Annotated in this window: 39 protein-coding genes; 20 read left to right on the plus strand and 19 right to left on the minus strand. The window is 33.0% G+C overall.

The features are described from left to right. Nucleotides 1-179 precede the first annotated feature (179 nt). The gene (locus ACWG42_RS10995; protein WP_455792328.1) at nt 180-950 is read left to right on the plus strand and encodes a MurR/RpiR family transcriptional regulator; all 771 of its coding nucleotides are present in this window, start codon (nt 180-182) and stop codon (nt 948-950) included. Between the two features lie 46 nt (nt 951-996). Here ACWG42_RS10995 and ACWG42_RS11000 read toward each other — a convergent pair whose 3' ends face one another. The 4 genes from ACWG42_RS11000 to ACWG42_RS11015 all read right to left on the minus strand — a co-directional run bounded on the left by ACWG42_RS11000 (nt 997) and on the right by ACWG42_RS11015 (nt 4,181). Continuing rightward, on the minus strand, nt 997-1,641 hold the full coding sequence (locus ACWG42_RS11000; RefSeq protein WP_455792330.1) for a YggS family pyridoxal phosphate-dependent enzyme: 645 nt from the start codon (nt 1,639-1,641) through the stop codon (nt 997-999). A gap of 27 nt (nt 1,642-1,668) precedes the next feature. Continuing rightward, nucleotides 1,669-2,487 carry a pseudouridine synthase gene (locus ACWG42_RS11005; RefSeq protein WP_455792332.1) on the minus strand — a complete coding sequence of 273 codons (819 nt, stop codon included), beginning with the start codon at nt 2,485-2,487 and terminating at the stop codon, nt 1,669-1,671. A 16-nt stretch (nt 2,488-2,503) separates the two neighbouring features. Next, a complete protein-coding gene (locus ACWG42_RS11010; protein ID WP_455792334.1) occupies nt 2,504-3,106 on the minus strand; it encodes a peptidylprolyl isomerase in 603 nt (200 codons plus the stop codon). Between the two features lie 91 nt (nt 3,107-3,197). Beyond that, complete coding sequence (locus ACWG42_RS11015) at nt 3,198-4,181, minus strand: diaminopimelate dehydrogenase (RefSeq protein ID WP_455792336.1); 984 nt, start codon at nt 4,179-4,181, stop codon at nt 3,198-3,200. Between the two features lie 153 nt (nt 4,182-4,334). Between ACWG42_RS11015 and ACWG42_RS11020 the strand changes: the two genes are divergently transcribed. From ACWG42_RS11020 to ACWG42_RS11070, 11 genes are all read left to right on the plus strand, one after another. Continuing rightward, nucleotides 4,335-5,651: an esterase/lipase family protein gene (locus ACWG42_RS11020; RefSeq protein ID WP_455792338.1), complete on the plus strand. Its 1,317-nt coding sequence runs from the start codon at nt 4,335-4,337 to the stop codon at nt 5,649-5,651. 218 nt (nt 5,652-5,869) lie between these two features. Continuing rightward, nucleotides 5,870-6,502, plus strand: a complete 633-nt coding sequence (gene tmk / locus ACWG42_RS11025) for a dTMP kinase (RefSeq protein WP_455792340.1) — start codon at nt 5,870-5,872, stop codon at nt 6,500-6,502. Further along, nucleotides 6,495-7,472 (plus strand): DNA polymerase III subunit delta, encoded by a 978-nt coding sequence (locus tag ACWG42_RS11030; protein WP_455792342.1) that lies wholly within the window; start codon nt 6,495-6,497, stop codon nt 7,470-7,472. Before tmk ends, ACWG42_RS11030 begins: the two co-directional genes overlap by 8 nt. Next, the gene (gene ricT / locus ACWG42_RS11035) at nt 7,469-8,353 is read left to right on the plus strand and encodes a regulatory iron-sulfur-containing complex subunit RicT (protein ID WP_455792344.1); all 885 of its coding nucleotides are present in this window, start codon (nt 7,469-7,471) and stop codon (nt 8,351-8,353) included. Before ACWG42_RS11030 ends, ricT begins: the two co-directional genes overlap by 4 nt. A gap of 9 nt (nt 8,354-8,362) precedes the next feature. After that, entirely contained in the window at nt 8,363-9,220 is an 858-nt protein-coding gene (gene rsmI, locus ACWG42_RS11040) for a 16S rRNA (cytidine(1402)-2'-O)-methyltransferase (RefSeq protein WP_455792345.1), read from the plus strand. Nucleotides 9,221-9,316: 96 nt separating this feature from the next. Continuing rightward, nucleotides 9,317-10,612, plus strand: coding sequence for an RNA-binding domain-containing protein (locus ACWG42_RS11045; RefSeq protein WP_455792347.1), 1,296 nt, complete (start codon nt 9,317-9,319; stop codon nt 10,610-10,612). A gap of 223 nt (nt 10,613-10,835) precedes the next feature. After that, nucleotides 10,836-11,318, plus strand: a complete 483-nt coding sequence (locus ACWG42_RS11050; RefSeq protein ID WP_455792349.1) for a PTS sugar transporter subunit IIA — start codon at nt 10,836-10,838, stop codon at nt 11,316-11,318. Nucleotides 11,319-11,336: 18 nt separating this feature from the next. Continuing rightward, nucleotides 11,337-12,173, plus strand: a complete 837-nt coding sequence (locus tag ACWG42_RS11055) for a PRD domain-containing protein (protein WP_455792350.1) — start codon at nt 11,337-11,339, stop codon at nt 12,171-12,173. Between the two features lie 134 nt (nt 12,174-12,307). Further along, the gene (locus tag ACWG42_RS11060) at nt 12,308-13,693 is read left to right on the plus strand and encodes a PTS transporter subunit EIIC (RefSeq protein ID WP_455792352.1); all 1,386 of its coding nucleotides are present in this window, start codon (nt 12,308-12,310) and stop codon (nt 13,691-13,693) included. A 10-nt stretch (nt 13,694-13,703) separates the two neighbouring features. Beyond that, nucleotides 13,704-15,140 (plus strand): glycoside hydrolase family 1 protein, encoded by a 1,437-nt coding sequence (locus ACWG42_RS11065; RefSeq protein WP_455792354.1) that lies wholly within the window; start codon nt 13,704-13,706, stop codon nt 15,138-15,140. A gap of 105 nt (nt 15,141-15,245) precedes the next feature. Further along, a complete protein-coding gene (locus tag ACWG42_RS11070; protein WP_455792356.1) occupies nt 15,246-16,841 on the plus strand; it encodes an ABC-F family ATP-binding cassette domain-containing protein in 1,596 nt (531 codons plus the stop codon). Nucleotides 16,842-17,029: 188 nt separating this feature from the next. Here the strand turns inward: ACWG42_RS11070 and ACWG42_RS11075 are convergent, their stop codons facing one another. The 3 genes from ACWG42_RS11075 to ACWG42_RS11085 are packed head-to-tail and all read right to left on the minus strand — an operon-like array spanning nt 17,030 to nt 20,315. Then, nucleotides 17,030-18,232, minus strand: coding sequence for an ABC transporter permease (locus ACWG42_RS11075; RefSeq protein WP_455792358.1), 1,203 nt, complete (start codon nt 18,230-18,232; stop codon nt 17,030-17,032). 1 nt (nt 18,233) lies between these two features. Next, a complete protein-coding gene (locus tag ACWG42_RS11080; RefSeq protein ID WP_455792360.1) occupies nt 18,234-19,370 on the minus strand; it encodes an ABC transporter permease in 1,137 nt (378 codons plus the stop codon). A 12-nt stretch (nt 19,371-19,382) separates the two neighbouring features. Next, nucleotides 19,383-20,315, minus strand: a complete 933-nt coding sequence (locus tag ACWG42_RS11085; RefSeq protein ID WP_455792362.1) for an ATP-binding cassette domain-containing protein — start codon at nt 20,313-20,315, stop codon at nt 19,383-19,385. A gap of 162 nt (nt 20,316-20,477) precedes the next feature. Here ACWG42_RS11085 and ACWG42_RS11090 point away from each other — a divergent pair, with 162 nt between their 5' ends. The 5 genes from ACWG42_RS11090 (at nt 20,478) to ACWG42_RS11110 (ending at nt 25,121) form a co-directional block, all read left to right on the plus strand. Next, a complete protein-coding gene (locus tag ACWG42_RS11090) occupies nt 20,478-21,554 on the plus strand; it encodes a sensor histidine kinase (protein WP_455792364.1) in 1,077 nt (358 codons plus the stop codon). Further along, nucleotides 21,542-22,165 carry a response regulator transcription factor gene (locus ACWG42_RS11095; protein WP_455792366.1) on the plus strand — a complete coding sequence of 208 codons (624 nt, stop codon included), beginning with the start codon at nt 21,542-21,544 and terminating at the stop codon, nt 22,163-22,165. The genes ACWG42_RS11090 and ACWG42_RS11095 overlap by 13 nt, the downstream gene beginning before the upstream one ends. A gap of 2 nt (nt 22,166-22,167) precedes the next feature. Further along, nucleotides 22,168-22,869, plus strand: a complete 702-nt coding sequence (locus tag ACWG42_RS11100; RefSeq protein ID WP_455792368.1) for a GNAT family N-acetyltransferase — start codon at nt 22,168-22,170, stop codon at nt 22,867-22,869. A 64-nt stretch (nt 22,870-22,933) separates the two neighbouring features. Continuing rightward, nucleotides 22,934-23,614, plus strand: coding sequence for a response regulator transcription factor (locus ACWG42_RS11105; protein ID WP_455792369.1), 681 nt, complete (start codon nt 22,934-22,936; stop codon nt 23,612-23,614). Then, nucleotides 23,598-25,121, plus strand: a complete 1,524-nt coding sequence (locus ACWG42_RS11110; RefSeq protein WP_455792371.1) for a HAMP domain-containing sensor histidine kinase — start codon at nt 23,598-23,600, stop codon at nt 25,119-25,121. The genes ACWG42_RS11105 and ACWG42_RS11110 overlap by 17 nt, the downstream gene beginning before the upstream one ends. A gap of 318 nt (nt 25,122-25,439) precedes the next feature. Here the strand turns inward: ACWG42_RS11110 and ACWG42_RS11115 are convergent, their stop codons facing one another. The 9 genes from ACWG42_RS11115 to ACWG42_RS11155 all read right to left on the minus strand — a co-directional run bounded on the left by ACWG42_RS11115 (nt 25,440) and on the right by ACWG42_RS11155 (nt 34,684). Then, a complete protein-coding gene (locus tag ACWG42_RS11115; protein ID WP_455792373.1) occupies nt 25,440-26,843 on the minus strand; it encodes a CFI-box-CTERM domain-containing protein in 1,404 nt (467 codons plus the stop codon). A gap of 18 nt (nt 26,844-26,861) precedes the next feature. Then, a complete protein-coding gene (locus ACWG42_RS11120) occupies nt 26,862-27,329 on the minus strand; it encodes a hypothetical protein (protein WP_455792375.1) in 468 nt (155 codons plus the stop codon). 12 nt (nt 27,330-27,341) lie between these two features. Then, on the minus strand, nt 27,342-27,857 hold the full coding sequence (locus tag ACWG42_RS11125) for a hypothetical protein (RefSeq protein WP_455792377.1): 516 nt from the start codon (nt 27,855-27,857) through the stop codon (nt 27,342-27,344). A gap of 112 nt (nt 27,858-27,969) precedes the next feature. Then, nucleotides 27,970-29,946: a hypothetical protein gene (locus ACWG42_RS11130; protein WP_455792378.1), complete on the minus strand. Its 1,977-nt coding sequence runs from the start codon at nt 29,944-29,946 to the stop codon at nt 27,970-27,972. A 29-nt stretch (nt 29,947-29,975) separates the two neighbouring features. Beyond that, nucleotides 29,976-30,356 carry a hypothetical protein gene (locus tag ACWG42_RS11135; RefSeq protein WP_455792380.1) on the minus strand — a complete coding sequence of 127 codons (381 nt, stop codon included), beginning with the start codon at nt 30,354-30,356 and terminating at the stop codon, nt 29,976-29,978. Nucleotides 30,357-31,013: 657 nt separating this feature from the next. Continuing rightward, a complete protein-coding gene (locus tag ACWG42_RS11140) occupies nt 31,014-32,516 on the minus strand; it encodes a TrkH family potassium uptake protein (protein WP_455792381.1) in 1,503 nt (500 codons plus the stop codon). Between the two features lie 13 nt (nt 32,517-32,529). After that, nucleotides 32,530-33,183, minus strand: a complete 654-nt coding sequence (locus tag ACWG42_RS11145; RefSeq protein WP_455792383.1) for a potassium channel family protein — start codon at nt 33,181-33,183, stop codon at nt 32,530-32,532. Next, entirely contained in the window at nt 33,180-33,629 is a 450-nt protein-coding gene (locus tag ACWG42_RS11150; protein WP_455792384.1) for an NAD-binding protein, read from the minus strand. The genes ACWG42_RS11145 and ACWG42_RS11150 overlap by 4 nt, the downstream gene beginning before the upstream one ends. A gap of 206 nt (nt 33,630-33,835) precedes the next feature. Continuing rightward, a complete protein-coding gene (locus tag ACWG42_RS11155; RefSeq protein WP_455792385.1) occupies nt 33,836-34,684 on the minus strand; it encodes a patatin-like phospholipase family protein in 849 nt (282 codons plus the stop codon). 163 nt (nt 34,685-34,847) lie between these two features. On the opposite strand from ACWG42_RS11155, the gene ACWG42_RS11160 reads away from it, so the two are divergent. Beyond that, nucleotides 34,848-35,171 (plus strand): cyclic-di-AMP receptor, encoded by a 324-nt coding sequence (locus ACWG42_RS11160; RefSeq protein ID WP_002606956.1) that lies wholly within the window; start codon nt 34,848-34,850, stop codon nt 35,169-35,171. Nucleotides 35,172-35,202: 31 nt separating this feature from the next. Here the strand turns inward: ACWG42_RS11160 and ACWG42_RS11165 are convergent, their stop codons facing one another. From ACWG42_RS11165 to ACWG42_RS11175, 3 genes are all read right to left on the minus strand, one after another. After that, nucleotides 35,203-36,015, minus strand: a complete 813-nt coding sequence (locus ACWG42_RS11165; RefSeq protein WP_455792386.1) for a Cof-type HAD-IIB family hydrolase — start codon at nt 36,013-36,015, stop codon at nt 35,203-35,205. Between the two features lie 10 nt (nt 36,016-36,025). Continuing rightward, a complete protein-coding gene (locus tag ACWG42_RS11170) occupies nt 36,026-38,266 on the minus strand; it encodes a sensor domain-containing diguanylate cyclase (RefSeq protein WP_455792388.1) in 2,241 nt (746 codons plus the stop codon). Nucleotides 38,267-38,403: 137 nt separating this feature from the next. Continuing rightward, nucleotides 38,404-39,513: an N-acetylglucosamine-6-phosphate deacetylase gene (locus ACWG42_RS11175; protein ID WP_455792389.1), complete on the minus strand. Its 1,110-nt coding sequence runs from the start codon at nt 39,511-39,513 to the stop codon at nt 38,404-38,406. 318 nt (nt 39,514-39,831) lie between these two features. Here ACWG42_RS11175 and ACWG42_RS11180 point away from each other — a divergent pair, with 318 nt between their 5' ends. Together ACWG42_RS11180 and ACWG42_RS11185 are read left to right on the plus strand one after the other, a co-directional pair. Next, nucleotides 39,832-40,527, plus strand: coding sequence for a response regulator transcription factor (locus ACWG42_RS11180; RefSeq protein WP_455792390.1), 696 nt, complete (start codon nt 39,832-39,834; stop codon nt 40,525-40,527). Between the two features lie 12 nt (nt 40,528-40,539). Beyond that, nucleotides 40,540-42,726 (plus strand): sensor histidine kinase, encoded by a 2,187-nt coding sequence (locus tag ACWG42_RS11185; protein WP_455792391.1) that lies wholly within the window; start codon nt 40,540-40,542, stop codon nt 42,724-42,726. Nucleotides 42,727-42,886: the final 160 nt, after the last annotated feature.

The raw sequence follows: 42,886 nt of genomic DNA on the forward strand, positions 1-42,886 counted from the left end.
GAAGCAAGTTCTTTTTTAGCGAAAACAGAAGAGTCTTTAATCAAAAAAATCACCTATAGATAGTATACTATATCTACAGGCGAAATTTAATCTTTCGGAATGTCCTTCAGGACATCTTTTTTACATCGTATCAAAGTATCTTAATTTCGTGTTATAATCAAAATACTGAGGTGAACAACATGAAAATTGCAGAACTGGTAAATGCGCATTATAATGAATTATCATCAAACGATATTTATATCTGGAATTACATACAAGAACATCAAAAAGAATGTGCTAATTTATCCATCAATGAATTAGCAGATCGCTGTCATGTTTCTAAGACAACTATACTTCGTTTTGCACAGAAGCTTTCCTTAAAGGGATACAGTGAATTAAAGGTGTATCTAAATTGGGAACAAAGACCAACACAAACCACGACAATTGATCCTGAACTTGTGGATAAGGTTTGTGATACGTGCAAGTATGCTATTGATGAGATAAGAGAACGTGATTTTACAGATATCTGCGCTTTGTTATATCGTTCAAAGCGAATCTTTGTTTATGGTACAGGTGCACTACAGAATTCAGTTGCCAATGAATTACAACGGATGTTTTTATATTGTGGGGAATTAGTATATGTACTTTCTGGTGAGAAAGAAACAGAAATGGTTTTACCGTTTTTAGAATCTAGTGATGTTGTGATTCTTATTTCACTCCGTGGAGAAGGAGATCTTATTACAGATTTCGCATCTAGATTACGATCAAAAAATGTATCTACCATCTCGATAACAAGACTGAAAAATAATGATTTGGCACAAGTGTGTACGAAAAGCATTTATATCACCACATCAAAGGTAATGATTGGAGAACATATTTTACACGAAGCAGCCAACTTATTTTTTATACTTGCGGAGATTTTATTCCTAAGATACTCTCAATACAAAGAAAAAGAAGATGCAAAAAAGTAAGTGAATTTTCTCACTTACTTTTTATAAGGCTTCATGAACTAATGATTTAGTTATAATTACGATTTCCAAAGATAATAGTTCCTAATCGTATCATATTAGAACCATGTTGAATGGCAAGTTGATAATCAGAGCTCATACCCATAGATAAGGTATGAATTTTATCTTCTCCATATTCACTTTGCATCTTACGATAAAGAACATTCATCTTTTCAAAACATTCTTCTGTAGTTTCGGGTTTTTCAAGCGGTCCTACACACATCAAGCCTTGAATATCTATATGAGGATATTGCATACAGTGTTTGATAAAACTAGAGCATTCTTCGAATAAAATTCCAGTTTTATTTACTTCACGTGAAATATTTATTTCTACAAGTACTGGCATTACTTTATCAATTTTTGCACATTGTTTTTCAATTTCTTCTGCTAAACGTAAGCTATCCAAACTTTGAATCATACTTGCTAAAGGAACAACATCTTTGACCTTATTTCTTTGTAGGTGACCAATAAAATGCCATTCATAATCTGGATGATACTTCTGTACCATTTCCTGTGCTTTATTTTCACCAAAGATGGTACAACCACATGCATAAGCTTCTGCTATTTCTTCTTTTGTATGCATCTTACTAACTGCAATGAGTGTTACATTTTCTGGTAATCCATTTCGTATTTCATTTAATTTTTTCTTATTCATACGCTCACCCTTTTTCTTTTTATAAATCTATTCTTCAATATCCTCATCAAAGGATTTGCTATCTTGTATTAAACTGTTTAAGGTACGCAATTCATCTGCGTGTAAATATCTCCATTGTCCAACTTTGAGCGGTTCTAAATGTATATTCATGATTCGAACACGTTCTAGTTTTACAACCTTATATTGAAATGCAGTACACATTCTTCGAATCTGACGATTTAATCCTTCTGTTAAAATAATACGAAAAGATAAGGTGTCAATTTGTTCTACAATTGCAGGCTTTGTTATTTGATAAGTATTCGCAACAGCATTATAGATTTTAACACCCTTGCGTAATTCTTGTACGAACTCTTCCTGAATAGGCTTATCTACTTTTACAATATATTCTTTCTCATGTTGATTTACAGAACGTAATATTTTGTTTACGATATCTCCATCATTGGTGAGTAGTATTAAACCACTGGATTCTTTATCTAAACGACCAATTGGAAAGATAGACTCTTTATGGTTCATAAAATCAACCATATTCCCATCAATTGCAGTGTCTGTTGTACACGTGATACCAACAGGTTTATGCAAAGCAATATACAACATCTCTTGTTTATGTTCGATCAATGTATGTTCAACCATAACTTTTTGATGTGCTTCGACTTTCGTCGCAAGTGTTGCGATTTCTCCATCAATGGTAACCTTGTGTGCTTCAATCAATCGATCTGCTTCTCTTCTAGAACAGTATCCAGAACTACTGATGTATTTGTTTAAACGAATAGCTTCTTTTTTTTCGTGTTGAATAATGCCAGATGTATCTTCTTTTCGATCTTTTTCAATCTGGAATGCTTTCTTCATTGGAAATAGTTCCTTCCTATTTTATGACACGGATAGTTTCAATTACAGGTTGATCTGCTTTCGCAACAGTTCCATTTTCATCTAATACAGATGTTTCACTTACAATTTTATCTACAATATCCATACCTTCTGTTACATGTCCAAATGCTGCATAGTCACCATCAAGATGTGGTGCAGTTGCGTGCATAATAAAGAATTGTGAACTAGCGGAATCATTATCATTTGAGCGAGCCATAGAAAGTACTCCACGTTCATGTTTGATATTGTTTTCAATGGAATTGTTCGCAAATTCTCCAGTGATAGTTTTATCAGAGCCACCTGTCCCATTTCCATTTGGGTCTCCACCCTGAATCATAAATCCATCGATAATACGATGGAACGTCAATCCATCATAGAACTTTTGATTTACCAAGTCTATAAAATTTGTAACTGTAATAGGAGCTGTATCCGCATCTAATTCAACTTTCATAGTTCCCATATCTTTTACAACGATTTCTACGTTATGTTTTCCACTTAATAAGTTTTCGTCTTTTGGTTTTGTTTCTTCCTTATCACTTCCACATGCAGCTAGTGTAATCATACATGTTAGTATAAACATAGTCTTTATAAATTTTTTCATAAATATCTCCTTTTGCGTATGTATCTATTGTAACGCAAACCCCATGAAACGACAATAAAAACCCACAAGAGTTGGCTCCTGTGGGTTTGTTTTATAACATATGTTTACGTAGTTCTTCGCTTGATTCAGGGTGTAGATAAGCAGGTGCAATATCAAATACAGTTTTACATCCACTCATTCCTTCTTGGTGCATGCGATATGCTGCTCTTGCATAAGCAACTAATACACTAGATGTGAATTCTGGATTGGAATCCAACTTTAATTGATATTCAATCACATGTTTATGTTCATTGTTCCAACCAGTGCTTCCGCTACGAATTACGAATCCACCATGTGGAATTCCACTATGATCACGCTTAAACTCTTCTTCATCAATGAAATGTACTGTTGTATCATATTCATCAAAGTAGTTTGGCATAGTCACAATATCACGCTCGATTTGTGCTAAGTCTGCACCTTCTTTAGCAACTACAAAACATTCTCTTGTATGTTTTTGACGTGTTGTTAGTTCAGGGTTTGTTCCACTACGTACTGCATCTAATGCAGCTTCCACAGGAATTGTATATTGTTTTGCGTCCTTCACACCTTCGATGCGTCGTACAGCATCAGAGTGTCCTTGAGATACACCTTTTCCCCAGAATGTATAATCTTTACCTTCTGTAAGGATTGCACTAGCGTATAAACGGTTTAAGGAGAACATTCCTGGATCCCAACCGCAAGAAATAATAGAGATTTTCTTTGCTGCTTTACTAGAAGCATCCACATTTTCAAAATGTGCAGGTATTTTAGCATGCGTATCAAAACTATCAATTACATTGAAATACTTTGCCATTTCCTTTGTTTGTTCAGGAAGATCATTTGCACTACCTCCGCAAAGAATCATGACATCAATTTGATCTTTCATGTTCATTGCATCTTCCATTGTATATACAGGAGTCGCGCTGTCATGAGGTGTTACAGTGGCTGGATCACGTCTTGAGAAAATTCCAACTAATTCCATGTCTTTTGCTTTTGCTAAAGCACATTCTACACCTCGACCGAGGTTACCATATCCGATAATTCCAACTCTAATCATATATAAGCCTCCTTGTTTTATAAATTCTTTCATATTTTATCATTTATTTTCTGAAAATGCACTTAATTTGTTCCAATATTTATATAATTTTTATAAGTGTAAGCATTAAAGTGACTATTTATGATAAAATAAATCTAAACAAGGGGTATTTATATGAAATATTGTATGCGAATCATAGACGCCAGTATTATATTCTGTGTCGCCAATTTTATTTGTTTCCCACTATTTAATAATCGCAATGTAGTGTTGTTTCTTTTTGTACTACTTTTTGTATGGATTAATATCTTTCCAACATTTACGAATCGTTGGATGACAACATGGCGATTAAGAGTTTGTGCAGATGGATGTGAGCTTTTGATTGTGTTTCTATTATCTACAATCGCAAGTACGATGTATCTAATTTATGATCTTCAACGCACAGATTGGAGAGGCTGGCTTCTTCATTTATTATGTGTATTTATTATAGAAGCGATTGTTTTCTGGAATGGGATCATACGTGTGTATACGACCTCATATCAATTGAAGCTAAAATGGCGTGTGATTGGAATCGTATGTGGTTGGATTCCAATTGCGCAATTCATTGCCTTGTATTATATCATTCGTATTACATATAAGGAAAGCATCTTTGAAAGTAAAAAGATGATTATCAACAAAGAGCGATCAAAAGATAAAATTTGCGAAACAAAATATCCAATTCTTATGGTACACGGTGTCTTTTTTAGGGATTTCAAGTACTTTAACTATTGGGGAAGGATTCCAAAAGAATTAGAGCGTAATGGCGCAATCCTATATTATGGAAACCATCAATCCGCCGCAGCTATTGCGGATAGCGGAAAGGAATTGGCAGAAAGGATTCAGGCGATACGAAAAGAAACAGGGAGTGAAAAAGTAAATATTATTGCACATTCAAAAGGTGGATTAGATAGTAGATATGCGATATCACAGTTGGGTATGGCCCCCTATGTAGCTTCTCTAACGACCATAAATACACCACATAAGGGATGTGTGTTTGCGGACTATCTATTACATAAAATACCAGTGAAAGTGAAAGAACAAGTAGCGGATATGTACAACGCAACATTAAAAAAGATGGGCGATTTTAATCCCGATTTCTTATCTTCCGTAAACGATTTAACGGCTTCCTCATGTACAAACTTTAATGAACTTGTAGTAGATAAAGAAAATGTGTATTATCAAAGTGTAGGTTCTAAGTTAAATCGAGCAAGAGATGGTCGCTTTCCCTTAAACTTCTCAATGCAATTGGTATCCTACTTTGATGGACCTAACGATGGATTAGTCGCAGAAACTTCGTTTCCATGGGGGGAAAACTTTCGCTTTCTTACAACAAAAGGAAACAGGGGTATATCACATGGTGATATGATTGATTTGAACCGAGAAAATATAGATGATTTTGATGTGCGTGAGTTCTATGTAGAACTTGTACACGAGTTAAAAGAAAAAGGATTTTAAACATATAAAAAGGAACGACTCACATAGAAATCGTTCCTTTTTATGTGGAAAACCACCTGTATATAGAAGGGAATGAAGCAATTCCCTATTGGTAGTATATGATATATCTTGAAAAGGTATACATTTTGCGTAGTTCACAAGTGTTCTAAACATTAAAATCTTTGTGTGATACCCTTTGATTATGATATAATATGTTAGATTGGTTAGGAGTGTTGAAGATGCGCAACGGTCTATTTATTACATTTGAAGGAAATGATGGAAGTGGTAAAACAACCATTTCTAAATTAGCATATGAAAAATTAAAAGAAGCAGGATATCCTGTAATATATACAAGAGAACCTGGAGGAATTGATATTGCCGAGCAAATACGCCATGTCATCCTTGATCCAAAAAATACAGCAATGGATCCTAGATGTGAAGCTTTGTTGTATGCGGCAAGTCGTCGTCAACATTTGATAGAAAAAGTTCTTCCTGCATTAGCAGAAAATAAAATCGTATTATGCGATCGTTTTGTAGATAGTTCTTTAGTATATCAAGGGATCGCAAGAGGAATTGGGTTTGATGAAGTCTATCAAATCAATGAATTTGCGATTGAAGGACATATTCCAAACGCAACAATTTTCTTATCCGTTAGTTTAGAGACAGGATTATCTAGAGTTAGCAATCGTGGTAATCTTGATCGATTAGATAACGAAAGTAATGAATTTCATAAGAAAGTTGCGGAAGGATATGAAATCGTAAAAGAAAAATTCAAAGATCGTATGCATGTGATTGATGCAAATAAAGATATTGATACGGTATTAACAGATACTGTAAATGCTTTATTGGAGATTATTGAACCTCATGTTTAAAGATGTTTTGAAGGAACAGCAACCTGTGGTATATCACACATTAAAGAATGCTCTAGAAAGTGATAAGCTTGCACATGCATATATGTTTAGTGGACCCAGTGGTACACCAAAGAAAGAAACTGCATACTTGTTAGCGCAAAGTATACTATGTGATGAAACAGGATTTGCTTGTGAAACATGCGATACTTGTATGCGCGTATTGCATAATGAATATGCAGATATGATATACATCGATGGAACAAGCGTTTCTATAAAGAAAGATGCCATCCTAAAGCTACAGGTTGCATTTAATAAAACTGGATTGGAAACAAAAGGTAAGAAAATTTATGTTCTTGATCATGCGGAGAATGCTACTCCAGATGCGTTAAATAGTTTATTAAAGTTTTTGGAAGAACCAACCAACGACATGATCGCAATCCTTATTGTGGAACAAATTGATAGAGTATTACCTACCATTGTTTCAAGATGTCAAAACATTCCTTTTACTGCCTTGAACGCGAAACAATGCTACCAAGCAGTGCACGAAGAAGTCAGTGAACTAGACGCTTATATTCTTAGCAATTTGATTCGTGCAAAACAAGATATATTAGAAGCGAGTGAATCTGAAGATTACCAACATGCACTTTATGTGTTCAAGGGTATGGTAGAAAGATTTTGCGTATCACCAGATAAAGCATTGCTATTCATGCAAGTTGACGGGTTTCCTGCGAAACAGAAAAAATATGGAAAACAATCGCTTGTATATATCGTAGATATGTTGCACTTGCTTTTCAAAGATTGTATGAAAGATAATCGTGAGACAAGTGATGAATGGTACTTGAAGCAAATGAGTGTCATACAAAGCAAACACATGGATTATGTAAAACTATTGCAAATACTTATGCAGACCAAAGATACATTATTGCGTTCTGTAAATATACAGCTATTGTTGGATCAGATGCTGTATCAAATGAAAGAGGTGACAAGATGAGTCAGGAAAATAAACAAAAATTTCAAGATCATAAAAATGACACACGCCACGAGGATAAAAAACCTCCTCGTATGTATAAATTTGTAGCGTTTGTTTCATTTAAAGAATCCAAGAAAATCTATACGTTTGGTACAGATCACGATGATTACCATGTAGGTGATTTAGTCGTAGTGGAAACTGTGCGTGGATTAGAGCTAGGTGAAATTGTAAAAGAAAGTGAAGCTTTCTTCTCCAATGGAATGGAAATAAAACCCGTTCTTCGTAAAGCAAGTGAAAAAGACTTAAAACAAGTTGCGGAGAATGAAGAAAAAGCAAAGAAAGCAATGAAGATATGCAATGACTGTATTGAAAAGTACAAGTTAGATATGAATCTTATCGAAGCAGAATACACACTAGACTGCAGTAAAATTATCTTTGTTTATGTAGCGGATGAGCGTGTAGATTTCAGAGAATTACTAAAAGAATTAGCAGGTATCTTTAAGTGTCGTATCGAACTTCGCCAGATTGGACCTCGTAATAAATCTAAGATTATTGGAGGACTAGGAAGTTGTGGAATGGAAACATGTTGTTCAAGATTCTTAAATGATTTTGATGTTGTTTCTATTAATATGGCGAAGAACCAACTATTGGCTTTGAACATTCAAAAGTTGAGTGGACAATGTGGAAAATTAATGTGTTGTTTAAAATTTGAAGATGAACAATATAAACGCTTAAGAGATGGTCTTCCTAAAATGAATTCACAAATTGAATATAAAGGGAATAGATATCGTATTACAAGTATGAATGTACTTCTTCAACAGGTCAAAATTGAAAATAGAGAAGATGTACAGTTTTTAAGCTTTAAAGAATTATGGCCGGATATGGATTTTTCTGATCGGTAGGTGAAAAGCATGATTCGTCAAAAAAGTTTTGAAAATGAACAACCAACATTGTATGTTGTCGCAACTCCCATTGGAAACCTTGGTGAGATGACACCACGTGCTATTCGTATACTTGAAAGCGTTGATGTGATTGCGGCAGAAGATACGAGAAATACTATGAAGCTATTATCACATTTTGGTATTAAGACACGATTGATAGCGCATCATCAACATAACGAAGCACAGAGTGCAAATGGATTGTTGGAATTATTACAAAAGGGAAACGATGTAGCCCTTGTAAGTGATGCCGGATATCCTTTGATATCAGATCCTGGTTCTATTGTCTCTAAGAAAGTTATGGAAGCAGGGTTTAATGTAGTTCCTATATCAGGATGTAATGCAATGTTAAATGCACTTGTATCCAGTGGATTGTCTACAGAGCATTTTCTGTTTTATGGTTTTTTGAAATCAGGAGAAAAAGAGAGAATTAAAGAACTCTTTGATTTAAAATATTATCCATTTACCATGGTTTTTTATGAAGCTCCACATCGTATCAAAAAGATGTTGAATAGTGCCTTAGAAGTGCTTGGGAATCGTAAGATTTGCCTTGCTAGAGAACTCACTAAGAAACATGAGGAATTTATTCGTGGTACCATAGAAGAAGTCCTTGAAATTGTGGACGACTTAAAGGGAGAAATGGTGATTGTTGTAGAAGGTTGTGGAGAAGATAGAGCGGATATAGAACTGTCTGCTATGCCTTTGTTACATGATCAAATTAATACCTATGTAGAAGATGGTTTGACAACCAATGAGGCAATAAAAAGAGTCGCTAAAGAAAGAGGCTTATCGAAGAATGATATTTATAAAGAATATCATGGACTAAATTAGTATAAATAGGTAGGGTAGAAATACTCTGCCTTTTCTCTTGCTTTCTAATATTAGAATTATTATAATAATATTAGAAAGTATTAGAAAGGTGAATTCATGAAAAAAGAAGATATGTACACAGAATTTAAAAGAGAATACGTAGACGATTTGAAAAAGACGATTGTAGCCTTTGCTAATAGTGAGGGTGGAACCATATTTGTTGGTATGGAAGATGATGGCAGTGTTAGTGGTGTTAAAAAAGAAGAAATAGATGATGTCATGTTAAAAATAACGAATTCTATTCGAGAAAGTATTTCACCAGATGCGACTATGTACACGAAATGTTTGATAAAAGAAATGGATTTGAAAATGATAATAGAAATCCTTGTTCAAGAGGGAGATTCAAAACCCTACTATTTAAAAAATAAGGGTCTTAAGTCTAACGGTGTTTATGTTCGTCAAGGAGCGTCAAGTGTGTGTGCAAGCGAGCTTATGATAAAGAAGATGATTGTGGAATCTGATGGTGAAAGTTTTGAAAAGAAACGTTCCTTAAATCAAGAGCTATCATTCACATCATTCATGACAGCTTGCGAAGATATGGAACTTCCAATGAAAGAAAATCAGATGAAAACTCTACATTTCTATACAAACGATAGTATCTATAGTAATCTAGCTTATTTGATATCAGATCAATGCCCTACTACAACAAAATGTGCTGTTTTTGAAGGAAAATCAAAAATAAACTTCTTGGATCACCAAATTTTTGAGGGCTCTATTATAAATCAAATGAAGAAGACAATGCAGTATGTACAACAGTATAATAAAAAGAAATCTACCTATGACAGTTTAAAAAGAATTGATACTTTCGATTATCCAGAAGTCGCAATACGTGAGGCTATCATTAATGCTATTGTGCATCGTGATTATTCTTTAGGAGGAAGTACACTACTTTCTATTTTTGATGATCGTATAGAGATAGTTTCATTAGGATGTTTGATGAAAGGGATTAGTAAAGATGATTTAAGAGTAGGAGTATCTTTATTAAGAAACGAATATTTATCAAACTTATTCTATCGTTTACAATGGGTGGAAGCATACGGAACTGGTATACCTAAAATTGAGGAGAGCTATCGAAATTCAAATGTAAAACCTTTTATTGAACTTAGTGAAAATGCATTCAAAATAACATTACCAAACCGAAATAATACCATCATGACGCAACAAAATCTGAATGAGTATGAAAGCGAAATCGTGAAACTCTTATTAGAATCTAAGGAAATGCGGCGGAAAGATATTCAGGATTTCTTGCAGGTATCACAAGCAACTGTAATCAATAATTTAAGGAGTTTAATCGAACGAAATGTTATAAATAAAAAGGGCAAAGGAAAACAAACGGTGTATTTTATTGGATAAATTATATATAAATAAGCCTTTGTTTATGCGTGTTTCTGTAGTTTTGTAAAAATTTCATTCAAGAAATTTCAAAAAAATTGTTGACAATCTTGAAAGCGCATACTAGAATGAATATGTAAATAAGGATTGTTACTCTTTGAGGCATTACCTTTAATGAAGGCACAAGATGTGCGTCATTTTTGGATGTTTTGAAGAGTTTTTATTTTATAAAGGAGAGATGAACATGTTTGGATTTAAAAAGAAAAAAGATGTAGACAACAATTTGTATGCACCAGTAAATGGTACCTGCATTTCGATAGAAGAAGTGAATGACCAAGTATTCTCAAGTCGTATGATGGGAGATGGTGTAGCTTTCAAATTAGCAGACGGTAAAGTGTGTGCACCATGCGATGGAACGCTCGTTATGATTGCGAATACAAAACATGCATTTGGTATTCAAGGTGATAATGGAGTAGAAGTGTTAATTCATATTGGGCTTGATACAGTAAACTTAAATGGTGAAGGTCTAAAGACATTAGTGGATCAAGGTTCTAAAGTAAAAAAAGGGGAAGGAATTATCGAAGTCGATATGAAATTTATGGAAGAAAAAGAAATTGATTTAACAACACCAATGATTGTGACAAATGGAACAGATTTATCATTGACATTCCATCATATTGGCGATAAAGTTTCAGTAGGGGAAGATATTGTAATCGCAAAAGCGTAGAAAGCGAGGAGGCATATCATGAAGGTTATTAAAAAAATAAATAACAATGTTGCTGTTTGTATTGATAATAACCAGAACGAATTGATTGCCTTTGGTAAAGGAATTGGATTTCCTGAAATTCCATATGAATTAAATGATTTAAGTAAAATACATCGAACGTACTATGGAATCAACTCTAACTATCTTGGGTTGTTACATGAGATAAGTGAAGAGGTATTTGAAATTAGTGCGAGGATAGTTGATTTTGCGAAGAATTACATAGACAATGAATTAAACGCAAATATCGTATTCACATTAGCAGATCATATCAACTTTGCGATTCAAAGATATGAAAAAAATTTAAAAATAAAAATGCCGTTCTCATATGATGTTGCACATCTATATGAAACAGAGATGGAAATAGGTGAAAAAGCAGTTAAGTTAATCAATGAGAAAATGCATATTAGGTTATGTAAAGAGGAAGCAGTGGGTATTGCTCTTCACTTTATAAATGCTGAAAACATGCAGGCAAATATGAAAAATGAAATCGATGAAACAGACTTAATCAATGAATTAACAGTGCTAATCGAAGATTCTATGAAAATAGAGATTCATCGTAAAGGATTCAATTACTCACGTTTTGTATCACATCTACAATATCTGTTAAAACGAAGAGATGCAGATACTATGATTGCAAGTGATAACAACGTATTATATAGTTCTATGAAGAAAGAGTGCCCTGACACATATGCATGTGCACAGAGCATTAAAGAATACATTTTAAAGCATTTGAAATGGGAGTTGAACCAAGAAGAACTCTTATATCTGATGTTACATATCAATCGATTATGCAGTAGAGAGGATTGTAACCATTAGGGCATTACCCCTCGCATAAATTCACAAGTTTTTGTGTTTTTATGTGTGGGGTTTTATTTTGGCAAAACCAATGTATAACTCGCGAGATACGTTGTTTGCATATATGAAATTGAAAAATAAAAAGGAGAAAGATTATGGCTAAGAAAGAAAAATATGAAGATTTAGCAAATAGTGTAGTTGATTTGATTGGTGGTAAAGACAATGTTATGTTCTTTACACACTGTGTTACAAGATTAAGATTCAACTTAAAAGATCAAAGTGTTGTAAAAACAGAACAAATCGAAGGTTTAGAAGGTGTAATTGGGGTACAATGGCAAAATGGGCAACTTCAAATCATTATTGGACAAGCTGTTGGAGATGCTTATAAATTAATTTGTGAAAAAAGTGGATTAAAAGAAGAAGTGGCAGTAAATGAGAATAATGAAGAGAAAAAAGAAAAAGGGTTTAAAGGAATTTTAAATGGTGTTTTAAATGCAATTTCTGGTTGTTTAACACCAGCAATCCCAGTGCTTATTGGGTGTGGAATGATAAAAGTACTTGTGTTGTGTATCCAGACCTTCGGTTGGTTGAGCGATACAAATGCAACTATGCAGATATTAACAATGGTTGGAGATGCAGGTTTCTATTTCCTTCCTATAATCGTTGGTAGTAATGCAGCAAAGAAATTTGGTGCAAACCAAGGATTAGGAATGGTAATAGGAGCAATGCTTATTTATCCAACGTTTGTAAGTGGAGTAGCTGAAGGTATATCTTTTAACTTCTTTGGATTACCAATTTATGGAGCAAGTTATACTTCAACAATTTTTCCAGTAATTTTATGTGTTTGGGTAATGGCACCAATCGAAAGATTCTTTGCGAAGATTTCACCTGAATCATTACGTTCTATCATTCAACCACTTTGCACAATCTTAGTTATGATTCCAATTACATTCTGTTTGTTAGCGCCTGCAGGAGCTTTCTTAGGAAATTATGTATCAGAGTTTGTTATTTGGTTATATGAAACAATAGGTTTCGTTGGTGTTGCTGTATTGGCTGCATTCATGCCATTTATCGTTATGACTGGAATGCACTCAGCTTTCGTTCCATATTTACTACAAATGTTTGGATCTGTAGGATATGAACCAATATTCTTTACATCATTAGTTCTTTCTAACATCAATCAAGGAGCTGCATCACTAGCAGTTGCATTAAAATCAAAAAATAAAAGCATTAAATCTACTGGTGTATCTTGTGCAATTACAGCAATCGTCGGTGGAGTAAGTGAACCAGCAATGTATGGAATAAATTTAAAATATAAAACTCCAATGTGGGGTGCTATGATTGGTAGTGCGATTGCAGGTTTATTTGCGGGAATAATGAAAGTATACATTTATGCATTTGCAGGAAGTTCTGCGTTGTTTGCTATTCCATGTTTTATAAGCGAAAATGGAATGAATGTAATTCTGATTTGCGTTTCTATTGTGATAGGTATTGTTTCAACATTTATAGCAACATATATCCTTTACAAGGAAGGAAAATAGGAGGTATTCAATGTCATTTAAAGAAGGTTTCTTATGGGGCGGTGCAACTGCTGCTAACCAATTTGAAGGTGGTTGGGATGAAGGTGGAAAAGGAATGAGCATTGCGGATTTATTAAGCAGTGGCACACATTCCATGCCTAGACAAATCACTAGAGAAATTGAAGATGAATTATATTATCCAAACCATAAGGCAAGTGATTTTTATCATCATTACAAGGAAGATATTGCACTTATGGCTGAAATGGGGTTCAAAACTTATCGTATGTCTATAAACTGGACTAGGATTTATCCAAAAGGTATAGAAGATGAACCAAATGAAGAAGGTCTGATGTTCTATGATCATGTATTTGATGAACTTATGAAATATAATATCGAACCTATCGTTACTATATCTCATTATGAAATGCCATTTTATTTAACAAAAGAATATAATGGTTGGGCAAGCAGGGATGTAATTTCATTTTATGTGCGTTATTGCGAAACCTTGTTTAAGAGATATAAAGAAAAAGTTAAATATTGGCTAACCTTTAATGAAATCAATTGTGGTACATTGGCTCTTGGAAATTATATGTCATTAGGTATCCTTAATGAAGGAACACGCGATTTTACAAATCAAGTGGACAATATTCAGCAAAGGTATCAAGGATTACATCATCAGTTTATTGCGAGTGCGAAAGCAGTAAAACTTTCTCATGAAATAAATCCTAATGCAATGATAGGTTGTATGATAGCAATCATGCCAACTTATCCATTAACGTGTCATCCAATGGATATATTAAAATCGCAAAATCATTGGAAAAATATAAATTATTATTGTGGTGATGTTCAAGTTCATGGAGAGTATCCATATTATGCAAAACATTTTTGGAAGACTCATGGAATAAGTATACAAATGGAAGATGATGACGCAGTAATTTTAAAGGAAGGTTGTGTAGATTTCTATAGCTTTTCTTACTACATGACAAATTGCGTGTCTCATGAAGATAATGTTTCTAAAATAGGTGGTAATTTATTAGAAGGTGTTAAAAATCCGTATTTGAGCTCAAGTGATTGGGGATGGCAAATTGATCCTAATGGCTTACGATATACACTGAATGAGCTATATGGAAGATATAGAATCCCATTAATGATTGTTGAAAATGGATTGGGAGCATTTGATACATTAGAAGAAAACAACCAAATCCATGACGACTATCGAATCGATTATTTACGTGAGCATATCGAGGCAATGTCAGAGGCGATTGAAGATGGCGTTGACTTGATTGGTTATACTCCTTGGGGATGTATTGATTTGATCAGTGCATCAACTGGTGAAATGGGAAAACGTTATGGTTTTGTGTATGTGGATAGTGATGATTTAGGGAATGGAAGTTTTAACCGTTACAAAAAAGATTCTTTCCACTGGTATAAAAAAGTAATCGCAACAAATGGAACAAATTTAGATTAAATCAATGCCCTTTGAGTAAATAAGCGCTCAGAGGGCATTATAAATTTGTCTTTCTTCTGTGCTCATGTTATAATTCACAAGCAACGTTATTTTGGAGGTATACATATGATAGGTACAAATAATGTAAGTGTTCGCTTTGGAGCGAGAACACTGTATAAAGAAGTAAATTTAAAGTTCACAGATGGAAACTGCTATGGTTTAATCGGTGCAAATGGTGCTGGTAAGAGTACATTTTTAAAGGTCTTAAGTGGTGAATTAAAGCCAGATACTGGTGATGTTTTCATGGGACCACATGAAACATTGTTTACTCTTCAACAGGATCATTTTAAGTTTGAAGATTATCCTGTAATAGAAACAGTGATGATGGGAAATACACGCTTGTATGAAATCATGAAAGAAAAAGAACACCTTTATACAAAAGAGGGTGAGTTTACAGATGAAGATGGAGTTAAAGCAGGAGAGCTTGAAGAAGAGTTCGCAAATCTTGATGGTTGGAATGCTGAGAGTGAAGCAGCAACCTTATTAGAAGCACTTGATATTCCAGTTGATTTACATCAGGAATCAATGTCAACTATGACACCTGCACAAAAGGTAAAGATCTTATTAGCGCAAGCATTGTTTGGAAAACCAAACACATTATTGTTGGATGAGCCTACCAATGGATTGGATTTGAAATCTGTAGCATGGTTGGAAAATTTCCTTATCAATTATGAAAGTACAGTAATTGTTGTTTCTCATGATCGTCACTTTTTAAATAAAGTGTGTACACATATTGCAGATGTAGATTTCGGTGCAATTAAAATCTATTCTGGTAACTATGATTTCTGGTATGAATCTAGTCAATTAATTGCGAAACAATTAAAAGACACAAATAAGAAAAAAGAAGATAAAATAAAAGAACTAGAAGCTTTCGTTGCACGTTTTTCTGCGAATGCCGCAAAATCAAAACAAGCAACATCACGTAAGAAAATTCTTGATAAAATATCACTTGATGATATTCAACCATCTACAAGAAAGTATCCTTTCATTGATTTTAAATCAGAAAGAGAATCTGGGAAATCTATCTTATTCGTAGAAGATGTATGTGCTTCTATTGAAGGGAAAGAATTGCTTAAGAACATTTCCTTCTCTATGATGAACGGAGATAAAGTAGCACTTATTGGAAATCCGTTACAAACATCTTTATTACTAAAAGTATTAGCTGGAAGCATCCAACCAGATAAAGGAACAATCGAAGTTGGACAAACGATTACACTTTCTTATATACCTAATGATAATACAGAATACTTTGAAGGTGATGAAAGTATTTGTGACTGGTTAAGTCAGTATTCAAGTATTGATGACATGGGGTATATCCGTGGATTCTTAGGAAGAATGTTGTTCAGTGGAGAAGAAGCATTGAAATCAGTTAATGTGTTATCTGGAGGAGAAAGAGCACGTTGTATGCTTTCAAAGAGTATGCTAGAAGCTCCTAACCTTTTATTGTTAGATGATCCAACTAATCACTTAGATTTGGAATCTATTCAGGCATTAAATAATGGACTTGAAAGCTTTAAGGGAGAGATGATCTTTACTTCTCATGACCACCAATTCATTCAAACTTTAGCAAATCGTATCATTGAAGTAGCAGATGATGGAATCATTGATCGTAGAATGAGCTATGATGAATACTTAGAAAGAGAATTAGGAATACAAGAATAAATAAGAAGGCTCCTGTGAAGGAGCTTTTCCTATAAATGTTGGAAAAGTGTACAAAATTACGCTATATATAGTGCTATTCATTGAAAATAGTACTCTAAATACTAGTGTTTATAAGCTTGATTTAACAGGCATATAATCGTGTAGAGTAAAGAAAAAATCTAGCCTAATCACTAGATTTTTTCATTGGCCTACTCATAATCATTATCTACAATGACATCTTGGCTTCGGTTATTTTTCATAAGGACTAATCCAATCATAAGGAAAGCAATCGCGAATAACAATTGTATTCCCATGCATTGTAAACCTTCTTTTATTACACCAGATGTTATATCAATCATGGAGGTCATACTATCGTTTAGTTTTACAAACCAAAATGTTGGTATGAATTTAGATATTTGGAAAACATTTTCTGGAATAAACATTTGTGGTAGGAATGCACCACCTAAGAAAGCACTCACTAAACCAACGATTGTTGTAATCATATCCAACTTATTGACTGCATTTTTCTTGTTAGAGACAATTGCTGTAGCCATATAGGCGAAACTTATGGAGACAATCGTAAATACAAAAGAGTTTAATATATACATTGCTCCAGAGGCACTAAACATATTTTCTTTACGGATAAATAGGATCACTGATGTGAATACTAACCATAAAATCAAACCAAAACATACATTGGATAATACAACTTTTAAATTCATTTTTGTAGAGTTCATAGGAGAAACAAGTGTTCTCTTTAACATTTCACTACGATAGATAGAATGCATAGCAGAAGATGCAGTCATTACAATAACGGAGAACAATACATAAGACATGAAGTTAAAATACATGGTTCTTAACATATCTGATTTTCTGTTTTCTTCTGACTTAACAAACTTCATTTGTGCTTTCTGTTTTAAATCCTTAGTAACGAATGAACTTGCTTGTTTATAGGATAAATTTTTATCTATACTGCGATAACTCTTCAAGGAAGATAAATATGCATTCAATTTCTGTTTTACGAGTACTCCATTTGCGTCATCTGGACGTTGTTGAAGTTGAATTACATTTTCTTTTCCAGCTTCAAATTCTTGTTCAAATCCTTTTGGGATTTCAATGATATTATCAATTTGAGCAAAGAATAAAGCCTCTTTTATATCTTCCATATCATCGCCTAAATCGTTGTAGTTAGATGTTTCTTTTAAGTGTGCTACAACGGCTTTACTAAGTTCACTATTATCATGATCTAGTATCGCTATATTTGTCTTTTTCTGTTCGTAGATTTGCTCGTTAGTACCATATAATGAATCCGAGAACATTCCAAAGATAGTGAAGATAGATAAGAAAATAACAATATATGTGAGAATGGTATTTTTATGTTCTAAAATAATTTTATAATATAACCTAGCCATATTACTTCACCCCCAATGTTTTGTATTGCTTCTTAGAAAGTTTAAAGAACGCAATCGTATAACAAATAAGACTAAATACTAATAAGGAAATCAAGTTAAAGAAGAATCGATCATTAAGTCCAAAATAATAGAGACCATATAGAGCGTCAGTTATCATGTTGACTGGGTTGATATAGTTTAAGAATGGAACGTAATGTTGAATGATCCATTTGAGTTGTACGATCATCATACCAGACAAGAAGGAACCTAGCATCGTGATAGAATTTAACATCCCAACCTTTGATTCTGGATTCTTAGCGTTTGTAACAGTACCAATAAAAGCACCCAAAGCACTACCTGCGACATCACCTGCTAGGAGGATCAAGAACATGTATGGCAGTAACTCGCCAAAGGATACATCGAACAAGATGTAAATATAGGCGAACTGCATGCACAGAATAATAAACACTGCGATAAGATTTAAACACAGAGAAGAGATTAAGTGCACTGCTTTATTTGTAGGAGCTAAAGATATACGAGCACCTTTTTGACTTTGGTCTGCTTGAATATCGATAATAGCTGTAATCGCCCACATACCTCCAAACATAGCACTCATTGCCAATGCGGTATAGAAGTAAACGTTTGTCACATCCGTGTTGGCGTCACTATTTACAGAAATATAATCACTTGTGTCTGTAAATAAGTTTTGAATTTGTTCAAGTGAAGCTCCAGAACTCATAAGATGGTTTATCATACTTGTTTTTTGAAGATACTCATCGAAGAATGTTTGCGTAATCGTTTGGTTGAAACCTGAAGTATTTACATGAATATCGTAAGATTCACCACAAATAACATAGGCACTTATAGATTCATCTTTTAATTGCTTTTCTGCTTCTTCTTTCGATAGTACACTGACTTTAAAGAGTGGAGTATCCTCGGATTTTGCTTCTTTTAGAACGGTTTGTAAAGCTGTATTGTTATCCCAAGATTCATTTTCGACGATGGCAACTGGAACGGTGTCAAAAGAAGTATATTGGAAGCTTTGTCTTAGTATCAATCCAAATAAAGTCATCAACACGATAGGAAATATGATGGACCAAAATACAAGGGTACGATTTCGCATCATAACTTTACATCGGTACAATAATATATGTTTCATATATGCTCCTCCTTAATCTCTTAGTTCTTTTCCAGTGATTTCAAGGAAGACGTCATTTAATGTAGGAAGTTGAGAGTAAACCTTTCCATATACGATATTCTCTTGGGTGAAGTAATTCATCAAATTCATCAAATTCTGTTTGCCACCAGTAAATTTGATTTGTAAGAATTTATGAGAGTATTCTACAGAAGAAACATTGGCAATTTCTTTGATTGCTTTTAGTCGAGCTTCGCTAAGTTCAATTTGTTCTACTTCCACTTTTTCTTTCAATGTGATACTTGTTTTTAATTCATCTTTTGTACCTGTCGCAATCGTTTTTCCTTTGTCCATAATGATGATACGAGAACAAATTTCTTCTACCTCCTCCATATAATGAGAAGTATAGACAATCGTTGCGCCACGTTTGTTCAATTGAAGTATTCCTTCAAGTATGGCATTTCTACTTTGTGGATCGACTGCTACGGTAGGTTCATCCATAAAGATTAACTTTGGTTGATGCGCAATTCCACAAGCAATGTTTAATCTGCGTAACAAACCACCACTTAATTTACCAGGTTTGAATTTACGGAATTCGCCTAGATTAACGAAATCGATTGCATCTTCCACTAGTTGTTTACGTTGCGCTTTATCTTTGACATAAAGTCCACAGAAATAATCGATGTTTTCATAAACATTCAATTCATAGAAAACTGCAATATTCTGAGGTACGACACCAATCATACGTTTGATATCATATGCATCTGGACTCATCACTTTATCAAAGATTTTAATCTCCCCTTTATCATAATTTAATAAAGAAAGCATGCAGTTTATGGCAGTTGTCTTACCAGAACCATTAGGTCCCAATAGTCCTAATATTTCTCCTTCTTCTACCTTTAATTGAAAATGGTCTAATGCGATTAATTCTTTGTATCTTTTTACTAAGTTATTAACATCTATAATCATAGAAAGTCCTCCCTTTTTACATCTTAAGTATAACTTGTTTAAAAGAGGAACATAAGTGTCAATAAGCACGAAGTAGTATGACATTTGTCACATTATTGTTTTGATTCCTATTTGTGTGCAATTCTTATTCATGGTAAAATCTAAGAAAGGAGCGTTTGCCTTATGATGATGTTTTTAAACCCAGTGCTTTTAACGTTCATTTCCATGTTGCTATCTTTTATTCAAGATGGAGAGATACCAATCGTACCATTGCTATGTACGATTATTTTCGCATCCTTGTCCTATGTGCTAACAAAGAAAAAATATGTATATATAATAACGATTGCTTATTTAGTGATTTGTACACTTTATCAGGAATTAGCATTTTATTTGCCTGCTATAGTGTACATGACAATAATATCTAGAAAGTTTACCATCAAGTATGTCGTGTATTTTCTTCCTTTATTTTTTCATGCATCTCATTGGGAAATGTACATAAGTTTATTTTGTTATGTTGAATTGTGTTTTGCGATGGCCTTGAAATTTCAATATATGAAGAATATGTATGTGCATACCTTGTATCAAAAGCAGCGTGATACAACCAAAGAATTAGCAATGATTTTATCTCAAAAAAATCAAAACCTACTTATTCAACAGGAACAAGAAATACGAATTGCGACGTTAGATGAACGAAACCGTATTGCCAGGGAAATACATGATAATGTGGGTCATTTATTAAGTAGTTCACTTCTACAAATAGGAGCTATTCAAACCTTGGAACATGAGGATGATCAAAAAGAAAGAATCAACAGTTTAAGAGAAACGCTATCTTCTGCTATGGATAGTGTAAGAAATAGCGTACACAATTTACACGCAGAATCTTTGGATTTAGAATTAATGATACAAAAGATTATAGGAGACTTTACATTCTGTGAAATACATCTAGAATATGATATCGTACATCCTTTCAAACAAGTGGTGATCTATCATATTCTAGCCATTTTGAAAGAAAGCTTGAACAATATAATGAAGCATTCCAATGCGGATAAAGTACAGATAGTTGTACGTGAACAACCTACTTTTTATCAGATTATTGTACATGATAATGGGGTTGTAAAAGGTATCAAAAATAGTGGTATCGGTTTACAAAATATACGTGATCGTATTGATAATTTACAGGGCTATTTTAATGTCACAACGACACAAGGTTTCAAAGTATTTATTACATTACCGAAGGAGGAAAGTATATGCGAGTGTTAATTATAGATGATGATAAATTGGTATGCAGTTCCTTAAAAACCATCATAGAGGCAAAGGGTGTAGAGGTGGTTGCGGTTGGATATAATGGGGAAGAAGCTATTACTTTATATGAACAACATCGACCAGATGTATTGATGATGGATATACGTATGGAAGTGATGAATGGGGTAGATGCAAGTGAAAAAATACTCCAAAAACATACAGATGCGAAAATCTTATTCTTAACGACATTCAATGATGATGAATATATTATTCGAGCATTAAAGATGGGTGTTAAAGGATATATCCTAAAACAGAACTTTGATTCTATTTTACCAGCTTTAGAAGCCGTTCATATGGGACAAAATGTATTCAACACTGAGATCATTGCGAAGATACCAGATATGTTGCATACAAAAGGGAATGCATCTTTAGAAATTGATTTGAATGATAGAGAGAAACAATTTATTAGCTTAGTCGCAAATGGGTTGAATAATAAAGAAATTGCACAGACCCTTTTCTTAAGTGAAGGAACCGTTCGTAATTTTTTAAGTACACTGTTGGATAAATTAGAATTAAGAGATCGAACACAATTAGCGATTTTCTATTATCAACAAATAGAAGGAAGATAAACATGGATGTAACAAATAATAAAATTTTATATGCCGATATGATCAATTCTATGCAATTAGGCGCAACCGTAGTATATGAAGATGAACATGCTTTGTTATTGCATGATGTATATTCATCAATTTATTATGCGGCTGCCAATACAAAAGAAAGTGCAAAAAAAATGATTCAAATGATACCAGACACGTTTGATATTCTCGTTACACATGATACGATTTGTAATGAAGTATTAAAGGAAGATAGAAATATAGAATTTGAAAATGTATGTTATCATTGTGCCTACTTATCACAGAAGCCTTTAGAAATATCACTTGAAAAAGGATACGAAATAAAACCATTAAATTTAGAGCATATGCAAGAAGTAATTGATTTATATGGAAAAGAAATGCCAACATTAGCTAATGAAGAATATATTTCATTGAATATTAAAAGTGGTATGTTGGGTATGTTTTATGGAGATGATGTATGTGGGTTTGTAGGTGTTCATGAAGGTGGCTATGGTTCCATTGGTATGTTAGAAATAAAACCACAATACAAACGTCTTGGTTTAGCAACGATGCTGGAAAGAGCAATGATCAATTTACAATTAGAAAGAGGTCGTATACCTTATGGAGAAATCTTTCAAGAAAATGCAATCTCTTTAAAGCTACAACATAAGGTGAGAATGCAAGTAGGTAAGGATTTAACCTATTGGTTTTATATGTGAAAACTTCATAAAACATTCACACAAGCACCATATAAAACATGTATAATAAAATTGAGGTGATTATATGAGTAAACTGTTAGTTGTCGATGATGAAGAAAATATCCGTAGCATTATCCGTAAATATGGGGAATTCGAAGGACATGAAATTGCAGAAGCCAAAGATGGTATGGATGCGGTAGAAAAGTGTCGCTTACAATCTTATGATTTGATTATCATGGATATTATGATGCCCAATTTGGATGGTTTTTCTGCGGTAAAAGAAATTCATAAAAATTGTGGAACTCCAGTTATCATGTTATCCGCAAGAGGAGAAGAGTATGATCGTATCCATGGCTTTGAAATTGGCGTGGATGATTATGTTGTAAAACCTTTTTCACCTAAAGAGTTAATGATGCGTGTATCTGCTATCTTAAAACGATATCAAGGTGCTACAAACGATAAAGCAAAAGAAGTATATGAATACAAAGGGTTAAAGATTGACTTTACAGCACGTAAAGTATATATCGATGAAGAAGAGATTGAAATGTCTCCAAAAGAATATGTATTATTATTCTACTTCGTAAAAAATGAAGGAATTGCGTTAACAAGGGAACAACTAATTCATGATGTATGGGGATATGATTTTTATGGAGACGATCGAACATTAGATACGCACATAAAATTACTTAGAAAGAGCTTGCGCGATTATAGTGAAATGATTATAACATTGCGTGGTTTAGGATATAGATTTGAAGCCAAAAATTAAAAAAACGGTGAGTGTAAAATGGAAAATCTTTGGTTCCATGCTTATTTTCACTTGCATTATCATTGTTGTTCTATGGTTGTTTCAAGTCATCTTTCTAGAAAAGTTTTATGTGTCCATTAAATCTAGTGCAGTAAAAAAAGCTGCCGATGAAATCAATGAAGTTATTAATGCAGTGGATTATCAAGAACAAATCAATGATATTTCTAAACAAGATGAGTTCTGTGTCATTGTTTATGCAGATGATGGAAAAGCATTAACATCAGGAGAAGGGGATCCTAGATGTAGAATTAGTGAAGTAAGTTACCAAAGCAACAAACAAACCATTGAAGAGTTAAAATTAGAGGCTTCCATAAAAGGGTGTGCAAGTAAATTGATAGAAGAAAGCACACTGAAGGATCGCTTGCCTTTAGATGATATACAAAATGATATTTTGAACATTGGAAAAGATTCCAAGTTCAAGGCGATTGAAGATACACAACGTAAAAAAAGCACACAGAGTATGACCTATATCAGTGTGGTGAAAAACAATGCGAATCAATTGTTAACGATTTTAATCACTGCACAACTGACACCCGTAAATGCTACTGTAGATACGATCAAGACACAGTTTGTTATGATTGCGATTATATTGATTGTGATAGCCATCGTACTGGCTTTATTCTTATCTAAAAAAATAGCATCTCCAATTATTAGTATGAATAAGAGCGCAAAGGTTTTAGCGACTGGTGATTACAACGTTCGCTTTGCAGGTAAAGGGTATTTAGAAATCCAAGAATTAAACGATACGTTAAATTATGCTGCAGGAGAGCTTGGAAAAGTAGAAAGCCTACGAAGAGATCTTATTGCGAACATGAGCCATGACTTACGTACACCACTTACTATGATTAGTGGATACAGTGAAGTAATGCGTGATATTCCAGGAGAAAACACACCTGAAAATGTGCAGATAATTATCGATGAAACAAAGCGTTTAACAACCCTTGTAAATGATATGTTAGATCTAAGTAAGCTACAAGCTGGGGTACAAAAATTAAGCAAAGAAGAAATCAATTTAACAGAAGAAATCCAAGACATTATTCATCGTTATGATAAATTGGTAAGTGATCAAAATTGCCATATCCGCTTTGATTATACACATCATGTGCGAATAGAGGCAGATATTGTGAAGCTGAACCAAGTCATTTATAACTTGATAAACAATGCGATCAACTATTGTGGAGAAGATCGTCTTGTGATTGTGAAACAAAGTATAAATCACGATAAAGTAAACATCGAAGTGATTGATCATGGAGTTGGAATTGAAAAAGAACAATTATCTCATATTTGGGAACGTTACTATAAAGTTGATAAAACACACGTACGTTCTAAAGTGGGAAGTGGCTTAGGTTTAAGTATTGTAAAAACGATCCTAGAACTTCATGGTGCACATTATGGTGTGAAGAGCGAAGTTGGAAAAGGTTCTACCTTCTGGTTTGAAATGCCATACACCGCAATAGAAAATTTGTAAGCCACCTATATGGTGGCTTCAGACTGTCGACAGGCAGGAGTATTCCAAACTCAATGTTTTGGATATACTCCTATTTTTTTCATTAACAATCTGAATATATAAACAAGAAATAGCTTTTACGCTGCTTACATTATCATGTGGGTAGTCACAGACAAAAGACGCACACCTTTTTTGGATATGCGTCTTTCTTATTCTTTACCAATATAAATTTTTAAAACTAAGACACACGATTCTTTACCCACCCCTTTATAAACAAAATGATGTGCCTTTTGACCCTATGAAAGTTTAAAGAGGCTCCTATTTTATCACTCAAGAAATCTAGCCGTTTTCTCTTTCTTGTAAATGTTTAACGAACTTATCTAGCATTGCCCTAATTATGTTGTTTATTTTTATTTTATCATGTAATTTCTCTGCTAATGGCGGGCTAAGTCTATAATAAATTTTAACAAATAATCGACCTAAGGAGTGTTTCTGCAATATGTTATCTCTAAATCTTCTTAACACTATTACAGGATGCGCATCATAATCGCCATATACTGCTGTGGCAATATAGCAGCCTTCTTTTTGTGGAGGGTTTTGTTGTTTATCCGAAGTTCTCTGATGAATGTTTAGCATGTCTCTAAAATTTTCCTTATCATTCTCTTCAATAAACTGGCTCTGTCTTAGAAACTGAATCGCTTTATTATATGCATCATTGCATTGCTCTTCAGGGTTTCCAAGGGCTTCCATGGCTACATACATGTTGATATATACAAGTACTGTTAAACCTTCGTAATTTTCCTTACATCGGGCTAATTTTGCTTCACTTGACGGTTCATCATGTAATCTTTCACTAATGCTTAGGTACTTCTTTAAATACTGTTCTGCTTTTTGTCCATCAGTAAGAACGCTCTCTAAATTTTCTTCTAACTGTAAACAACAACATTGGCGTATATAGTAACCCATCGCAACACTGTTGAACTCATATATATCACTTTTTTCAATCGCTTCATCCCAAAGTTTTATTACTTTATTGATAATTGAATAAGCTTTAGTATAATCATTCATACTAACATACACTTGAGCGACTCTTTGTGTATAAAATGCTCTTATAGATAACATTGATAAATAATCATCTTCTTCACTTTGATTAACTTTATCGAGCTCCAAAATCGCTTCAAACAAAAAGTTCAAACCTTCATCAAACTGACCTGAATCAAATTTTTCATTTGCTCTTGTCTCGTATGTTTCTGCTTCATAAATGTGCTCGTTTATGAAGAGTAAGCTATTCTCTTTTCTACATTTTGGACATACATTTCTTTCCAGATCATCATATATATAATTAGAATCTTCTAAATGGTCAAGATAGTTTTTATCTAGCTTTTCTCCACAATTTTTGCATATAAACTTTCTTTGTTTTTCATATTTAGGAACTTCACTCTCAATTCGTGGATTTGTTGGGGAAAACCAATCTAACACAATTCCTTGCTCCTTAGTATACTTTTCAATTTCTTCCTCTATCTTATAGAGTTTTTCTAATTCTTTCTCACACATAAGCTTTATATTACTTTCTTCAACACTTGCACAATTAGAAAAATCATAAAACGATTTAATACTTGTTGTTCTTTTGTTGAATAACGATATTAGATTCTTGTCAGTAAGATCACAATAAACTTCAGGATACATTTCGTTTTGTTCATATTCATAGCACTTACCTTCAAAGTAAATTTTATATTTCGACATAGTGTACTCCTTATAGATTTATTTATTATATTTTTGTTCTAACACTAATGCTTTTTCCTTATACAATTCATATGCACTCTTTTCTTTACCTGCAATTATCAAATCATTACAAGGAGCAATCATGTCATCATATACTTTGTCCCAAATCACCTTGCTGTTAGGTAACAAATTAATATTACTTACAATGCTTGGTGCAATTTGATAGTATTTTCTAATATCTTCATTGTGATTTTCGCTCATATAACCATCTCTAAAAGCACGCAAGTTCATCATTATTTCGCAGTTATCCGCCATATTTCTATTTGTTACACACGCTGTAGTAATATAACAAGAAGATGATGATGTATCTTCATCTTTATAAATTGGACAATCATTATAATGATATCCCCAACAATACTTGTGTACGATATCATCGTTTACATTCTTTTTTGCTTTGATGCAATAATAACCTCTATCGTATTTATAGAATGCGCATTCATCTGACATATTTCATTCCTCCTATATAATTGATTGCATAAGTGCATAGATCTTATCATAATATTCATTTTCTTGATTTTGTTTTTTCTTTGATCCTCCAATAGACATAATTCCACCAACAGCGCTAGAAACGATACTATTCAAAGCAGTTCCTCTTTGAAAATCAGAAGAATTGGAACTAAAGACTCCAGATGTTCCCGATACCACATTATTTTTTGCTCGTTCCCTTTTTTCTAATTTTTTTAAATTTTTACTTTCTCCATATCCCCAAAACAAAACTCCTTTTTTTGATTCATTATACATGATTGCAAACTTAAAATAACGGTTCGCAAATTCGCGATTTGTTAGTGTAATACAATCATATGTTTTTACGTTTATTAAACCATCTTTAATTTGGTCTAACTCAGCATCTACTGGTAAATCACATTGTTTGATTACTTCGTTAATTTTCTCTAATAATACAACTGGCGATTTATCCTCCTCATTTTCAATCAACTTTGAATCTAGTGTACTCCACATATTTTTTAATTTTAACATTGCTATTTCCTCCTATAATTATTAAATATTTCGCTTTCATTCTACCGATATTTTTTCGAATCTTAAGCCAAAAATGAATTTTTGTTTTAAAATGATTGAATTAGTTAAACAGCTAATATACTTCTGTATAATATGAGATCAATATCCATGATAAATCTGTAAATTTATCATAACCTGCTATTAAATCTGGATTAAAGAACATCTTTCCTTTAAAAATCAATATAGGATTTGAACTGCTATTTTCATAGGCTGCATAACAAAGCATTCCATTATCGAAATCATGGGAATAAATTACAGTCTCTTCCGGGTCTTTATTTTTTATCATAAATCCATTAGTATCGTAGTAATAGCTATGAGACAAGGTTTCATGACCATCTATAACTTGCATAATCCTTTTAATTCTGTTTTGTTCGTAATAATGATTTTCGATCAATGTATTACCTGCAAACAAAGAAACGACCTTCAGAACTCCATCTTCATAGTTGTATTTGTAAACATAATCATAATCGTAAGTTAATCCACTACCGTTAAGAGGATCCACAGGAGAAACTTGTTGCACTAAAATATCATTTTCATAATAATATTTAGATGTTTCGTAATCTTCAATATGATCATATGTAGATATCACATAATCTTTATCATTTGTATAATCCCATGTTAATTCCTGAACCAATTCACTATTTCTAATTATTTCACTTTTCATTATTTTTTGGTCATCATAGGTTTCATAATAATAATCATCTTCACTATTATCATACACAATCTGCCCATTTAAATCAGAGATATAGTAGTAAACTTTTTTGTGTGTATTATCAACATCTTCAGTTTTCTTTATCAAAACATGATCTTCATCCAATGCTTTAATTTCTTTATCTCCATCTTTGGTTGACTTTGGGTAGTCTATTTTTTCATCATCAACATCAAAATTACATAAGAATTCAGCTTTTGCAGCATTTTCTTTATCTTCATCATTATATAAGGTGTTTTCGATTGTTTTAGAGCATACATTTTCTCTATATTCTTTGTTATATTTTGTTTCTACTCCTTTATATTTATCTTTAGATAATAGAGAATAGCCAATATAAACAGAAGAAATAAGGAATGCCGCTATAATATAAAGAATGAATACGTGCTTGTTTCTATTTTTTTGTTTTTTATATTTTTCTAAATATGATTTATACTGCTCTTTTAATGCTTCGATATCTAACTGTGATACAATCATATCTTTCGTAATCAGAGGTGTAATACATTGATGGCAATAATCATTTATAGTATCTTCAAATGATTTTTTGATATCAAAAACAACTTTATTTTCTCGAATAAATTCACTGATTCTATTTTCAATGAATTTATTCTGCGAATGTATCAATTGATCAACATCAATTGCAGCCTCTGTATCAGATGTATCGATGCCATATTTTTCTGCAAGTGCTGTTTTATATGTCTCGATAATTTCAAATACACTCGCCTCTGCATGAACTTGGATACGGCTGTTTATTTGAGACAATACTAGTTGCTGAATATCAATTTTTAGTATATTCTGTATATCGGCCTTTTTTTTCACACAAATTGGACATATCAAATCATCCTTATCATTACAATATCCGCAAGTACACAACCAATAGGAGTCATTAATTGATGGGAATAAAATAATATCTACATCATTTGTAAAATAATACTCTTTTAAAGCAGATAGTTCTTTCTGTTTACTATTAATCTCAATATAATCTATAATATTCCTAGATACATTGATTTTTTTACCATCGATTACATATCCAGTTATACGAGCATCTTTTCCTTCTTCAATCAAGTCCAGTTCTTTTATAAAACCTAATACGCTTGGATTATTATATTCAGAGACAATACTAAACAAATCCTGTTCCACTTCTTTACCATTAATGTTTAAATATAACCTCATTAAATTGTTTGATTCATTCATTTTTCGATTAAAGAATAAAATTTTTAAATAGCGTTTACTTACACCATTTTCTTTTGTGATAATATTTTCTATCGAATAAATCCAATATTGAGAATCAATATGATTATTATATCTACCTTTATTCAACTGATTATATAACTCTATAAGCAAAATATCCATATTATAACCCTTTCATCAATTTAGATATTAAGTGGGTCATGCTCATCAGTTACATTTGATTTATTATGTAAATTAGATGATATAAACGCACTTTTCATGTCCTTAATTACACTCGTGTTTTTTCGATATTCCATATTCTCACTCTCTCTTAAGTTAAGAGCTATAGCTTTAGCGATATAGCTTACTGTTATACCACAAGCAGTAAGAATGATAACAATAAAGATAAAAAACGCTACAACACTTTTTAAGGTTGAGGATACCTCATCGATATTAAATTCATTAACTGCACTACATGCATTTAATCCCATTAACAAGACAATTGCACCTGCAATACTGGATGCCCAAAATGTTAACGTGCTAAATAACTCTAACCTACTAATCAATTTTTCTTTTTCACTCATAAATTTCTCTCTCCCTTGTATAGCGAAGTAAGTTCACACTTCAAGCTTAAACTACCGAAATACTACATGAATTATTTACATTTAAATAACCACAACATTTAATTGCCCACACTGGCTTTACCTAAATAAATGTTTCTGAGTCTTTACTTTCATCTATAAATTATCTTTTGATGGAAATATATAGATTTCGATGCTATCTTAACTTTCTAACTATTCCTAATCAAATGCTTTTTGAATTTCTTATTTTATGTCAACTTACAGATTATACGATTCTTTACTATCATATTTTGCATATTGAATTTCAATAGAACCACGTACTAGCATTAATAATATAAAGAGTATGGCTGATAAAACAAAAAATTCTCTTTATACTTTTATCCCTCTTTTCCGCGCATTTGTTTAATCTAATTATACAATTTGAAATTTCATAAATAACCTTTTCAACACGTTTGACAAACTTATTGACATAACTAGCAAAAAAAAGCGTTCGAATCATCAAATTGTGTCTTGTAAACTGGACAGTATAAAAAAAGGAAAAAGCAAAAAGGACTGTAACGAATAAGAAACAGCCCTTTTTTTCCTGCCACTAGGATAATTCAATTTTCAATGACTTTGAATAACTTTTTCACAATCTGTTCTTACAAAGAGTATACATTATTAAATATCACCATGACCTCTTTTTCTAATATTCATTTTTACATCTTTACCAAATCGTAGAATAGCTAAGAAAACTACATAAATTTCAAGTCTTCCAATAAACATTCCAGTTGTTCCTACCCATAGTACTGGACTAGGGGCATCAAAACTCATAATACCAGTAGATAATCCAACGGTACTTAAAGCAGAAGAGAAATCAAACATACTATCTTGTAAGCTATATCCATAACAGCACAGAATAAAACTTCCTAACGCAAAGATACAAAGATAGAGAAAGGTATACACTCCTACATGAGAAATTTCCTGTTCACTTAAAGGTTCCTTTTGATTTACTTTATAAATTTTATGCGAGTGTACAACATTGCTGGAATACAACATACTTCTTATTTTCCAATAGACAGACTTACACATAACAAAGATACGATATTGTTTGATACCTCCAGCCGTAGAACCAATGCCTCCACCAATCAATTGTAGAACAATCAAGATTAATAAGATTGAACTAGGCAATACACGGAAGGAAGGAATGGTTTGGAAACCAGTCGTTGTAAGTGCAGATACTACCTGAAACAGTGAATGACGGAAGGCATCAGGAAGTGCTGTTTGTAAAGTTCCCATCATCAACAACGCAATCAAAGGCGTTGCGATACCAATTAAAATAAAAGATAAACGAATCTCACAGTAACGGAAGAAATTCTTAAACTTTCCTCGTATTAAGAATAAATGAGCAAGGAAGTTTATGTTCCCAAGAATCATTAATACGATCGTTATAGCTTCGATCCAAACACTATCATAATACGCAATACTTTGGGAATGACTTGAGAATCCACCGGTAGATAAAGCACCTATGGAATGAATGATCGCATCAAATAGATTCATTCCAAATAACATATACAAAATGATACCACCTACGGTATATGAAAAATAAATAGTTAGAATAATTCGTGCAGATTTTACTAAGTTTGGAAGTAATCGATCACTATGACCTTCTGCACTATACAAACGCATTCCATAAGAATCTGATAACACGGATAACATCACAAGCACAAGTCCTACCCCACCAAAGAACAAAATCAAACTTCGATGCATGAGGAATAAGTGTGAAGTATGATCAACATCCACTACCGATAAACCCGTAGTACTCCACCCTGAAGTAGTTTCAAAGATAGCCTGTGTTAGATTATAGGAACCACTTAGATAAAAAGGTAATGCAGTTATAAAGATGGCTAACATCCAACATAAGACTACAATAATCGCATCTTGATTACGTTGTAGTTTTCCTTTCTTCTTTCCTTTGATATTAAAAAAAAGAAGGTATCCTAATAGAATAGCACCAATTCCTGGTGCTAGAAAAAACTGTATTTCTTTTATATCTTGGGGATAAAAGAAAAGAGTGAATAAGGGCAATAAAACAATCCCTCCAATAAGCATCATCAATACCCCAATGTATCCAATAATTAAACGATAACCTACAACTTCTTCCTTTGTATCTATGGAAATCATATTCTTCACTTCCTTAACTAAACAAGTCAAATACTTCATCTTGTTGATTGCTACGAGAGAGTACCATGACTTTATCAAATGCCTCTAAAAGGGTATCCCCATTAGGGACAATCATTTCTACATTACGTAAAACACAACATATAATACATTGTTGAGGTAATGTAATATCTTTTAACTTTTTACCAACAAGCTTACAAGTATCCGTTAATAAGAGTTCGTTAAGTACGATATCTTCATGTGCTAGAGATAGCGAATTCACTAGGTTCTTAACAGTACTTGCTTGTTCTATAATTTTAGATATGGTATACGTTGCACTTATGGCAGTATTTACGCCAAGTTTTTTAAAAATCATCACATTCTTTGGATTGGATACTGTCGCAACAACCTTTTTAACATGAAAGATTCTTTTTGCCATTTGGCAAATTGCTAAATTGTCAGGATCTGTAGGTCGTAATGCGATCAAAATATCCGCATCATAAATTTCTGCTTCTTCTAGTACATATTCCTTACAAGGATTTCCCACGACGACCGGAATGTTATGTTTTTTAGATAAATAATCACAGTACTCACTTTCATCATTGATTACAGTTACATGATGTTTCTTTTCAAGTAAAGACGCGATTAAAAAATCTGCTTTGTTTCTTCCACCAGCAACTACAATATTCATAGGACAAGTTCCTTCGATAATGGAATATGACTAATATTCTCAAATTCTCTTAAAGATAGACGAGCAGGGTAAATTGCTTTTATGCTTGTATCTTTAAGGATCTTTTCTTTTGCAGGATCATTTAGACGAATGTATACTTGTTCAATACCATAAATAATATTCGCAATTTGTGCAATCATGCAATTGGTATTGTCATAACCAGTCGTAACTAATACGACATTACAATCCGCAATACCACAAGATTCTAATGTATCTAAATCTGTCGCATCCCCAACTATCTCAAATCCTCCGAAGGTATCACTAAGACGTTGAAAAGCTCTTTCTTCTTTATCGATAATGATGACATCAAATCCAGAGCTACTTAAAGACGAAGCCAAACTAGCACCAAATCTACCACAGCCAACCACTAATATTTTCTGATTTTGTTTAAAGTTTTTTATAAACATAAAAAAACACCTCGTTTTCTACACCTTTATACTAACAAATGCAATATAAAGATTGTGTAAGCATAGAGTGTTCCATGTAAAGAAAGTGTTAATATTACATAAATATAGTCCCTTTTCCTGTAAAGATTACTTCAGATACCCGATTTCATATAAAGAAACTATAAAAAAGATGTAAAGAAAAGAGCTATCACATAAGTGATAAGCCCTTAGTTTTCCATGAATTCTTTTAACGCAGCGTATTGTTCTTGTGCATCTTGATAGCCTTGATCATAGAGCGCTTTTAGTTTATCTACATTCTTTTCTAGTCTAGATATTTCTACTGGTGCACTCGGACGAATAACAAATACAGAACCTTCTTTTTCCATTAAAGACAATTCGTTCAATGTTCGATTGTATTCTACATGACGTTTTTCAAGCTTTGCAATAAATTTTGGATACTTACGATATACTTTACGTATGATAGGCAGTAAGTTGTTTTTCCCTTTACGATATTCTTTGCACTGCGTAAGCACTACAATATTTTTATCGTATCCCATTTCCTGAAAACGTTTGATTGGAATACTATCGCATGCGCCTCCATCCAATAATTTCTTGCCATCTACTTCTACTACTTTAGATAATAGTGGTAAAGATGCAGAGGCACGAACATAAATAACATCATGTACCATATTGATACATTGTATATATTCGGCTTTTCCTGTTTCAATATTACTACAAACAGCGTACAGCTTAATCTCTCCCTTATTGAATGTTTCATAATCATAAATATCTAATTTATTGGGAATGTCATCATAGACAAATTTTGCCCCAAACAAATCTCCTGTTGTGATTAAGGAACGCATACTCATATAGCGTTTATCTTTTATATAATCCGTATTGGTACGGAAAGCTCTACCTCTTTGTTTTGATGCATAACTACATGCATGGCATGCGCCAGCACTCACTCCAATGACTCCATCCGTATAGATGTTATGATCTATAAAGAAGTCTAAAACACCTGCTGTATAAATACCGCGCATTCCTCCGCCTTCTAGAACAAGACCTAATTTACCCATGTCATTCACTTCCTTTTTAACTTGTTTATTATAGCATAAAATTCATTTATTAAGAAACACAAAAGAATATGCAAAGATTAAGAAAAAAAGGTATATATATGTTTGTCAAACCATTTGGAAAGTGTTAGAATGGTCTTATAAACATAAGAAAGGGGTCATAATTATGAAACTTATATTGGCAATTATGTCAAATGATGATAGTCCTGCTGTATCAAGCGCATTGACTAAAGAGAACTATCAGGTAACACGTTTAGCAACAACAGGAGGATTCTTGCGTGCAGGAAATACAACTCTTATTGTTGGTACTGATGATGATAAAATAGAAAGAGCTATCGAGGTTATTGGAGAATATAGCAGAAGACGTACAGAAGTTGTACCTAGCACTGCATCTTATGATATTGGTAGATATGCATCTTTCCCTGTTGAAGTACAGGTGGGTGGCGCAACAATCTTCGTGATTGATGTAGAAAAATTTATTAAACTATAATGAAGAAAAGGCGATCCGATTGGACCGCCTTTTAATTTAGAATGTGAGAGTAGATGAAATTCGCAATTCCATCATGATCATTATCATCTGTGATATAATCCGCAACACTTTTTGTTTTTTCACTTCCATTTGCCATTACGACACCCACACCAGAATGTAATGTCATATCATAATCATTGTCCGCATCCCCAAACGAACAAACTTCATCCAATGTAATGTTATGTGTTTGTAGTAGCTCTTTCATACCACTTGATTTGGAAATGCGAGGATCCATATATTCAAACAATACACTTGCGGTAATTAAGGCAGAAGCCTTGAAATGCTCGTTGTGAAAGGTCTTACTACGTTCTACAACTTGATCCATATAGGATTCTTTACATACAATCATTACTTTTAATTGAGGTTTTTTTAACATTTCATCATAATCAACAACGAAGTAAGGCTCTTTATCGCCTTCCGACAACATACGAATAAGTTCATCATCTTTAGGTGCGTACAACACGCCCTCTAAAGGAATGGCAAAGTTCACATCCATATCCTCATAATGCTTCATAATCATTTTGATAAGTTCTCCATCTAGTGGATACGTTTCCTTTTTGGTGTTTGTTTTTGTATCATAAAGCTCTGAACCACCACTACCAACAATGACATCCACACAGCCTTCAATACCCCAATCTTTTAATCTTTTTTTAATACCCAACACATCACGACCACTACATAATCCAAATAGGATACCTTGGTTACGTACATCTTTGATAGCTTGTATTGTTTTCTTTGATACGACTTGTTCAGTGGTTAATAAGGTACCATCGACATCGCACATAATTGCTTTTATTTTTTTCATTTTTAAATTCCTATTCTTCCTCTTTGTTGTATATATGATACTGATTTTTACCTGAATTCTTTGCGATATAAAGTGCTTTATCCGCATTCACAAAGAGTTCTTGATACGTTGTACCATGTTGTGGATAAAGAGCGATACCAACACTACAAGTAATGTTACTAATGGAATCTCCATTTAAAGCGATGGAGGATATTGCTTCATGAAGTTGTTCAGTTCTGACTTTAACCACATCTTCATATAACATTTCCACATTCTCTACTAAGGCAACGAATTCATCTCCTCCGATTCTAGAGAGGATATCACTATTTCTAAATGATTGTTTAATCGCTATACCGAGCTCTTGTAAGACATGATCTCCAACCGCATGACCCATTGTATCATTTACATTTTTAAAGTCGTCGATATCAATTACAAACAATACATGGTGATGATTTGGATTACGATCGATTGCTTCTTGAATTTCTTGTTCACCTGTCATTTTATTCAAAATCTTAGTAAGGCCATCCATTTTACTACGTTCTTCAAGAATCAATGTATTTGCTTTTTGTGCATCAATATCTTCAATAGAACCATATACTCGCATGATATACCCAGCGCTATCTTTGATAGCACGCGCTGTAATTTTACACCAAATATATTCACCCGTAGCTTTCTTCAATTTACATTCTATGAATCCTTGTTCTTGTTCTCCTTTGATAAAGGCATTAAGCAAAGGCATATAGGTATCGCTACATTGTTCACAATAATGTGCTGTAATAGATAAGAAATTACGATATTCTAATTCATATCCAAACTTCTTAGTCCATAAATCAGAGAAAGTAATTGTATCTCGTAGTACATCCCACTCAAACACAACAAATTCTGTTTGTTCAATGATCATTTTATAACGCTGTTGCGAAATTAGTAATTTCTGTTGTACGTTTTTCATCTCAGTAATATCAACTAAGTTAATATTAAACCAAAGTATTCCATGAGAATCTCTCACTATATGTCGGCGATCCATTACCCAAATTATGTTTCCATTTTTATGAACGATTCGATAACTATAAGAGAAGGCACAATCATAATCATTATGATGTACATCAAGTTTTAATTTCTCTTGTAATTCTTTGATATCTTCAGGATGAATAATAAGCGCTAAATCATTGTCAAATGTTTGTTCAAACTCTGTTTTAGAATATCCAGATAAGTTCGCAAATTCATCATTCAAGAATTTAATATTCTTACGATTATGATATTCATACATAATAAGACAACCAGGAGTATTATCAATAATCGCATCTAATTGTTGATTGATAACTTGAACTTCTTTTGTTGCCTTTCTTTCATAATAGGCAATCAAAAATAGCGCAACAATTAAAAGAATAATCAATTTCACTGTAAATAATAAGGTGTTGTTATAGGTTTTATCTACTTGAGAACTAATAATACGATGAGGAAATATGGAAACAATCATCCAATCACTATCTTCAATTTCGCAGTAATAGGCTAATTGTTTATTTCCTTCAAACGAATAATGAATGATACCACTTTTTTTGTTCGCAAAATCTTCTTCGATTTTCTTCAGAGATGATTTATCTTCTAATACAGAACTCATAAGACCACTGAAGAAATTATCGCTAGCAACATCTTTTGTCTTAGATATAATGGTTCCATCCTTCTCAACAAGAATTGCGTTTTGGCCTTCATCACTCATGGACATTTGTAAGAAGTTTGTGAACATATTTGTATCAATAGTACTTCCAATGATACCTATTACCTTATCATTTTTCCAAATAGGTACAGACATAACAACGAAATCATTATTTTTAGAGTTGGAAAAGGTTTTATTGGATACATATATTTTTCCAGACATCACTTCTTTAAAAAAGGCACGATCACTTGTATTCTCTGTTTCTCCATTGATGGCATGTGTTGTAATTCCATCCGTCGTTGTAATAGAAAGGTTTAAATAATTATCCGCAACGCTTTGTTCGTATAGAACATCCATCATAACAGGATCTTCTATATCATCAAAAGCACTGGCTTGAAGAGCCAAAGAAGTTAAAATCAACTCTGTATCTTTTAATTTGTTACGTAGGGTTAAGGAGAGATTATTGTTTACTTTCTCTGCCATATTATGAATATAGTCGCTAGTGTGCATATCGTTTTTAAAGGCATAGTCAAAAAAGCTTAATCCTGCAAGTGAGAACAGGACAAGCAATATACAAACAATTTTCGTATTTTTATTTTTTGATAAAGGTAATTTCATATGCTCTCCTTGCTATAAAGCATGATTCTTCTAATATCTATTATATCATTATTTTGTAGGAATTGAAATTTTGTTTAAAATATCAAAGGTTTTTCAGATAAAATACACGTAAAGAAAAGATCACATTCGTGATCCTTTTAGAGTGCACTTTTCCCATTGATGATAACATCTTTGATTTGTAAGTTGTGATCTAATATAACAAGATTGACTTTCTTTCCCAACCCAATTTCTGTTGTATAAGACTTTAGGATTTTTGCGGCATTGGTGGAACATAATCGAATGCAGTCCATCAAATCATATTGTGCTTCTTTATACAAAAACTGAAAGATATTTAAAAGATCGCAACAACTACCAATCAATAAATCATCTATGTAGATAGCATGATTTTTATAAGTGAAGCCATCTGTTGGTTTGATATCACTCTCATCCTCATATCCAGAGTAAATCGTTCCATCACTCACCGCAACGACGCGTTCACTTCCAAGTAATTGAAGTACCCATTTCAACATTTCTTTCTGCATATGTACACGGTCCATAATGATCTCACAAGTACAATTTGACGCAAAGATTGCGTCCATCATGGTGGCTTGATGATGATCTATTCTAGGCATTGTATTTCCTAAGTGTGTAATTTGTGTAGCTCCTGACTCAAAAGCTTCTTTGGTTTGTTCAAAAGTAGCATTAGTGTGTCCTAAGGAAACATGTACACCATATAGATTCAAGAGTTGTATTGCCTCACTCGCGTGTTTTAATTCAGGAGCAATTGTCATAATTTTTATACAGTCATGATACTTTGATAAAAAGTCTTCGAGTTCACCTAAATGGATCTCACATAGTTTATCCAAGTTTTGTGCACCACAACACTCTGGATTTAAATAAGGACCTTCTAAATGAAACCCTTCAAACTGGGCTCCTCTATAATCCCCCTGAAATACACTAGAATACACTTTTATAATTTCTTCATACTCCGCTAGAGAACGCGCAGATATTGTAGCACAAAATGAAGTAATTCCACGTTTTGGATAGGCTAGCGACAATGCTTTTAAATTTTCTGGAGTCGCATTATCACATGCAAAAGAGCGAAATCCATGGGTATGAATATCCACAAACCCTGGAATGGCAATATCGCTCGACATATGAGGAGATTTGTAATCAATTCTTTCCACATACCCGTCTTCTAAATAAAGGTCACCAAACACCATCGTACCTTCTTGTATAAATTTGATATTCTCAATTATTTTTTTCATGGAGACACCCTCTTCTTCTATTATTGTATTTCATGTAATAGCCTTTTACAAGCGTATTTCAAAACTTTTTAAGCCGTCTTTAAAATATCTTAAGAAATTTTGAAACTTATTCTTTAGATGTTTCGTTTACTATATGAGAGAAGGAGATGAGGATATGATAGAGACAATGACAATAATATTACTTATCGGATTCATAATTATATCTATACGTTGTGTAAATTATATACAACGATCCATGAACATTAAAGAAATTATATTGGAGGATACTTGTCACAGGAAAAGTAAGGTATAATGAAGTAAAGAAAATGAGGGATGATTATGCACAAGATTTTAATCGTAGAAGATGAGGCAGTGATTGCGGACGCTATAGAGATATATTTACGTAATCAGGGATATATAACATACAAGGCGAGCAATGGAGCACTTGCATTAGAAGTACTAAAGGAAGAATCCATAGATTTAGCGATTGTGGATGTTATGATGCCAGTTATGGATGGGATTTCTTTAACTATGAAAATTCGTGAATCATATGATTTTCCAATCATCATTTTATCTGCGAAATCAGAAGATATTGATAAAATAACTGGATTAAATATCGGAGCGGATGATTATGTATGTAAACCATTTGTGCCAATGGAATTATTGGCAAGAGTACATGCACAACTTAGAAGATATGAGCGCTATCTTTCAAAGAAAGAATGCAAAGAAGAAAAAGATGTTTTGCTATTGGGTGGAATTGAACTTCACAAAGATCAAAAAGTTGTATTTGTGGATGGTGATGAAAAGAAACTTACACCGATTGAATTCAAAATATTAGAAATGTTCATGGAATATCCTGGAAGAGTTTTTTCAAGTGAAGAAATATATGAAAATGTTTGGAAAGAGAGTGCTATAAATACCGAAACGGTTATGGTACATATTCGAAACTTAAGAGAGAAGATAGAAATCGATGCAAAACGTCCTACTTATATAAAAGTGGTATGGGGAGTTGGTTATAAAATTGAAAAACAATAAAAGGAGGTACTTATGAAAAAGCATAGGATAAGCAAACAGACTAGATTCTTGTTTGTGTTAATATTTGTTGCATCTTTAATCATGGTTGGGTTTGGACCTAGTTTATATAGAATGGCATCAAATGATGCTAACGAAATATTTAAATCCGTAGAAGAAATTGAAATAAATCAATCATACATGCATTCTACAGAAACCATGGAGAAAGTATTGAAAGCAAGTGTTCCACTATACCTTACGTATTTAGAAGGCATAACTCCAAAGGAGAGTATTCCAAAAATCACTTCTGACTTGTTATTGTGGGATGCGGAAAAGCTAGATGAACAAACAAGGACTAACTTTCAAACAGCCATAGCTGAAGGGGCAAAAGAAACGCAACAACAGCTACCACATCTACAATACTATATAAGAGGGCATTCAGATGATACAAAGAAATATACAAATGATGAATTACTAGAAGGGTATTTTGATGGAAATCTTGTACAGCTATATGATTCATATTGGTATGTAGCCTTTACTATAGACAAATATGGTAATCTGAATATAGTTATGAGCAATACAATGTATGATTCATTAACCTTAAATACTACCTTTCAAAGGGTTGCTGCAGATTATACAGCGGACATACCAAACATATCTATGAAGAACATAAAAGATGTAGATTTTGTATTTGCGCTTTCACCAGGTGCATTGAAAAGTATTGATATTGGGGAAACAACTACTTATACAAGTTATGATAATAGTAATCAGTACTTCGAGCATTATCAAGCTTCTAATGTAATAGGTTGTTATTTCATTATCTTAGGGTTCTTCCTCTTGGTAATACTCTTGTTGCCATTTGAAGCCATGAAAAAATCAAAATTGATTGAATGGGCGATTACAAAGAAAGGAGCTTGTTTAGTTCTAATAGGTCTTGTGGTTGTTCATGCTGTCTTATTTACTGAAGCGGCAAGAATATCAACATTAATTGCTTTTTATGGTAGTTTCATAAATATGCTAGTAGGGTTATTTGGATTTATGATCATTTATCTATTCCCTGCATTAGCTATCTTTATATGTAAAAAAATATATTTTAAAAGCACGAAAAAATTAGCAAAAGATACTAGTGATGTTTATCATTTGTTAAGTAATGTAGATGAAAGTGCACAGAGATTTAAGCGCTATATTAGCACGGTAAGTTTTTCATCCTTAATGAAAAAGAAACTTGTAATTATATCTGCTTTAAATGCACTAGCAGTATTGTTTATTATGTTCATATTTGTTTCTTCAAACACGCTTAAAACACTGATTCTATTATTGATACTGTATGCTGGAGTAATTTATGTTTTACTATATAAATATTTTAAAACGATGAAAAAAGATCATGATGTATTATCGGATGTTATATGTAGATTGTCAAAAGGAGATTTTCATCAGAATGTAGAAGAAGATATGGGAATGTTCAATACTTTAAAAGAAAGCATTCTAGTGATTCAAACAGACTTCCAAAATGCAGTTGAACAAGAAGTACATTCACAGAAAATGAAGACGGAACTTATAACGAATGTTTCCCATGATTTAAAAACACCACTAACATCGATGATTAGTTATATCGATTTATTGAAAGATCCATCATTGGATCAGAAAACACGAGCAAAATATGTTGGTATTTTGGAAGATAGCTCTGCACGTTTGAAGCACTTGATTGAAAATCTATTTGAAATTAGCAAGGCTAATAGCGGTAGCGTCGCATTAGAATATATGGATGTAGATGTTTTATCCCTACTTCAACAAGTGGAGACAGAGTGTGATGTATCATTAAAACAAAGACATTTACAATTACGTAATCAGTTTCCAAAAGATAAAGTAATTCTATCTTTGGATTCTCAAAAGGCATATCGTATCTTTGAAAATCTCATCAGCAATGTTTCAAAATATGCATTAGAGAAAACAAGAGTATACGTAAATGTTGAAGACTTTGGATCAATGGTAGAAGTATCTATAAAAAATGTATCAAAGAGTGAGCTGAACTTCGACCCTGAAGAAATCATGGAACGATTTACCAGAGGAGATAAATCCCGTAACACAGAAGGTAGTGGATTGGGCTTAGCAATCGCAAAAAGCTTTACAGAACTCCTTGGTGGAAATATGAAAATCCAAATTGACGGAGATTTGTTTAAAGTTACCATTCGCTTTTATCGTAGCGTTGAAGAAGAATCATAAAAACAAGGTCGTGAGGACTTTGTTTTTTTCTATATACTTGTCAACCGTTTTTGAAAATGTCTCAAAAATAGTTAAACATTAGTACAGTCATTGCGATGCTTCATCGTTAGTAAATAATTTTGAAACGAAGCATGTTTCCATGGATGACTCATCGGTGGAA

The organism is Amedibacillus sp. YH-ame10 (assembly GCF_053848885.1).

Coding starts and splice junctions, on each gene's coding strand:
- ACWG42_RS11165 (WP_455792386.1), bottom strand. CDS start 36,015: ATGAAAAAAATAAAAGCAATTATGTGCGATGTCGATGGTACCTTATTA.
- ACWG42_RS11150 (WP_455792384.1), bottom strand. CDS start 33,629: ATGTTTATAAAAAACTTTAAACAAAATCAGAAAATATTAGTGGTTGGC.
- ACWG42_RS11160 (WP_002606956.1), top strand. CDS start 34,848: ATGAAACTTATATTGGCAATTATGTCAAATGATGATAGTCCTGCTGTA.
- ACWG42_RS11120 (WP_455792375.1), bottom strand. CDS start 27,329: ATGTCAGATGAATGCGCATTCTATAAATACGATAGAGGTTATTATTGC.
- ACWG42_RS11180 (WP_455792390.1), top strand. CDS start 39,832: ATGCACAAGATTTTAATCGTAGAAGATGAGGCAGTGATTGCGGACGCT.
- ACWG42_RS11155 (WP_455792385.1), bottom strand. CDS start 34,684: ATGGGTAAATTAGGTCTTGTTCTAGAAGGCGGAGGAATGCGCGGTATT.
- ACWG42_RS11170 (WP_455792388.1), bottom strand. CDS start 38,266: ATGAAATTACCTTTATCAAAAAATAAAAATACGAAAATTGTTTGTATA.
- ACWG42_RS11070 (WP_455792356.1), top strand. CDS start 15,246: ATGATAGGTACAAATAATGTAAGTGTTCGCTTTGGAGCGAGAACACTG.
- ACWG42_RS11105 (WP_455792369.1), top strand. CDS start 22,934: ATGAGTAAACTGTTAGTTGTCGATGATGAAGAAAATATCCGTAGCATT.
- rsmI (WP_455792345.1), top strand. CDS start 8,363: ATGATTCGTCAAAAAAGTTTTGAAAATGAACAACCAACATTGTATGTT.
- ACWG42_RS11080 (WP_455792360.1), bottom strand. CDS start 19,370: ATGAAACATATATTATTGTACCGATGTAAAGTTATGATGCGAAATCGT.
- ACWG42_RS11095 (WP_455792366.1), top strand. CDS start 21,542: ATGCGAGTGTTAATTATAGATGATGATAAATTGGTATGCAGTTCCTTA.
- ACWG42_RS11145 (WP_455792383.1), bottom strand. CDS start 33,183: ATGAATATTGTAGTTGCTGGTGGAAGAAACAAAGCAGATTTTTTAATC.
- ACWG42_RS11135 (WP_455792380.1), bottom strand. CDS start 30,356: ATGAGTGAAAAAGAAAAATTGATTAGTAGGTTAGAGTTATTTAGCACG.
- ricT (WP_455792344.1), top strand. CDS start 7,469: ATGAGTCAGGAAAATAAACAAAAATTTCAAGATCATAAAAATGACACA.
- ACWG42_RS11010 (WP_455792334.1), bottom strand. CDS start 3,106: ATGAAAAAATTTATAAAGACTATGTTTATACTAACATGTATGATTACA.
- ACWG42_RS11075 (WP_455792358.1), bottom strand. CDS start 18,232: ATGGCTAGGTTATATTATAAAATTATTTTAGAACATAAAAATACCATT.
- ACWG42_RS11005 (WP_455792332.1), bottom strand. CDS start 2,487: ATGAAGAAAGCATTCCAGATTGAAAAAGATCGAAAAGAAGATACATCT.
- ACWG42_RS11125 (WP_455792377.1), bottom strand. CDS start 27,857: ATGTTAAAATTAAAAAATATGTGGAGTACACTAGATTCAAAGTTGATT.
- ACWG42_RS11060 (WP_455792352.1), top strand. CDS start 12,308: ATGGCTAAGAAAGAAAAATATGAAGATTTAGCAAATAGTGTAGTTGAT.
- ACWG42_RS11115 (WP_455792373.1), bottom strand. CDS start 26,843: ATGTCGAAATATAAAATTTACTTTGAAGGTAAGTGCTATGAATATGAA.
- ACWG42_RS11050 (WP_455792349.1), top strand. CDS start 10,836: ATGTTTGGATTTAAAAAGAAAAAAGATGTAGACAACAATTTGTATGCA.
- ACWG42_RS11085 (WP_455792362.1), bottom strand. CDS start 20,315: ATGATTATAGATGTTAATAACTTAGTAAAAAGATACAAAGAATTAATC.
- ACWG42_RS11065 (WP_455792354.1), top strand. CDS start 13,704: ATGTCATTTAAAGAAGGTTTCTTATGGGGCGGTGCAACTGCTGCTAAC.
- ACWG42_RS11045 (WP_455792347.1), top strand. CDS start 9,317: ATGAAAAAAGAAGATATGTACACAGAATTTAAAAGAGAATACGTAGAC.
- ACWG42_RS11185 (WP_455792391.1), top strand. CDS start 40,540: ATGAAAAAGCATAGGATAAGCAAACAGACTAGATTCTTGTTTGTGTTA.
- ACWG42_RS11030 (WP_455792342.1), top strand. CDS start 6,495: ATGTTTAAAGATGTTTTGAAGGAACAGCAACCTGTGGTATATCACACA.
- ACWG42_RS11015 (WP_455792336.1), bottom strand. CDS start 4,181: ATGATTAGAGTTGGAATTATCGGATATGGTAACCTCGGTCGAGGTGTA.
- ACWG42_RS11100 (WP_455792368.1), top strand. CDS start 22,168: ATGGATGTAACAAATAATAAAATTTTATATGCCGATATGATCAATTCT.
- ACWG42_RS10995 (WP_455792328.1), top strand. CDS start 180: ATGAAAATTGCAGAACTGGTAAATGCGCATTATAATGAATTATCATCA.
- ACWG42_RS11000 (WP_455792330.1), bottom strand. CDS start 1,641: ATGAATAAGAAAAAATTAAATGAAATACGAAATGGATTACCAGAAAAT.
- ACWG42_RS11055 (WP_455792350.1), top strand. CDS start 11,337: ATGAAGGTTATTAAAAAAATAAATAACAATGTTGCTGTTTGTATTGAT.
- tmk (WP_455792340.1), top strand. CDS start 5,870: ATGCGCAACGGTCTATTTATTACATTTGAAGGAAATGATGGAAGTGGT.
- ACWG42_RS11175 (WP_455792389.1), bottom strand. CDS start 39,513: ATGAAAAAAATAATTGAGAATATCAAATTTATACAAGAAGGTACGATG.
- ACWG42_RS11140 (WP_455792381.1), bottom strand. CDS start 32,516: ATGATTTCCATAGATACAAAGGAAGAAGTTGTAGGTTATCGTTTAATT.
- ACWG42_RS11020 (WP_455792338.1), top strand. CDS start 4,335: ATGAAATATTGTATGCGAATCATAGACGCCAGTATTATATTCTGTGTC.
- ACWG42_RS11090 (WP_455792364.1), top strand. CDS start 20,478: ATGATGATGTTTTTAAACCCAGTGCTTTTAACGTTCATTTCCATGTTG.